The sequence below is a fragment of the Synechococcus sp. CC9616 genome, assembly GCF_000515235.1.
Lineage (GTDB): Bacteria > Cyanobacteriota > Cyanobacteriia > PCC-6307 > Cyanobiaceae > Parasynechococcus.
Window position 1 is genome coordinate 1182807 of the sequence record NZ_KI911558.1, and the last position, 55581, is coordinate 1238387.

Annotated in this window: 59 protein-coding genes, 4 tRNA genes and 1 other RNA gene (2 of these 64 running past the window's edge); 31 read left to right on the forward strand and 33 right to left on the reverse strand. The window is 59.1% G+C overall.

Annotated elements, in window-relative coordinates; all coding sequences use genetic code 11:
- From SYN9616_RS0107090 to SYN9616_RS0107105, 4 genes are all read right to left on the reverse strand, one after another.
- Window positions 1-844: the 5' portion of a PhoH family protein gene (locus SYN9616_RS0107090; RefSeq protein WP_028952466.1), read on the reverse strand. 152 nt of this gene lie to the left of the window's left edge; 844 of the gene's 996 nt are visible here — the first part of the coding sequence; the start codon lies at window positions 842-844; its stop codon lies beyond the left edge, outside the window.
- Between the two features lie 8 nt (window positions 845-852).
- Entirely contained in the window at window positions 853-1245 is a 393-nt protein-coding gene (rpsP, locus tag SYN9616_RS0107095) for a 30S ribosomal protein S16 (RefSeq protein WP_028952467.1), read from the reverse strand.
- Between the two features lie 79 nt (window positions 1246-1324).
- On the reverse strand, window positions 1325-2821 hold the full coding sequence (ffh, locus tag SYN9616_RS0107100) for a signal recognition particle protein (protein WP_028952468.1): 1497 nt from the start codon (window positions 2819-2821) through the stop codon (window positions 1325-1327).
- A gap of 54 nt (window positions 2822-2875) precedes the next feature.
- Window positions 2876-4861: an ARC6/PARC6 family protein gene (locus SYN9616_RS0107105; RefSeq protein WP_037990789.1), complete on the reverse strand. Its 1986-nt coding sequence runs from the start codon at window positions 4859-4861 to the stop codon at window positions 2876-2878.
- 99 nt (window positions 4862-4960) lie between these two features.
- Between SYN9616_RS0107105 and pdhA the strand changes: the two genes are divergently transcribed.
- Window positions 4961-6049 (forward strand): pyruvate dehydrogenase (acetyl-transferring) E1 component subunit alpha, encoded by a 1089-nt coding sequence (gene pdhA, locus SYN9616_RS0107110; RefSeq protein ID WP_028952470.1) that lies wholly within the window; start codon window positions 4961-4963, stop codon window positions 6047-6049.
- 17 nt (window positions 6050-6066) lie between these two features.
- Here pdhA and SYN9616_RS0107115 read toward each other — a convergent pair whose 3' ends face one another.
- Window positions 6067-7008 carry an RpoD/SigA family RNA polymerase sigma factor gene (locus SYN9616_RS0107115; protein ID WP_028952471.1) on the reverse strand — a complete coding sequence of 314 codons (942 nt, stop codon included), beginning with the start codon at window positions 7006-7008 and terminating at the stop codon, window positions 6067-6069.
- 340 nt (window positions 7009-7348) lie between these two features.
- On the opposite strand from SYN9616_RS0107115, the gene mnmA reads away from it, so the two are divergent.
- Window positions 7349-8500 (forward strand): tRNA 2-thiouridine(34) synthase MnmA, encoded by a 1152-nt coding sequence (mnmA, locus tag SYN9616_RS0107120; protein ID WP_028952472.1) that lies wholly within the window; start codon window positions 7349-7351, stop codon window positions 8498-8500.
- A gap of 15 nt (window positions 8501-8515) precedes the next feature.
- Here the strand turns inward: mnmA and SYN9616_RS0107125 are convergent, their stop codons facing one another.
- Window positions 8516-9994 carry an apolipoprotein N-acyltransferase gene (locus SYN9616_RS0107125; protein ID WP_028952473.1) on the reverse strand — a complete coding sequence of 493 codons (1479 nt, stop codon included), beginning with the start codon at window positions 9992-9994 and terminating at the stop codon, window positions 8516-8518.
- Between the two features lie 50 nt (window positions 9995-10044).
- Between SYN9616_RS0107125 and SYN9616_RS0107130 the strand changes: the two genes are divergently transcribed.
- Genes SYN9616_RS0107130 through sodX form a run of 4 tightly spaced genes read left to right on the forward strand, consistent with a single transcriptional unit; the run spans window position 10045 to window position 11895 of the window.
- A complete protein-coding gene (locus SYN9616_RS0107130; protein ID WP_028952474.1) occupies window positions 10045-10377 on the forward strand; it encodes a phasin family protein in 333 nt (110 codons plus the stop codon).
- Window positions 10378-10385: 8 nt separating this feature from the next.
- On the forward strand, window positions 10386-11036 hold the full coding sequence (locus SYN9616_RS0107135; RefSeq protein ID WP_028952475.1) for an FKBP-type peptidyl-prolyl cis-trans isomerase: 651 nt from the start codon (window positions 10386-10388) through the stop codon (window positions 11034-11036).
- A gap of 35 nt (window positions 11037-11071) precedes the next feature.
- Window positions 11072-11545: a superoxide dismutase, Ni gene (gene sodN / locus SYN9616_RS0107140; RefSeq protein ID WP_028952476.1), complete on the forward strand. Its 474-nt coding sequence runs from the start codon at window positions 11072-11074 to the stop codon at window positions 11543-11545.
- Window positions 11546-11586: 41 nt separating this feature from the next.
- Window positions 11587-11895 carry a nickel-type superoxide dismutase maturation protease gene (gene sodX / locus SYN9616_RS0107145; RefSeq protein WP_255326802.1) on the forward strand — a complete coding sequence of 103 codons (309 nt, stop codon included), beginning with the start codon at window positions 11587-11589 and terminating at the stop codon, window positions 11893-11895.
- A gap of 32 nt (window positions 11896-11927) precedes the next feature.
- On the opposite strand, the gene SYN9616_RS0107150 is transcribed toward sodX, so the two are convergent.
- The 5 genes from SYN9616_RS0107150 to SYN9616_RS0107170 are packed head-to-tail and all read right to left on the reverse strand — an operon-like array spanning window position 11928 to window position 16103.
- Entirely contained in the window at window positions 11928-12596 is a 669-nt protein-coding gene (locus tag SYN9616_RS0107150; RefSeq protein WP_028952478.1) for a hydantoin utilization protein A, read from the reverse strand.
- Window positions 12597-12639: 43 nt separating this feature from the next.
- Window positions 12640-13524 (reverse strand): indole-3-glycerol phosphate synthase TrpC, encoded by an 885-nt coding sequence (gene trpC / locus SYN9616_RS0107155; protein ID WP_028952479.1) that lies wholly within the window; start codon window positions 13522-13524, stop codon window positions 12640-12642.
- A gap of 22 nt (window positions 13525-13546) precedes the next feature.
- On the reverse strand, window positions 13547-14989 hold the full coding sequence (gene lpdA, locus SYN9616_RS0107160; RefSeq protein ID WP_028952480.1) for a dihydrolipoyl dehydrogenase: 1443 nt from the start codon (window positions 14987-14989) through the stop codon (window positions 13547-13549).
- Entirely contained in the window at window positions 14986-15834 is an 849-nt protein-coding gene (locus tag SYN9616_RS0107165) for an RNA methyltransferase (protein ID WP_028952481.1), read from the reverse strand. The genes lpdA and SYN9616_RS0107165 overlap by 4 nt, the downstream gene beginning before the upstream one ends.
- Before the next feature lie 20 nt (window positions 15835-15854).
- Window positions 15855-16103, reverse strand: a complete 249-nt coding sequence (locus SYN9616_RS0107170) for a hypothetical protein (protein WP_028952482.1) — start codon at window positions 16101-16103, stop codon at window positions 15855-15857.
- Window positions 16104-16284: 181 nt separating this feature from the next.
- On the opposite strand from SYN9616_RS0107170, the gene SYN9616_RS0107175 reads away from it, so the two are divergent.
- Complete coding sequence (locus tag SYN9616_RS0107175; protein WP_037990790.1) at window positions 16285-16602, forward strand: hypothetical protein; 318 nt, start codon at window positions 16285-16287, stop codon at window positions 16600-16602.
- Window positions 16603-16659: 57 nt separating this feature from the next.
- On the opposite strand, the gene SYN9616_RS0107180 is transcribed toward SYN9616_RS0107175, so the two are convergent.
- The 6 genes from SYN9616_RS0107180 to SYN9616_RS0107205 all read right to left on the reverse strand — a co-directional run bounded on the left by SYN9616_RS0107180 (window position 16660) and on the right by SYN9616_RS0107205 (window position 19313).
- Window positions 16660-16971 carry a hypothetical protein gene (locus tag SYN9616_RS0107180; protein ID WP_028952484.1) on the reverse strand — a complete coding sequence of 104 codons (312 nt, stop codon included), beginning with the start codon at window positions 16969-16971 and terminating at the stop codon, window positions 16660-16662.
- Between the two features lie 60 nt (window positions 16972-17031).
- On the reverse strand, window positions 17032-17346 hold the full coding sequence (locus SYN9616_RS0107185; RefSeq protein WP_198015155.1) for a hypothetical protein: 315 nt from the start codon (window positions 17344-17346) through the stop codon (window positions 17032-17034).
- 372 nt (window positions 17347-17718) lie between these two features.
- Complete coding sequence (locus SYN9616_RS0107190) at window positions 17719-18057, reverse strand: hypothetical protein (protein ID WP_156918714.1); 339 nt, start codon at window positions 18055-18057, stop codon at window positions 17719-17721.
- 41 nt (window positions 18058-18098) lie between these two features.
- Entirely contained in the window at window positions 18099-18431 is a 333-nt protein-coding gene (locus SYN9616_RS0107195; RefSeq protein WP_028952487.1) for a hypothetical protein, read from the reverse strand.
- Entirely contained in the window at window positions 18428-18781 is a 354-nt protein-coding gene (locus tag SYN9616_RS0107200) for a hypothetical protein (RefSeq protein WP_037990791.1), read from the reverse strand. Before SYN9616_RS0107200 ends, SYN9616_RS0107195 begins: the two co-directional genes overlap by 4 nt.
- A 448-nt stretch (window positions 18782-19229) precedes the next feature.
- A tRNA-Leu gene (locus SYN9616_RS0107205) sits at window positions 19230-19313 on the reverse strand.
- A gap of 157 nt (window positions 19314-19470) precedes the next feature.
- Between SYN9616_RS0107205 and murA the strand changes: the two genes are divergently transcribed.
- The 5 genes from murA (at window position 19471) to SYN9616_RS0107230 (ending at window position 23819) form a co-directional block, all read left to right on the forward strand.
- The gene (gene murA, locus SYN9616_RS0107210) at window positions 19471-20772 is read left to right on the forward strand and encodes a UDP-N-acetylglucosamine 1-carboxyvinyltransferase (RefSeq protein ID WP_028952489.1); all 1302 of its coding nucleotides are present in this window, start codon (window positions 19471-19473) and stop codon (window positions 20770-20772) included.
- Between the two features lie 34 nt (window positions 20773-20806).
- Window positions 20807-20888, forward strand: a tRNA-Leu gene (locus SYN9616_RS0107215).
- Between the two features lie 8 nt (window positions 20889-20896).
- Entirely contained in the window at window positions 20897-22084 is a 1188-nt protein-coding gene (locus tag SYN9616_RS0107220; protein WP_028952490.1) for an aspartate aminotransferase family protein, read from the forward strand.
- Window positions 22060-23280 (forward strand): folylpolyglutamate synthase/dihydrofolate synthase family protein, encoded by a 1221-nt coding sequence (locus tag SYN9616_RS0107225; protein WP_028952491.1) that lies wholly within the window; start codon window positions 22060-22062, stop codon window positions 23278-23280. Before SYN9616_RS0107220 ends, SYN9616_RS0107225 begins: the two co-directional genes overlap by 25 nt.
- A 20-nt stretch (window positions 23281-23300) precedes the next feature.
- Window positions 23301-23819, forward strand: a complete 519-nt coding sequence (locus tag SYN9616_RS0107230) for a pentapeptide repeat-containing protein (protein ID WP_028952492.1) — start codon at window positions 23301-23303, stop codon at window positions 23817-23819.
- Between the two features lie 3 nt (window positions 23820-23822).
- On the opposite strand, the gene SYN9616_RS0107235 is transcribed toward SYN9616_RS0107230, so the two are convergent.
- From SYN9616_RS0107235 to SYN9616_RS0107245, 3 genes are read right to left on the reverse strand one after another with little or no spacing between them, the layout of a single operon-like run.
- Window positions 23823-25175 (reverse strand): FAD-binding oxidoreductase, encoded by a 1353-nt coding sequence (locus tag SYN9616_RS0107235; RefSeq protein WP_028952493.1) that lies wholly within the window; start codon window positions 25173-25175, stop codon window positions 23823-23825.
- Between the two features lie 29 nt (window positions 25176-25204).
- Window positions 25205-26452 carry an amidohydrolase family protein gene (locus SYN9616_RS0107240; RefSeq protein WP_028952494.1) on the reverse strand — a complete coding sequence of 416 codons (1248 nt, stop codon included), beginning with the start codon at window positions 26450-26452 and terminating at the stop codon, window positions 25205-25207.
- Window positions 26449-26880, reverse strand: coding sequence for a DUF4359 domain-containing protein (locus SYN9616_RS0107245; RefSeq protein WP_232200149.1), 432 nt, complete (start codon window positions 26878-26880; stop codon window positions 26449-26451). The genes SYN9616_RS0107240 and SYN9616_RS0107245 overlap by 4 nt, the downstream gene beginning before the upstream one ends.
- A gap of 42 nt (window positions 26881-26922) precedes the next feature.
- On the opposite strand from SYN9616_RS0107245, the gene SYN9616_RS0107250 reads away from it, so the two are divergent.
- Window positions 26923-26995 (forward strand) — tRNA-His (locus SYN9616_RS0107250).
- 3 nt (window positions 26996-26998) lie between these two features.
- Here the strand turns inward: SYN9616_RS0107250 and SYN9616_RS0107255 are convergent.
- Entirely contained in the window at window positions 26999-28066 is a 1068-nt protein-coding gene (locus tag SYN9616_RS0107255) for a DUF1611 domain-containing protein (protein WP_028952496.1), read from the reverse strand.
- Window positions 28066-29148 carry an enolase C-terminal domain-like protein gene (locus tag SYN9616_RS0107260; protein ID WP_028952497.1) on the reverse strand — a complete coding sequence of 361 codons (1083 nt, stop codon included), beginning with the start codon at window positions 29146-29148 and terminating at the stop codon, window positions 28066-28068. Before SYN9616_RS0107260 ends, SYN9616_RS0107255 begins: the two co-directional genes overlap by 1 nt.
- An 83-nt stretch (window positions 29149-29231) precedes the next feature.
- Here SYN9616_RS0107260 and miaB point away from each other — a divergent pair, with 83 nt between their 5' ends.
- The 5 genes from miaB to ftsZ all read left to right on the forward strand — a co-directional run bounded on the left by miaB (window position 29232) and on the right by ftsZ (window position 34242).
- On the forward strand, window positions 29232-30635 hold the full coding sequence (gene miaB, locus SYN9616_RS0107265) for a tRNA (N6-isopentenyl adenosine(37)-C2)-methylthiotransferase MiaB (protein ID WP_037991384.1): 1404 nt from the start codon (window positions 29232-29234) through the stop codon (window positions 30633-30635).
- Between the two features lie 30 nt (window positions 30636-30665).
- Window positions 30666-31730, forward strand: coding sequence for a D-alanine--D-alanine ligase family protein (locus SYN9616_RS0107270; RefSeq protein ID WP_028952499.1), 1065 nt, complete (start codon window positions 30666-30668; stop codon window positions 31728-31730).
- Window positions 31731-31763: 33 nt separating this feature from the next.
- Window positions 31764-32174 (forward strand): hypothetical protein, encoded by a 411-nt coding sequence (locus tag SYN9616_RS0107275; RefSeq protein WP_028952500.1) that lies wholly within the window; start codon window positions 31764-31766, stop codon window positions 32172-32174.
- Window positions 32171-33004, forward strand: coding sequence for a cell division protein FtsQ/DivIB (locus SYN9616_RS0107280; RefSeq protein ID WP_028952501.1), 834 nt, complete (start codon window positions 32171-32173; stop codon window positions 33002-33004). The genes SYN9616_RS0107275 and SYN9616_RS0107280 overlap by 4 nt, the downstream gene beginning before the upstream one ends.
- Before the next feature lie 86 nt (window positions 33005-33090).
- The gene (ftsZ, locus tag SYN9616_RS0107285; RefSeq protein WP_028952502.1) at window positions 33091-34242 is read left to right on the forward strand and encodes a cell division protein FtsZ; all 1152 of its coding nucleotides are present in this window, start codon (window positions 33091-33093) and stop codon (window positions 34240-34242) included.
- Between the two features lie 26 nt (window positions 34243-34268).
- On the opposite strand, the gene ffs is transcribed toward ftsZ, so the two are convergent.
- An RNA gene (gene ffs / locus SYN9616_RS16470) (signal recognition particle sRNA small type) lies at window positions 34269-34365 on the reverse strand.
- A gap of 43 nt (window positions 34366-34408) precedes the next feature.
- On the opposite strand from ffs, the gene panB reads away from it, so the two are divergent.
- The gene (gene panB, locus SYN9616_RS16475; RefSeq protein WP_071991432.1) at window positions 34409-35221 is read left to right on the forward strand and encodes a 3-methyl-2-oxobutanoate hydroxymethyltransferase; all 813 of its coding nucleotides are present in this window, start codon (window positions 34409-34411) and stop codon (window positions 35219-35221) included.
- On the opposite strand, the gene hemW is transcribed toward panB, so the two are convergent.
- Complete coding sequence (gene hemW, locus SYN9616_RS0107290; protein WP_028953794.1) at window positions 35103-36344, reverse strand: radical SAM family heme chaperone HemW; 1242 nt, start codon at window positions 36342-36344, stop codon at window positions 35103-35105. The genes panB and hemW overlap by 119 nt on opposite strands.
- A gap of 39 nt (window positions 36345-36383) precedes the next feature.
- Between hemW and SYN9616_RS0107295 the strand changes: the two genes are divergently transcribed.
- Genes SYN9616_RS0107295 through cbiB form a run of 5 tightly spaced genes read left to right on the forward strand, consistent with a single transcriptional unit; the run spans window position 36384 to window position 40898 of the window.
- Window positions 36384-37502, forward strand: coding sequence for a PIN/TRAM domain-containing protein (locus SYN9616_RS0107295; RefSeq protein ID WP_037990792.1), 1119 nt, complete (start codon window positions 36384-36386; stop codon window positions 37500-37502).
- 30 nt (window positions 37503-37532) lie between these two features.
- Window positions 37533-38201: an ATP-dependent Clp protease proteolytic subunit gene (locus SYN9616_RS0107300; RefSeq protein WP_028952504.1), complete on the forward strand. Its 669-nt coding sequence runs from the start codon at window positions 37533-37535 to the stop codon at window positions 38199-38201.
- Window positions 38202-38230: 29 nt separating this feature from the next.
- Entirely contained in the window at window positions 38231-38833 is a 603-nt protein-coding gene (locus SYN9616_RS0107305) for an ATP-dependent Clp protease proteolytic subunit (protein WP_028952505.1), read from the forward strand.
- 36 nt (window positions 38834-38869) lie between these two features.
- Entirely contained in the window at window positions 38870-39865 is a 996-nt protein-coding gene (gene ilvC, locus SYN9616_RS0107310; protein ID WP_028952506.1) for a ketol-acid reductoisomerase, read from the forward strand.
- A 13-nt stretch (window positions 39866-39878) separates the two neighbouring features.
- Window positions 39879-40898, forward strand: a complete 1020-nt coding sequence (gene cbiB / locus SYN9616_RS0107315) for an adenosylcobinamide-phosphate synthase CbiB (protein WP_028952507.1) — start codon at window positions 39879-39881, stop codon at window positions 40896-40898.
- Between the two features lie 21 nt (window positions 40899-40919).
- On the opposite strand, the gene SYN9616_RS0107320 is transcribed toward cbiB, so the two are convergent.
- On the reverse strand, window positions 40920-41678 hold the full coding sequence (locus SYN9616_RS0107320; RefSeq protein ID WP_028952508.1) for a sugar transferase: 759 nt from the start codon (window positions 41676-41678) through the stop codon (window positions 40920-40922).
- 30 nt (window positions 41679-41708) lie between these two features.
- Window positions 41709-42938 (reverse strand): glycosyltransferase, encoded by a 1230-nt coding sequence (locus SYN9616_RS0107325; protein ID WP_028952509.1) that lies wholly within the window; start codon window positions 42936-42938, stop codon window positions 41709-41711.
- Between the two features lie 65 nt (window positions 42939-43003).
- Between SYN9616_RS0107325 and SYN9616_RS0107330 the strand changes: the two genes are divergently transcribed.
- From SYN9616_RS0107330 to SYN9616_RS0107350, 3 genes are all read left to right on the forward strand, one after another.
- Window positions 43004-43273 (forward strand): hypothetical protein, encoded by a 270-nt coding sequence (locus SYN9616_RS0107330; RefSeq protein WP_028952510.1) that lies wholly within the window; start codon window positions 43004-43006, stop codon window positions 43271-43273.
- A 121-nt stretch (window positions 43274-43394) separates the two neighbouring features.
- Window positions 43395-43784: a putative quinol monooxygenase gene (locus SYN9616_RS0107335; protein WP_028952511.1), complete on the forward strand. Its 390-nt coding sequence runs from the start codon at window positions 43395-43397 to the stop codon at window positions 43782-43784.
- A gap of 849 nt (window positions 43785-44633) precedes the next feature.
- On the forward strand, window positions 44634-45722 hold the full coding sequence (locus SYN9616_RS0107350) for a hypothetical protein (protein ID WP_028952513.1): 1089 nt from the start codon (window positions 44634-44636) through the stop codon (window positions 45720-45722).
- A 404-nt stretch (window positions 45723-46126) separates the two neighbouring features.
- Here the strand turns inward: SYN9616_RS0107350 and SYN9616_RS0107355 are convergent.
- The 3 genes from SYN9616_RS0107355 to glyQ all read right to left on the reverse strand — a co-directional run bounded on the left by SYN9616_RS0107355 (window position 46127) and on the right by glyQ (window position 49030).
- Window positions 46127-46213: transfer RNA gene (locus tag SYN9616_RS0107355), tRNA-Ser, on the reverse strand.
- Window positions 46190-48133: a ComEC/Rec2 family competence protein gene (locus SYN9616_RS16110; protein WP_369791937.1), complete on the reverse strand. Its 1944-nt coding sequence runs from the start codon at window positions 48131-48133 to the stop codon at window positions 46190-46192. Before SYN9616_RS16110 ends, SYN9616_RS0107355 begins: the two co-directional genes overlap by 24 nt.
- A 6-nt stretch (window positions 48134-48139) precedes the next feature.
- Window positions 48140-49030, reverse strand: coding sequence for a glycine--tRNA ligase subunit alpha (glyQ, locus tag SYN9616_RS0107365; RefSeq protein ID WP_028952514.1), 891 nt, complete (start codon window positions 49028-49030; stop codon window positions 48140-48142).
- 905 nt (window positions 49031-49935) lie between these two features.
- On the opposite strand from glyQ, the gene SYN9616_RS0107380 reads away from it, so the two are divergent.
- Complete coding sequence (locus SYN9616_RS0107380) at window positions 49936-50463, forward strand: DUF1993 family protein (RefSeq protein ID WP_028952516.1); 528 nt, start codon at window positions 49936-49938, stop codon at window positions 50461-50463.
- Between the two features lie 349 nt (window positions 50464-50812).
- Here the strand turns inward: SYN9616_RS0107380 and SYN9616_RS0107385 are convergent, their stop codons facing one another.
- The 4 genes from SYN9616_RS0107385 to hisF all read right to left on the reverse strand — a co-directional run bounded on the left by SYN9616_RS0107385 (window position 50813) and on the right by hisF (window position 52962).
- Window positions 50813-51163, reverse strand: a complete 351-nt coding sequence (locus SYN9616_RS0107385) for a hypothetical protein (protein WP_028952517.1) — start codon at window positions 51161-51163, stop codon at window positions 50813-50815.
- 81 nt (window positions 51164-51244) lie between these two features.
- Window positions 51245-51946 (reverse strand): bifunctional demethylmenaquinone methyltransferase/2-methoxy-6-polyprenyl-1,4-benzoquinol methylase UbiE, encoded by a 702-nt coding sequence (gene ubiE, locus SYN9616_RS0107390; RefSeq protein WP_028952518.1) that lies wholly within the window; start codon window positions 51944-51946, stop codon window positions 51245-51247.
- Entirely contained in the window at window positions 51943-52164 is a 222-nt protein-coding gene (locus SYN9616_RS0107395; protein ID WP_028952519.1) for a hypothetical protein, read from the reverse strand. Before SYN9616_RS0107395 ends, ubiE begins: the two co-directional genes overlap by 4 nt.
- A 27-nt stretch (window positions 52165-52191) precedes the next feature.
- Window positions 52192-52962, reverse strand: coding sequence for an imidazole glycerol phosphate synthase subunit HisF (gene hisF, locus SYN9616_RS0107400; RefSeq protein ID WP_028952520.1), 771 nt, complete (start codon window positions 52960-52962; stop codon window positions 52192-52194).
- 56 nt (window positions 52963-53018) lie between these two features.
- Between hisF and SYN9616_RS0107405 the strand changes: the two genes are divergently transcribed.
- The 3 genes in view from SYN9616_RS0107405 to SYN9616_RS0107415 are tightly spaced (at most 11 nt apart) and all read left to right on the forward strand, a layout consistent with a single transcriptional unit that may run on beyond the window.
- A complete protein-coding gene (locus tag SYN9616_RS0107405; protein WP_028952521.1) occupies window positions 53019-53234 on the forward strand; it encodes a DUF2862 domain-containing protein in 216 nt (71 codons plus the stop codon).
- Window positions 53235-53245: 11 nt separating this feature from the next.
- Window positions 53246-54199 (forward strand): chlorophyll synthase ChlG, encoded by a 954-nt coding sequence (gene chlG, locus SYN9616_RS0107410; RefSeq protein ID WP_028952522.1) that lies wholly within the window; start codon window positions 53246-53248, stop codon window positions 54197-54199.
- Window positions 54196-55581: the 5' portion of a transglycosylase domain-containing protein gene (locus SYN9616_RS0107415; protein ID WP_028952523.1), read on the forward strand. Its footprint extends 729 nt past the window's final position; the window shows 1386 of its 2115 coding nt (coding positions 1-1386); it begins with the start codon at window positions 54196-54198; its stop codon lies off the right edge, out of view. The genes chlG and SYN9616_RS0107415 overlap by 4 nt, the downstream gene beginning before the upstream one ends.

Below are 55581 nucleotides of genomic sequence, written 5' to 3' on the forward strand. Positions count from 1 at the left end.
CAAGACCGCTGAGCTGTCCAAAGGGCAGATCCACCTGGGTGGTGTCACCGGTGACGACCATGCGTGAACGTTCGCCAAGCCTGGTGAGCACCATGCGCATCTGCGCCGGCGTGGTGTTCTGAGCCTCATCGAGGATCACAAACGCCTCACTCAGGGTTCGGCCGCGCATGTAGGCCAGAGGAGCCACTTCAATCACGCCCTTCTCAAGCAGCACCGTGGTTTTTTCAGGACCCAGCAGGGCATGCAGCGCGTCGTAAAGGGGCCTCAGGTACGGATCCACCTTCTGTTGAAGATCGCCTGGCAGGAATCCCAGGCGCTCCCCAGCCTCAACAGCTGGCCTGGTGAGAATCAAGCGCTCCACCTTGCGTTCGGTGAGCATCCGAACCGCAAGAACGGTGGCCAGGAACGTTTTTCCTGTGCCAGCAGGGCCCAGAGCGAAGGTGAGGTCGTGACGCTCCATGGCATCGACGTATTTCTTTTGCCTCAGGGTTCGTGGCCTGAGCAGGTTGCCTCTCTGGCTTCGCGCCAGCACCTGCTCGCCCATGGCGGCATGGTCATCGCCGCGGCCGGTGTTCAAGGCCCCGAGCGCCGTTTGCAGATCCAACGCCGTAATGGCCTGGCCGTCCTGCCAGATCGGTCTCACCAGCTCGACAACGGCCGCAGCCCGTTCGATCTGGGTTGACCGGCCGGTGATCACTAATTGAAGACCCCGCAACACCAGGCCTGCACCGGTGAGTGCGCCAAGGCGATGCAGAGTTGCTTCCGCCTCCCCAGCAAGAGCCAGGGCTGCGTCGGAATCAGGAAGGTCGAGAACGAAGCGGCCGTTGTCGCCGTCGTCAGACACGTCCTGGATCAGGCTTCAGTGGATTCGGCCGAGTCGCCGTCTGATTCAGAGGCCTCAGATTCAGCAGCCTTGGCTGCTGCGGCATCCTTGGCGGCCTGCTTCGCATCGGCCTCACGCTTGGCAGCCTGTTTGGCTTTGCCAACAACTTCTGCCGATCGCACCGACTTCTCAATCAGGCCACCACGCTCAAGCAGGGTGCGCACCACATCAGTTGGCTGAGCACCCTGGCTCAAACGCTGGCGGATGGCCTCGGTATCAAGGCGGGTTTCCTTGGTGCGGGGGTTGTAAAAACCGAGCTCCTGGAGGGGACGGCCATCACGGCGGGATGTGCTGTTGCAGGCCACGAGGCGGAAACTCGCTTCCCGCTTCTTACCGAACCGCTTCAGGCGGAGCTTGATCATCGTGGCGCTTTCGTAAGGAGTGGTCTTCGTTCAGGCAGCGCCGTAGCGCCCACCAAACAACAACAATACCGTTCCACCCTCAAAGCTCCCCAAAGCCTTTCTTCTTTTTGGCCGGACGCTGCCGCTTGGGTGGACCACCGCGTCCAGGCCGCCCACCGCCACCAGGCATTCCACCCATTCCGGGCATTCCGCCCATTCCGGGCATGCCACCCATCCCAGGCATTCCACCCATTCCGGGCATCCCGCCCATTCCTGGCATGCCACCCATGCCGGGCATTTTGCCCTGGCTCATCTGCTGCATGAAGCCGCGCATTTTCTGGAAGTCGGCCAGCACCTTGTCCACATCAGCGGGCTGATGGCCGCTGCCGCCGGCAATTCGCCGACGTCTTGACGGTTGACTGGCCAGCAGGTCGGGGTTTTCCCGCTCCTGCTGCGTCATTGAGCCGATCATCGCCTCGATGCGCTTGAGCTGCTGCTCCCCCTGCTTGAGCATGCCGTCGTCGATCTTGTTCATGCCCGGGATCATTTTCATCAGGCCACCGAGCGACCCCATGCGCTTGATCAGGCGCATCTGCTTCACGAAGTCCGAGAAGTCAAACGTCGCTTCCTGAAGCTTCTTCTGCATCTTCTCGACATCGGCGAGTTCGACCTCCTTCTGGGCCTTCTCCACCAGCGTCAGCACATCCCCCATCCCGAGGATGCGACTGGCCATCCGTTCGGGATGGAACGGCTGCAGCGCCTCCACCTTCTCGCCGGTGCCGATGAACTTGATCGGCTGACCGCTCACCTTGCGGATCGAGAGGGCCGCACCACCGCGGGAATCACCATCGAGCTTGGTGAGCACCGCTCCGGTGATGCCCACCTGATCGTGGAAGGCACGGGTGAGCTCAGCCGCCTCCTGGCCGATCATCGAATCCACCACCAGCAGCACTTCATCGGGCTGCACGGCGGAACGGATCCGCACCATCTCCTCCATCATCTCGGTGTCGATCTGGAGGCGACCAGCGGTATCCACCAGAAGCGTGTCGAACCCCTCCTGCTTCGCTTTGGCTAAGCCAGCCGCTGCGATGTCTTCAGGTTTGGCTTCAGCGCCGAGGCTGAACACCTCCACATCGATCTGGGCACCTAAAATCTTGAGCTGCTCAATCGCCGCTGGTCGATAAACGTCGGCACCCACCATCAGGGCGCGACGGCCCTGGTCCTTGAGGTGCAGGCCGAGCTTGGCCGTTGCCGTGGTCTTACCCGCACCCTGAAGACCAGCCATCAACACAACGGTGGGAGCCTCGGCCGCCTTGGCCAGAGGTGCGTTATCTCCCCCCATCACCTCCACCAGCTGCTCATGAACAACCTGGATGAACTTCTGATCCGGGCTGACCCCGCGCACCACCTCAGCGCCAACGGCTCTGTCGCGGACTTCAGCGACGAAGTCCTTCACCACCGGCAGGCTCACATCCGCTTCCAGCAGGGCCCGGCGGACGTCCTTCAGCGCTCCTTCAACATTGGTTTCGCTGATTGCGTCCTGGCCCCGCAGCCCCTTGACCGCATCCTCAAAACGGGCTGAAAGCTCATCGAACATCAGCGAAAACCAACTACAACATTGATGTGATCGTAAAAAGAGATCCGATCCGCTTCAGCCGGCAGGGATATACGCCTGAAGCCTCCACTGGTCTCCATCCCGTCCAAGGATGTAGCGAACGCTCAAGGTATCCGGAGGCGTCTGGTTGATCACCGCACCAGCTCTATTGATGGTTTTGTCGGAATAGGCGATCTGAGCCATCACCTCGATGCGCTGCGGCGTGCGGCTGACCAGCTCGAGCGATGTCACTGAGGCATCAATGACTTTGCTGAGTCCCGCTGATGCATCGGCGGCCTGCTCCTGCAACACCTTCTGCACCATGTGATCACGGGCGACAACAGAGAGATCCACGCCCTGGTCTGCCTCTGCTGCCAGCGAGGCAGCCTTGAGATCCAGCCAGCCCTGAATCAGCTCCTGGAGGTTTGCTTCTGAAGGCTCATCGGCGGTGAGGGGTTTGAGCTGCTCCTGAGGCTTCGGATCAGGTTTCAAAGAGGCGTTGGGCTGGGCAGGGGCGTCCTCGAGCTCCACTTCAGAGCCTGGATCAACCGGATCAGCAGTCTCAACCGAATCGTTTTGATCACCCGAATCAATCTGAGCGGCTGGCTCCGGGAGTGGGTCGAGAGCGTTCTGTCTCGAACTGATCACGGCCGCCAGCACGCCCAGGACGGCAAGGCCTGATCCGATCGCGATGAGGACAGACCGGGGAACCGCAAGATGGAACCCTTCGTTGGCTTCTGCGTGATCTCCTGGACCAACTTCCGCAGGGACGGCTGACTCGTCGAGGGCAGGAGCCGAATCACCGCTGAACAAGCTGGGCCAGTCACCCGCTGTGGTGAGAGCTGGATCGGACCGGCGGGCTTCCTGACGGTCGAGTCGTTCGACATAGGACTGAACATCCCGGTCCGCGAACCAGGCATCGAGATCCACATCCGATGCCTCCACATCCCTGTAGCCGGGAAGAACATCACGCTCGAGCCAGACACGGCAGTACTCGCATTGCGCTGACAGCTGATCGCCGGGGTGCTGATCCAGCCACAGCCTCAATTCGCGGTCACGAACAGCCAGAAAGTGTTCGCCAGCGGCAGCGACATTGCCCAGCAACAGATCCAGGCAACCCAGCAAGGGCATTGGATCGAGATCCGCTGCCGCCAGTCCCTTCACCTGATCTCGGGCCTGCTCCAGCAATTCGGGCTTCCTGCGCGAGAACCCGGACGCTGTCAGCGCGAGAACCGCAAGAAAACCAGCCTCTCCGGAGCCCTGGAGCTGCCAACCGCTGAACAGATCAACCTGTTCCTGAACGGTGAGGAAACGCCGGATCTGCTTGAAGAATGGTTCGAAATCCTCCTGACCGAAGGCAGCCTCTGGTGCCCCTTCCAATCCACCACGATCCTTCACCAGTTGATCCAGCAACGACAAGCCCTGCTGATGGGAGTCCTGATCGCTGAGGTCCCTGCTCAGAAGATCCAGGATTCGGTAAGGGAGAAGGGAGTCCAGATCTTGCTGCAACGCATGCAACTGGTCGGGCAGCTTGCCCATGCGTTTCTGCAGCTCAATGCCCGCTGCCAACACTTGAGCCGCTGATTCATATCGCCTCTGGGCTTGCTCGTCTTTTGCCGCATCAAGGCAGGCCAGAGCAGCCAGAAGCGTTAGATCAGCTTCTCGGCCGCTGCCCAGTGCCGGAGCCTGCGGGGGCTGGAGCCCCTGGCAGGCCATTTGAAACGCTTCTACAGCTGAACCGGCCTCCCAGAGCAGCAGCAGTCCAGCGGCCTCGCTGCTGCTGGGAAGGTCCAGACCAACGGTGTCATCGGGATGATGCTGGGCCAGGTCCAGCAACTGCGCCTCGTACTCTGCCCGACGTACGGAGTCGGTCAACAGATCCGCCGACTGCCTGAGCAGCTCATCGCGCTGAATCAGGACCTCATGGGTGAATCCCTGATCCGGCGGGCTATCACAACGATTCTGAAGCTTTCTGAGAACGGCGTCGGCTGCAGCGGAAGGACTAACACCCAGCAGTCGGAAGTGATCGATGGGCAGGTCCAACAGAGACAGACTTGATGAGGCTGGACTTTAGTCAGTGTCTGGGATTTTGCCCAATTTCAGTCCTCTGACCCTTACAGTCAAGCTCCCGGAAGATCGGTCATGGGTCAGGACCTAGCTGTCGAGACTGCTCCCCTTGGCACTGCCGCGGCCGGCGGGGCCCATGGGGAGCGGCTCTCCTCCCTTGTCACCGCTCAGAGAGCAACCGTTGATCGCGACACCGGCCTGGCTCTTTACCGCGACATGACCCTCGGTCGACGCTTCGAGGACAAGTGTGCCGAGATGTATTACCGCGGCAAGATGTTTGGCTTCGTTCACCTTTACAACGGTCAGGAGGCTGTCAGCACCGGGGTGATCGGTGCGATGAAGCGACAGCACGACTGGTTCTGCAGCACCTACAGAGATCACGTTCATGCCTTGAGCGCCGGTGTGCCAGCACGGGCCGTCATGAGCGAACTGTTCGGCAAGGAGACCGGCTGCAGCAAGGGCCGCGGAGGGTCCATGCACTTGTTCTCCAAGGAGCATCACCTGCTGGGCGGCTTCGCCTTCATCGCCGAGGGCATCCCTGTGGCTCTGGGTTCCGCGTTCACAAGTCGCTACAAGCGCGATGCTCTGGGCGACTCATCCAGCGATTCGGTCACTGCGGCCTTCTTCGGAGATGGCACCTGCAACAACGGGCAGTTTTTCGAGTGCCTGAACATGGCGCAACTCTGGAAACTGCCGATCATTTTTGTTGTGGAGAACAACAAGTGGGCCATCGGCATGGCGCACGATCGAGCCACGAGTGATCCGGAAATCTGGAGAAAAGCCGCCAGCTTTGGCATGGCGGGCGAGGAAGTGGATGGAATGGACGTCCTGGCTGTCCGCGCCGCTGCTGAACGGGCACTGGAAAGGGCCAGGGCTGGCGAAGGTCCAACGTTGCTTGAGTGCCTGACCTATCGCTTCCGGGGCCACTCGCTGGCGGATCCAGACGAACTGCGTTCCGAGCAGGAAAAACAGTTCTGGGCGCAGAGAGATCCTTTGAAGGCCTTCGAGCGAGATCTCGTTTCGGCAGATTTGGTAAGCAGCGACGAACTACGGGCGATCGAAAAGGAGATCGACCAAGTGGTTGAAGACTGCGTTGACTTCGCTCTGTCAGCACCCGAGCCGGATGCTGAAGAACTCACCCGATACATCTGGGCCGACGACTGATCGCCTGATTCAACGCGTCAGATTCCTCCAGGCAGACGCCGGGTGAGATTGCGGAGTTTGCGAAGGGCCTTGAGCTCAACCTGGCGAACACGCTCGCGAGACACGTCCATCAACCGGCCGATTTCGGCGAGGGTGTGACGCTCATTGCTTTCGAGGCCAAATCGCAACCGCAGCACGTGCTGTTCCTGCTCGCTGAGGTGACTCAACCAGCGGCCCAACTGCTCGTGATGAATCCTCTGTTCGACCATGTCGAGCGGTTCCTCAAGTGAGGAATCAGCAATGAGGTCTCCAAGGAAGCTGCGACCCTCCTCTCCGTTGACGGGAGCATCGAGGCTGCTGGTGGTGAGCGCCTGACGAAGCAGAGAATCGAGTTCATCAAGGGGGATATCCATCGCTTCAGCGATTTCAACCCGGCTGGGCATGGCTCCGAGCTTGTGGGCCAAATCCAGACTGACCTTGCGGATCGTTGTCAGCCTTTCACTGAGGTGAACGGGCAGGCGGATCGTTCTGGATTGACAGGCGATCGCGCGAGTCATGCTCTGGCGAATCCACCAGAAGGCATAGGTCGAGAATTTGTAACCACGGGTGGGATCAAATTTTTCAACGGCGCGCTCAAGGCCGAGGGATCCCTCCTGGATCAGATCGAGAAGTTCAAGGCCTTTCCCCTGATACTTCTTCGCCACACTCACGACCAGACGAAGATTGGCCTTCATCATTCGCTCTTTGGCCCGGCGGCCAATCCGAACGGAACGGCGCTGCTGTGTTGTCAAACCAGACTCATCAAAATCGCGGGAACCGTCTTCGGTGAGCTGCATCATCGTCTGCACCTGATTGCCCAGCTCGATCTCCTCGGCAGGCGTGAGCAAGGGAATCCGCCCAATGGTGGCCAGGTACCAACTCACTGGGTCGCTACTTCGTCGACGCTGCGTGTCGAGAGGCTTGGAAGCGGTGGAAACCATGTCGACGCCGATTACGTGGGAAGACTTTCTTACGTAAAGAAAGAAAAGCGAAGTGACTTCAACAACCTTTCAGATTCAAACGAGCAAACCGAAACATTCGGGGATTTTGCTCACAAAACACCGACACGAAGACAGGTACCCAAAAGGGGTTCTGCTTGGAGTATTTCGTTACCAGCAAGCGTAAGTACGTGTTGATTTCACAACTCCAACACTCAATCCTTCGCTCGACGACCATCCAATCGGCCTTCGAAGATTGAAATTTAATGACCAGTTAATAAACCGTCTCACATTTGCCCCGGGAAGGCGGGATCGCAGGATGGAGACATCGAAAGGGTCTCCGATGACCACCGCCCCCTCGATCACCTCTGCAGGTCAGGCTGCGCTGGAGCGTCTCCGAACCTGGCCAGGTGAACACAGCGTCGCCGTCGGACTCTCCGGCGGCGTGGACAGCTCACTGACGGCTGCCCTGTTGGTTGAGGCTGGCTGGCAGGTGGAAGGTCTGACGCTCTGGCTGATGAGCGGCAAAGGGGCCTGCTGCGCCGAGGGACTTGTGGATGCTGCCGGAATCTGCGAGCAGCTGGGCATCCCCCATCACGTTGTCGATGCCCGCGACACGTTTCAGAAGGAGATTGTTCAACGACTGGTGGAGGGCTATCGCGATGGCATCACCCCATTGCCCTGCTCCCAGTGCAACCGATCGGTGAAGTTCGGGCCAATGCTGAGCTGGGCTCAGCAGGAACGCGGCATCGAACGCATCGCCACCGGGCATTACGCGCGCATCCGCCATGGCCGTGGGGTCGGACGCCATCAACTGCTGCGCGGTCTGGATCACCAAAAAGACCAGAGCTACTTCCTGTACGACCTACCCCAGGAGGCACTGGGCAGTGTTGTCTTCCCCCTTGGAGAACTCACCAAACCGGATACCCGGCGGGAAGCAGCTCGCCACGGACTGCGCACGGCGGACAAACCGGAAAGCCAGGATCTCTGCCTGGCGGATCATCACGGGTCGATGCGGGCCTTCCTCGATGCTTACCTGCCGCCTCGCATCGGGCAGATCGTGCTTGAAGACGGCACTGTTCTTGGCGAACACGACGGGATTGAACACTTCACCATCGGCCAGCGGCGCGGACTCGGTGTCTCCTGGAGTGAGCCATTGCATGTGGTTCGACTTGATGCGGCGATGAACCGCGTGGTCGTTGCCCCCCGTGCCGAGGCTGGCTGCCACAGCTGCGAGGTGGGAGCGGTGAATTGGATCTCTATCGAACCTCCCCTGGAGTCCATCACTGTGGAAGTGCAGGTTCGCTATCGAAGTGCTCCGGTCATGGCTCAGCTATCGCCTGCTGAGCCGAACGAGAACGATCGCCAGCGATCACGTCCGCATCGCTGTCGGCTGGAGTTCCACGAGCAGCAGTTCTCGATCACTCCCGGGCAGGCAGCGGTTTTTTATGACGGTGAAACCGTTTTCGGAGGCGGACTGATCAGCGCAGAGTGATCAACACGTCCTGGCTCAGCTTGATCGGCGGCTGATCAGCCCCTGAATCAGACAAACACCGAACAGCACCCGCAAGGGCAAATCCAGCCAGCGCACGTAACCCGTCAGGGCCTTCCGGGTTTGGATGTCTGCTGCTGCAACGCCTTCCTCTCCTGAAGGCAACAGCTGATCGACACGGCCATCAGCATGAACAACGGCCGTTGGCCCCGTGTTCGCCACGCTGAACAGATCCCGTCCCGTTTCGATGGCCCTCAGCTGTGCCAGGGCCAGAAACTGACGTTGGAGCAGATCTGGATACGGGTCGAGGTTGGCGATGGAGAGCATCCATTGGCCACCCTCAGCAATCGCCTTGGCCATCGACCTGCCATCACTGATCTCGTAGCAGATCGCCACTGCAGCTGGATCCGAGAAGCCTGTCTGCAGACGTGACGCTGGGCCTGGCATCACGCCCCCAACAGCGGAAAGACCGCCCGCCAACCCCTGCGGCAGAGGAGGAAGGGCCTCCCCCAGGGGAACGAGTCGATGTTTATCGAGCAGGGGCTCGGGCTGATCGGCATCAGGGCTGATCAGCAGAAGACTGCTGCGCAACTGGCCGTCTTGACGACGGAATCCACCCGTCAGCAGAGGCAGGGGCTGATCCTCGGAGGCAAACGTCCAGCCCGACGGAAACGTGCCTTCAGGAGCAACCAAGGCCTGGGCATCGAAAGCTCGTGCCGTTTCCAGGGCGCGCTGAAGAGCCTGTGGCAGGCGCCGTTGCTGTTCAGAGGCGAACTTCTCCCTCGTTGGGATCGCAGGTTGCCAACCTGCCAGGGACAGATCGCCTCGGGAGACCGGCGGACGAAAGAGCGCAGCGGCACCGAGCAGATGGGCGAGCAGGAGCGCCATCAACCAGATCACAGACCAGCTCACAGTGCGACGCAGGGCAAACCGCTGACGAAACAGCTGATCAAGCCCCCAGCCAGCTGCCAGCAACAGCACCGCCAACCCGCCGCTGCCGATCCAGCGACTGAGGCCTGCCAACGCTGGATCCAACGGCAGGACGCTCCCGCCGACGCCGATCCAGAAGAGGGGCCCGCCAGCCAGCCCCACTTCGATGAGCCCCCAGATCAACGCCAGGATGAGCATCGACATCCCCGACAGCTCTTCTCTGCTGCCCGGTTGAGACGCCACCAGCCAGCGAGCTGCGTTTGACCAGATGGCCAGCAGAACCGCTGCCGCCAATCCACAGACCAGCCAGATCAGAATCGCGATGGGAAGGCTGAGCAGGGCAGACACGCCCATCCAGGTGAGGGGATGGAGCGCCAGCAGCCAGCGATGGCTCAGCAACACAGCCAGCAACCCCCAGATCGCTGCAAGGCGAGGACGATCGGCGATCCTCCACAGCAGCGCGAGGGCAGGGAGCATGGTCACGGGCCCAGCCGCTGCCGGGGAGAGACCCGCCAGCAATCCCCCTCCGATGGCCAGCCAGAGCGAGGCAGATCGGTGATCGCCCATGGTCATCAATCCCCGCCAGGGTCATCCTGAAGCCAAGCCAACAGGTTCTAATGGACGCCGGCAATCCTCTTCAGCAACTGCTGCTCCGCGGCCTTGGGACCACCACTCTGGTCGCAGAGCGCCTCAGGGGTGTGTCCCAGCAATGGGTGAGCAGCGGCCGACTAGATCCCAATCAAGCTTCCGCCCTGGTTGAAGACGTGCTCAAGGCCCTGCGAGGGGAAACCCCTGAGCTCGAAGAGCAGATGGAGAAAAACCTCGAGCGCAACCGCGATCACTTTCTCGAAGACATCGGAGTGGCCAGCCAGAAGGAGGTCGATGAACTGCGTGGTCGCATCGATCGGCTCGAGCAGCAGCTCAGGAAGTCAGAATCACGCGAGAACTGAACTTCAACGTGCGGGACATCTTGATCAGCTCAACCGTCTGCGTGCTCTGCCTCCTGCTGGCGCTGGTTAGCCAACTGATCTCGCCTTCCACCGTGGTTGCTTCCACAGTGGTGGCTTCCACAGTGACTGCCTCCACCACGACAGCTCCGGTTCAGGCAGCCGTGATCCAGCCAGAGCCCCCTCAGCAAGCAGGCCGGATCGAACTGGATCCCGATGACCCCAACCCAACCTTGTTCGCAATGGCTCCCGACAACACCACTCCCGACAACAACAACACCGCCGATGCATCCGCCCTTGGAGGACCTCTGGATGCCCCCGATACAACGCTGACGGCCAGCGGCCTCAGCATCACCGAGTTGGAAGTTGGTGATGGCGACGTTGCCAGTTCAGGCCAGACCGTGGTGGTCAATTACCGCGGAACACTGGAAAACGGTAAAGAATTCGACAGCAGCTACGGCCGCGGCCCCTTCAGCTTCCCGCTGGGTGCTGGTCGCGTGATCAAAGGCTGGGATGAAGGGGTGGCTGGGATGAAAGTTGGCGGGAAACGCCGGCTGGTGATTCCCCCAGACCTGGCCTATGGCAGCCGTGGGGCCGGTGGTGTGATTCCACCAAATGCCACTCTCATTTTCGAGGTGGAACTTCTCGACATCCGTAAATGATCGGCAGTTAGGCTCTCGGCTAGCCACCTGTTCCGATGCTGCGTTCGGCCCTTTCCGCCATCGTCCGCGCCCTCCCTGCATCCGTCGTTCATGCCCATTGCGACGGACCCTGCGGCGTTTATGACCCAGCCTCCGCCCGTGTGGCGGCTGAAGCTGTTCTGGCGATGACGAAGAAGCTCAAATCCCTTGAAGCCCCTGCCAATGGCGATGCCGCTGCCATGGCTGCCTACAACAACACCTTCTCTCGCTTCGTCGCGATCAAGGAAGATCAGGCCAAGGAAACCAAGAAGGAACTCCTGATTCTCTGGACGGACTATTTCAAGCCCGACCATCTGGCGACCTTCCCCGACCTCCACGACACCTTCTGGAAAGCCACCAAGCTTTGCAGTGCCTGCAAAGTCCACATCGACCAGGGCAAGGCTGAGGAACTGATGGCTGCTGTGGAAAAGATCCACAACATGTTCTGGCAGTCCAAGGGCCGCAGTGATGCCTGGGTCACCGCCTCCTGAATCATTCAGCACCGCCTGCAGCCAGCCTCAGGGAACTGCTGCTGCTCGCCTGCCGTCGCCGTCGACACCTTCGTGTCGACGGCTTTTCAATGGCGCCAACCTTGATGCCCGGGGATCGGGTGCTGATTCGACTGTTATCGGACGATGCCCCGCTGCCAACGATCGATTCGCTTGTTGTGGCCTGGCATCCCAATAAGGCCGAGACGAAAATGATCAAGCGGTTGACCAGCTGCAATCAGGGTCGCCTACTCCTGCACGGAGACAACCCGTCGGAAAGCAGCGACAGCCGCCAGTTCGGTGCTCTGGAGCGCCGTCACCTCATCGGTGTCGTCACATCCATTGTTCGCTGATGACCTGTTCGCTGAGCACCTGTTGCAGCCCGTCAGAACACAACGGCTGAGGTTTTCTGCAGCCAGATCATCCCCGTCACGATGGACAGCCCCCCTGTGACGCCAACCAGGACTGGAAGACAACGCGCACCGGTGCGCTGGGTCAGCATTGACAAGGCTGCCGCCACCAGGAGCATGGCTGCAATCGAGCCGCCCAAATAGGCGAACAGGTAGATCACAGCACCCAATGGGGGCAGCGCCAGGGCCGGAATCACAGCCAGTACATGGCTGGCACCGGCCAGGCCATGCAGGAGCCCCAGGCCGGAAGCGGCATGGGCATGGCGTCTGTGATTGCTCTGACCGCGAACGTGCAGGTGGAGATGGCGGTGTTGGCGCTCCCCGTCGTGATGATGCTCATGCGTGTGCAGCTCCAGTCCAAAGGCTGTGCGGATCGCAAGGGTGCCAACCACCAGCAACGACACACCCACAAACCATTCAGCCCAGGCCGACATGGCCTCCAGATGGGCCAGATCCTTGATCAGCAGTGTCATCAAGGCCAGCAACACCACGCCCGCTGCATGACCAACCCCCCAGGCCAAACCCGATCGCAGCGCCTGCACCGGACGGTTCAAGGACATCGGGGCCATGGCCACCAGGTGATCGGCTCCACCGACGACATGCAGCGCTCCGGCGGCAAACCCCGTCAACAGACTGATCAGCATCGAGCTTCTTCGCCAACCATCAATTGTACAGGAGCGCTGAGGCTCAACCGTCGATCAGTGTTCGAAGCCCCGCCTCGACATCCTGCTGACGCATGAGCGCTTCTCCCACCAGAACCGCCTTGGCCCCGGCCGACTGAACACGATCCAGATCGTTGCGCGTGAACAGACCAGATTCACTCACCAGCAGGGTGTCGGACTGCTTGAGCTGCTCTCCAAAGCGCTGCATCAAGCGCTCCGTAGTGGCGAGGTCGGTCTCAAAGCTGGCGAGATCACGATTGTTGATTCCGATCAGGGGAAATCCACCCAGCTGCAGCACGCGCTCCAGCTCCTCGTCGTCGTGAACCTCCACAAGAACGTCGAGGCTGAGCGCTTTGGCTGCCTTACGCAGGTAATTCAGATCCTGGTCGGTGAGGATTGCAGCGATCAGCAAGACGGCATCCGCGCCTGCTGCCCGAGCCTGATAAAGCTGATAGGGACTGAGGATGAACTCCTTGCAGAGCAGGGGGAGATCAACGGCCTGTCGCACATCCACCAGAACCTCAAAACCACCCTGGAAGAACGTCTTATCGGTCAGCACCGACAGGCAGCTGGCGCCGCCACTGGCGTAGGCGCGGGCAATCGTTACAGGGTCGAAGTCCTCACGGATCACACCTTTGCTGGGACTGGCTTTTTTGACCTCAGCGATCACAGCCGGCTTCCGCGTCGATGACCGGAGTGCCGCGATGAAATCTCGCGTTGGGGGCAGGTCCTGAATTTGTGATCTCAGCTTTTCAAGGGGAACCTTCTGACGCGCCACGTCGATTTCACGGTCCTTCTCCCAGACGATTTCCTCGAGGATGTGCCGAGGCTTCTCGTCATCGTGGGGAACGGCATATTCGAGATAGGCAACACGCACCTTGGGATTGGGGGGACGGCGACGGATCTCCATGCTCAGATTCCTTAAAAACGACTCAGCCGACGAGCTGGCCGGCGGCCTGCTTGTAGGCAACCTCCACCACTTCACTCAGGGTGGGGTGGGTGTGCACTTCCGTTGACAGCTGGCGCACGCTCTGGCGTCGTGCCACGGCATTGGCCACCTCCTGGATCAGATCGGCGGCATGGAGGCCATAGATATGAGCTCCAAGGACTTCACCCGATGATTTGTTGAACAGAAGCTTCATCAAACCATCGCTCTCCAGCTCAGCGAGTGCTTTGGAATTGGCCTTGAAATAGCTGCGCACAGCACCCAGCTGAAAACCCTGCTGTTCGGCCATCTGCTTGGCATCCACTTCGGTGAGTCCCACCGAGCTGATCTCGGGATGGGTGAAGGTGGCTGCGGGAATGCTGCGGTAATCAATCTGCCTGTCGTGGCCAAGAATGTTGTCGACAGCCACGGTGCCCTGGGCCGCTGCTGTGTGGGCCAACATCAGTTTTCCAGTGACGTCGCCAACGGCCCAGAGATGGGGGACGGGCTGACCGTTCAGCAACACCCGCATCGAGTCGTCGATGGGAACAAATCCGCGGTTGGTCTCGATCTGAAGCGCTTCAAGGTTCAGACCCTTGCTGCTGGGGACGCGTCCCGTGGCAACGAGAACAGCATCGACCTCCAAGGTCTCCACCAGCTCACGACTGTCGAAATCGGCCAGCTCAATCTGCACAGGACAGCCCGGGGTGACCTTGCGGGCGAGCACACCGGATCGGGCATCAATATCGCGACTGTCAATCAGATTCCGTCCGGCAATCTTGGCGATATCGGGATCAAAGGTCGGCATCACCCGATCCAGGGCTTCGATCATCGTCACTTCGCAGCCGAGCGCTGTGTAGACATCGGCGAATTCCAGGCCGATGTAACCACTGCCGATGATGGCAATCCAGCGGGGCAACCACTCCAGGTTGATGGCTTCATCACTGGTGAACACCGTGCGGCCATCCGTCTCGATGCCGGGAGGGACGAAAGGGTCGGAGCCTGTGGCAAGGATCACGTCCTTTGCGCTCAGAACGCGGTCCACACCGTTCGGCTCGCGCAGACCCACCTTCTGTTCACCTTCCAGGCGTCCATGGCCACGGAGGATCGTGACACCGGCCCGTTCGAGGGCCTTCGTGAGGTTTGTGCGAATCGCCTGAACCAGCTGGTTGGCATGGTCAGCAATCTTTTGGCGTTCGAAGCGCACCGGGGCGGCATGAATGCCAAAACTGGCGAGATGCTTGTCGTCGGCCAGTTCACGCACCTTGCCGCTGGCCGCCAGCAGGGCCTTAGACGGCACGCAGCCTCGGTTCACACAGGTTCCGCCCATGTCCCGCGATTCGATGATCGCGGTCTTCAGACCGTGCTCTGCCGCGTGTTTCGCTGCGTCAAAACCGCCGTAACCGGCACCAATGATGATGACGTCGAAATCGAAACTGGCGTCGCTCACACCGACTGCTGCGTTGAGGACGTCATTCTCGCCCTTCGACGCTCCAGCAACAGCGGAACAGCGGCGGCGGCAACATTCAACGATTCCACCCGTTCACTGTGGGGGAGCGTCACGGAATGACTGCAGCAGGCCTGCAATCGCTGGTGCAAACCACGCCCTTCGTTACCGAGCACAAGAGCTGTGGGGCATTGCCAGTTGAGCTCCCAGTAGGGAATGGCCTGCCGAGCTGCACTGGCCTCCGGAACCAGCGTGGCGACCACCTGAACTCCGCGATCCCTGAGCTGAAGGAGCTTGGCTTCAAGCTGATCCAAAGCCCCCGCTTCATCAGGGCCCAGGCGCTGGTGGGGCAGATGCAGGAGAGCTCCTGCGGAGGAACGCAACACCTTCGGACTGAGTGGATCAGCTCCCGAACCGAGCCAAACCGTCTCGATCTCAGCCGCCAAGGCCGTGCGCAGCAGCGTTCCCAGGTTGCCGGGATCCTGCAACCGATCCAGCACCAGAAGGAAGCTGGGTTCTGAGGGGGAAGCAGGCAACTGCGACATCGGCATCAAGCTCGCCACCCCGTCAGGACTCACCGTGCTGAGCGCTGCAGTGAGTACCTCCTCAGACACCGGTTGAATGCTTGTCCCCGACGGCAGCCTGGACATCAAGGCAGGATGCCGATCGATCCAAATCTCGGTCGCAATCAAGTCGAGGTTGGGCGGGTCTGTGAGCAATGCCTCCTCGAGCAGATGGGTTCCCTCAAGCAGCAGGATCTGCTCAACATCACGACCCTCACGTCTGCTGAGAGCCCGCAGTCTTTTAACAAGAGGATTTCTCCGACTCGTGATGACGGAAGACACCAAGGCGTCGAGTCCTTCGCGGGTCAGAAGCTGTCGTGACGACGCACTTTGAGACCCTCGTGAATCGAGAGCTCATCGCCGTTGATATCAAGCCCGCTGATCGAGGCGATCTCACCCTTGAGACCTTCGGCGGCCAGATTTTCCACCATCTTTTTGATCACCTGATCCTCCACTGCAGCGTGGTCAACGGAATCAGGCGTTAGACGTTCTAAAAAACGCCCCACTTTTGATGCAACGACTTCAGAAGCATTTGAGATCTTGAGAACGATCATCGAAGACGCTGTCGACACACGATTGTCAAACTAATGCGGATGGGGAGACTTGAACTCCCACAGCATTGTTGCCACTAGTACCTAAAACTAGCGGTCAGGGTACATTTTCCCTTTTCAAGATTGAAGCAAAGTCGGCCTTTTGTCAAGCAATTGGCCATCGGTCTTGCTGATGGGGTGGCCAGTGGTGGCGGTACGGGAAGCTTTTGCCTCAACACCTGAACCAATTTTTACAGAGAAGTACACGCAAGCTGTAGAAGAAAAAAGGAACAGATCCACAAGTATTGGTGAGGCTGTAAAAGTCGCTCAAGACAAAGGTTTTGTCTACACAAGCCAAGGTCGCTTCTCTCCTGGTCAACAAGTTCCAGCTGAGGCACAAGTGGCTACTGATCTGGATCAACAAATCCTTGAACAACAAGAGCAACTAATACAACTTCGTGAAGCTAAGTTGCTGCAATTACAACAGATGCAAGCACAAGGGGCAGCTGCAACACGGAGTTAGGGCAATCACACGTTCGCTGAATTAGTAATGACGCAACCAGGGAATAAAATAACGCCATTAGTAAATCTCTTTGCATTGGTCAGATTCTTTTATGTCCTTGTAAGCCTGTTCTGCATAATATCTGTCGGCATCAGTTCCGCCAGCAGGGTATTCAATGACAAGCTTAGCCTGTCCATCAAGTATGCTTTTGGCATCTTCTTTTGTAATTAGGTTTCTGTTTGCTAGGTTACACAAAGCATCTCCCACTCCATAAACATAGCCGTAATTATAGCCCTTTGATTCATCTACATTCATCAGAAACACTTTGACGTCTGATTTGACTGGTACAGCAAACAGAAGCAATGAGGCAAGAACTAAAAGAGGTTTCATAGATAGATGAGAGATGCCTTGCTGGCTTGGGTACGTTTAGGGCAGTCACACGTTCGCCGATTAGTAACGACGCAATGGGCAAGACCTAAAGTCTTCTTTCTCCAGAAGGTGACCAATTGCTTGGTTCATTGCTTCGGTGAATTGATCATCAATCTTCTTAAACCAATTCTTCTGAAATGCTTGCACGATTTCGGTTGAAATTGCGTTGGCCTTGTGTAAGTCGCACAATGTTGCGAAAGCGCCAGATGTATACAAGAACCATCTCTGCTCTGCACTCTGAGCTTTGACACTCATGGGTAACGCGATAGAAACAACCGATAACGCACCTGCAATGACAAGAGCTTTGGCTTTCATTGTTCGCTTACTTAATTCCACAGGCTAGTAGGTGTTGCAGCAACCCGTAGTTAGGGCAGTCACACATTCGGCGATTAGACACATCTTCAAGCACTCCTAACGGAGCACCTTCAGATGTGTCATCAATACCTAGAGAAGGCAAAGATTAAACCATTAGACAAATGCAATTAGATCCAATCAAAATCCTTAAATGTCTTGTCTGTGGAGAAGACGTCAAGGTAAATTCTAATTACCCAATCACTCAAGTTACTTGTCAACCATGTCACATGAAGAGCAAGAAAGGCTCTGAGTGATGCTTAGAAGGCTCTGTAGCAGCCTTAATGTTCACATTAGGCCAATCTATCAGGCATGCATTGATCGCTCGTTGTAGAGCCTTTTTGCTGCACCCTACAACTAAGGATTAAGTGAACATTCTGGGAAGTTCTCTAGCATATATTCTGCTCCTTCATTCACCATTGGTTTCAGGTTCAGGCCGTCATCAAGAAAGGCCGAAACATCTTTCCATTCATCCCAAGTCAAAACTGCATTCTCTTTTGTAATCCTACCTTTTTCCTCTAAGTTACAAAGCGTACTCACTATCGCTGCAGCAGCAGTAAAATCGCCAGCTCCTGCGCAAACATTTTTCATTTCGTCTGTAGATAGGCAAGCTCTCATTAATTCCTCAGATGTTTCAATAGCCTGAACTGGAGATGCTGAAAGGAGAAGTGCACCGATGAGTGGAAGGAGTTTCATAGGATTAGCCTGAAAGAACTGAAGATGCATGAAGATGCCAATTAGGGAATAGGTTTAATTGAACATTCTGGGACGCTTTCTAATACGGATTTTATTCCTTCTTTCCACAACCTACCCCCAGTCAGAATTTCAATTTTCTCTGTCCAGTCCCCCTGAACCTCAGTTACTTGCTCAGCTGTGAGCATACCTCTTTTTTCTAATTCACAAAGCGTACCTATTTTATACAGGGAAGCAGCAAATTCATAAACTCCCATGCATAGCCTGGTATTTTCTTCTGCATATAAACAGGCCTTGTCTAACTCCTCCTCTGTCTCAATAGACTGAACTGGAACTGCCGAAAGAAGAAGTGCACCGATGAGTGGAAGGAGTTTCATTTTTGCTGTACACCTCTCAATTCTGAGCAATCAGGATACTTTTTTGCTTCGACAAGCTTGCTTTTCAACTGATTAATTTGTGATTTTATAAAAGTTCGCGCTTTAGAATTTTTCTCTTCCTGACTCAAGCCTGCAGTGAATTGTCCAGCCTCTTCCATTTGGTTGGCAAGACGCTGAATAATCGTAGGATCTTGTAAATATTGGGCTGCCATTTGCATTGCTTTCTCAGCCTCTTGTATTTGACTATCATTATTCTCAATGCAACATGTGACTTGAAATTGTGCTGAAACAGGCTGCGCTGAAATGAGCAGTGCACCGATGAGTGGAACAGTTCTAAGTAATGACCTCATAAAAAATGACATAAATTTCTGAAGCCTATTATCGTATGTACAGGGCGCAAATCGACCCCTGGGGGGGGTCTATCGCTGCCAGATAGCGAGGCCAACCCGCACTAGTCCAATGATCTAATTGCATCGGCTGATTTATTGCAGCCAGGGGGGCAGGAATTAATATTTCTAGCCAGCCAGAGGTGTAGTACACATGTACTCATCTCTTTATCACGTATCTGTCGCGTTTTTGACAGCAGACCTATTCACCTACCAATCAATACACCTTGCCTTTAGTAAACAGCGCTAGCTGTACTGCCTAGATGTAACTCTCAACTGTCACAGTGATCGAGGTGTTTCACAGCACATGATCCACTGATTGTCAAAGTGAGACGTGGTGAAACTATTAGCCAGATCTATCAGTCTCATCATTATTAATGAGCATCTGAGATGACCTAGTAAAAGGTATGTATGCGGATGGGGAGACTTGAACTCCCACAGCATTGCTGCCACTAGTACCTGAAACTAGCGCGTCTACCAATTCCGCCACATCCGCTGGCGTCCGTCGCATTGCGACACCGACGAACATACGGCATCGACATAAGAAATCCCGACCAACGACTGATGGGGCCTGATCCAGTTTGATCGCCGGCCGTCTAGACGGTCTCATCCACCCTTGTCAAGATGCTGCGTGGAAACGCCAGATTGCAGAAATGACGGTTGCGGCCGCTTCGTCTCAAGAGATTCTCAAGCCGCACCTTTCGATCGACGGAAGCTCTCGACTCAGCGGAGTCCTCAGGGTGAGCGGAGCCAAAAATTCCGCTCTAGTTCTGATGACCGCCAGCCTCCTGACGGAGGAAACCGTGGAGATCAGCAATATCCCCAACCTCACCGATATCGCAGGAATGAAGGCCATTCTTGAGTCCTTGGGTGTTGAAGTGACACGACGGGGTGACCGCATCAGCCTCACCGCAGCAAACCTGTCGTCCTCTCAACCGCCTTACGAGCTCGTCAACAGCCTGAGAGCCAGTTTCTTCAGCATTGGTCCCCTGCTCGGAAGGCTGGGCTATGCCCGTGTTCCACTGCCCGGAGGCTGCCGCATCGGTGCCCGGCCTGTGGTGGAACACATTCGTGGACTCAAGTCCCTCGGTGCAATCGTCAACGTTGATCAGGGCCTGGTTACAGCATCCCTACCCGGTGGCATGCGTCGGCTGAAAGGCACTGAAATTGTGCTGGATTGCCCCAGCGTGGGTGCCACCGAAACGATCCTGATGGCCACAGTGTTGGCCGAAGGGAAAAGCACCATTGAGAATGCTGCCAAGGAACCCGAGGTTCAGGATCTCGCCAACCTGCTCAATCTGATGGGAGCCAAGATCTCAGGAGCTGGAAATTCCACCATCACGATCGAGGGCGTTGAGCGTCTCCACGGATGCCGGGATTATTCCGTGATCCCGGATCGGATTGAAGCTGGAACCTTTCTCATGGCAGCTGCAATCACAAGGTCGACTTTGAAAGTAAAACCCGTCGTGCCGGAGCATCTCAGCTCCGTCTTGCAGAAGCTTCGCGATTGTGGCTGTGATCTCAACATCGACGATGACGGCATCACCATCACCCCGGGAGACCTTCGGGCTGTCGATGTGACAACGCAACCCTTCCCAGGATTCCCTACCGATCTGCAGGCCCCTTTCATGTCCCTGATGGCCATTGCCAAGGGAACCAGCGTGATCAGCGAAAAGATTTACGAGAATCGCATGCAGCATGTGGCAGAGCTGCAGCGCATGGGAGCTTCGATTCGCCTGGAAGGCAGCACCGCCATTGTTGAAGGCGTTCCCTCCCTCTGCGGCGCACCAGTGACGGGTAGCGATCTCAGGGCTTCCGCAGCCATGGTGCTGGCCGGTCTTTCAGCCCAGGGCAACACCAAGGTCTGTGGCCTGAAGCACCTGGATCGCGGTTACGACGACATCGAAGCCAAATTGCTGGGCGTTGGAGCCAGGATCGAGCGCTATAGCAACTGATCCAATTCCTGACGGCTACCTACAATTGAAGAACGGGAGCGTGCCGGAATTGGTAGACGGACTCGACTCAAAATCGAGCGCCTTCGGGCATGTGGGTTCAAGTCCCACCGCTCCCACTGCCGTCATGAACACCTACAACCGCTTCCCGCTCAGGCTGGAACGCGGTTCAGGGTGCTGGGTCTGGGATCAAGACGGGCGTCGCTTCCTGGATGCGGTCGCGGGAATCGCCACCTGCTGCCTTGGTCACAGCGACCGTGCCATGCGTCGCGCCCTCAGCAGGCAGCTCGGTCGGCTGCAGCATGTATCCAACCTTTACAACATTCCTGAACAGGAAGAGCTCGCTCGCTGGATCGTGCAGCACAGCTGCGGCGACAGCGTTTTCTTCTGCAACTCGGGGGCAGAAGCCAACGAAGCCGCCATCAAGCTGGCCCGCAAGCACGGCCATCTCAGGCGAGGCATTGAGCGCCCCGTGATTCTCACGGCTGCAGCCAGCTTTCACGGACGGACCTTGGCGGCCGTCACAGCGACGGGGCAACCCAAATATCACCGGGGATTCGAGCCAGTTGTCGATGGCTTCGATTACTTCCCGTACAACGACCTTGATGCCTTCCAATCGTTGCTGGAACAGCACGAAGCAAATGGTCCAGCCGTTGCGGCCGTGCTGATCGAACCACTTCAGGGCGAAGGTGGTGTGAATCCAGGAGACAAGACCTTTTTCAGAGAGCTGCGTCGCCTCTGCGATGCCAACGAGATCCTGCTGATCCTCGATGAAGTGCAGGTCGGGATGGGGCGAACCGGATCTTGGTGGGGCTATCAGCAACTGGACATCGAGCCGGATGCTTTTTCCCTGGCCAAGGGACTTGGCGGCGGTCACGCCGTTGGGGCCCTGGTTGTTCGCGGAGACGCCGACGTTTTTGAGCCCGGTGATCACGCCAGCACGTTCGGAGGGAACCCTTTTGCCTGCAGGGCTGGGCTGACGGTGGCTCGCGAGATCGAGCGTCGCAATCTGCTGCGCAATGTGCAAGAGCGAGGGACACAGCTGCAAGAGGGTTTGAACGGGCTGGTCAGCCGCTACCCGCACCTGTTCCTCGGGGTCCGGGGCTGGGGACTGTTACAGGGACTTGTCCTGCGTCCCGATTGCGGGGTGACAGCTCCTGACCTTGCAGCAGCGGCCATTGATCATCAACTTCTACTGGTGGCAGCAGGGCCCAACGTGTTGCGCATGGTGCCGCCTCTGATCATCAGCGCCCGCGAAGTTCGGTTGCTGCTGAAGCGGCTGGATGCCATATGCAGGACGACTTCGCCGACCTGATCCCGCGCTTCGACACGCGGGGCATGGATCTGCAACTGGATCGCATGGAGGCCGCGTTAAAAGCGCTGGGTGGACCCTGTGCCTCGGTACCAGCGATTCAGGTGGCCGGAACGAACGGGAAGGGGTCCATCGCCGCCTTTCTGTCGGCTGCTTTGAAGCGGGCAAGGATCAAAACAGGCCTGACCACCTCTCCCCACCTGATGAGCTGGTGCGAACGGATCCGCGTTGATGGCGATCAGATTTCCGAGCGAGCCCTTCGCCAGCGGCTGATCGAACTGCAAGGGATTAGCCAGGAGCACCGGCTGACCCCGTTTGAACAACTCCTGGCCGTGGCATTCGACCACTTTCAAGCCAATGCAGTGGACTTGATGGTGCTGGAGGTTGGGCTGGGCGGACGGCTCGATGCCACCACCGCCCACCCCCATCGGCCGGTGATCGCCATGGCGGCGATCGGCCTGGACCACTGCGAACACCTTGGCAGCACCCTGACGGCGATCAGCGAGGAGAAGGGGGCCGTGATCAGCCCCAAGGCAACAGTGATCAGCGCCGAACAGCATCCGGAGGTCAGCAAGGTTCTCAAACGCATCTGCCGGGAACGTTCGGCACAACTGCATTGGGTGGATCCGCTGCCGCAGACATGGCAGCTGGGGTTGGCCGGCACGGTCCAGCGCAGCAATGCCGCAGTGGCCCTGGGAGCCCTGAAAGCCCTGGACTCCCTTGGGTGGGGAGTGCCGGAATCAGCTGTTCGAAAAGGGTTTGCTGAAACCCGCTGGAGCGGCCGCCTGCAAACGGTGCGATGGCGAGGCCTGCCGTTGCGACTGGATGGAGCCCACAACCCAGCCGCTGCAGAACAGCTCGCCCATGAGCGACTGAACTGGCCCGCTCAGGAGCAGGGGGTGACCTGGCTTCTGGCCATTCAGGCTCACAAGCAGGCCAAGGCGATGCTGCGGGCTCTGCTGCAGCCGCTGGATCAGGCCTGGATCGTTCCTGTGCCAGGACATTGCAGCTGGGACCTGAAGGCTCTGCTGGAGCTCAATCCCAACTGGCAGAACCAGCTTCAGCAGAGCGACAACGCTCAGTCGGCACTGGTGGAGATCGAGGCTCAGGGTCGTTGGAGTGATCCGATGCCGGTGGTGGCCGGCTCGCTGTATCTGCTGGGGGATCTGTTTCGCCGGAACCTTGTGACGGCAGAGTGACGGCACGTTGTGCGACGCCAATGGGACCCCTGACCCTCTCTCTGCTGATCGGTGTTCTGCTGATGGTGGTCAGTCCGGTCCAGGCGCTCGACACCTCAGCCGGTTTTGGCCTGCAGGATCGCGCCCTGTTTCAGGAAACGGTCGATTACACGCTCACCAACCAGGCCGGTGGGGACTTTCATGACCAGAATCTGGCCAACACCTCCTTTGCCGGAGCTGTTGGACGCAACGCCGACTTCCGTGGCGCCAACCTGCACGGCGCCATCCTCACGCAGGGTGCCTTTGCGGAAGCGGATTTCCGCGGTGCCGATCTCTCCGATGCCTTGATGGATCGCGCCGATTTCGTCGGCACCGATCTGCGCGATGCGGTTCTGACTGGAATCATTGCCTCCGGCAGCAGCTTCACCAATGCCCGCATTGATGGGGCGGATTTCAGTGATGCCCTCCTGGATCGGGACGACCAACGACGCCTCTGCCGCGATGCGGAAGGCATCAATCCGTCCACTGGTGTGTCCACGCGGGACAGCCTCGGATGCTGACGCTCAGGGGCGCTCGAACCAGCCACGAAGCTTTCCTGGGTTGAGCAGACCTGCAGGATCAAAACGTTGCTTGGCAGCCACCTGATCAGCGTCGACCACCCCCAGACCACCATCCTCGACGGTGAGCACATGGGGATTGAACAGAACGGCACCGGCCTCACGGCAGTCGTTCATCAATTGCTCAAGCCGCTGGCGATCTGACCAGCGCACTAGGGGCAGAGCAGCGAGACGCACGCTGCCCTGTTGCCTCACCGCTTCGAGATGCCAGAGCAACGCATCGCCCCAGCTCCGACGCAACCTGGTCATCGCTGCGAGCTCCGGCTGGGGCAACAACATCTGCAGGTACGTCCAGCCGGGGTCGGCGGAGCGCAGATGCAGGGTGGTGTGATTCCAGGTCAGTTCCCGCAATCCGTTGCCCCCATTGAGATCCTCGGGTCCAAGATCGCGAACCTCGCCGGCATGGGCTGCGGCAAGACGCTGCACGCTGCTCACACCATCCGGGGACACCAGCAGGAGCAACCGGTGCCCTGCTCCTGCTGGACCGCTCCAGGCCGGCAAATGCTGCAACAGCGGTTGCTCCAGCAGGGTGGCGAGATGGAGAGAGATTGCCGATCGTCCGCAGGCCAGCATCAAAGCGACGGCGTCCTCCCAGTTCGTGCAATCGATCGCCAGCTGATGCCAATCCACGGCCGGAGCCGTTGCCAGTTGCAGGGCCGTGATGATGCCGTTGGTGCCGTAGGCGTGATTTAGGGCCTCCGCCTGATGGGCCGGCAGCGTCAGGCGCTGAGGCTGATCCTCCATCGAGACCACCTCAAGGCCGAGCAAATGGCCTGGGTCGCGCAGGAATCCCCAGCGGATGGAGCCGATCCCCCCTGAACCTCCGGACACAAAACCGCCGATGCTGGCGCTGCGCCAGGTGCTGGGCAGCAAGCGGAGCTGGCGTCCATGCCGCCGCAGCCACTGGTCGAGATCCCGCATCGGGCATCCGGGTTCCACCGTCACCACGCCACTGATCGGATCGAGATTTCGAACCGCCTGCAGGTGTCCGCTCAGCATCACCACGCCCCCCTCGAGGGGAACGCACTGGCCGTAGTTGCCGGTCCCGGCCCCCCGCACGGTGAGAGGCACCCGGTGCTTCGAACAGGCGGCAGCCAGCCGCTCCACGGCGTCAACGTCTCGTGGCCTGACCACAAGCTCGGCACATCGGTCTGCGAGCTGATCCCGAAGCACGGGCGAGTAATCGAAATAATCCCGAGACAGACGCCGCAGGTCGGAGGGATCCTCAAGGAGCTCAAGTCCTTGATCAACGAGCAGGGTGCTCTTGAGGGACTTGATCGTGTCGGACACGAGGCTCATGGCTGAACCGCTTGTGTTGCCTTGGTTGTCTAACGGGTTGTCGAGGACAACCAGCGCCCACTGATCAAAATGCGACGCCCAGGAGGACACATCAACGCCTCCGACCAGCTGCTGACATCCAGCACGATCAGGTCGGCTGGAGCACCCTCAGCGACTACCCCATCCCAGGCCAGATCCATCAGCGCTGCCGCGGCCGTGGTGAACGGCATCAGACCGAGCCGTTGCCAGGGAGCCAGCTGCGCCAGAGGCAAACTGCTGGCCATCAAGGCCAGTGGGTCAAAGTTGCCGGCAGGGAACCAGGGATCAGCAACGTTGTCGGCTCCAACAGCCACGCAGACACCAGCCCTCTGCAGGCCCCGGATCGGAGCGAGCGGACGGGTCACTGGCGTCTCCCCTGGCTGACGCCCAAGCAGCCATGCATTGGTGAGGGGAAGAGCCACCACCTTGATGTGGAGCCGTGCCATGCGTTCACAGAGGCGTTGACGGGCGCCGCTTGGCGCCAGCCCAAGGCTGCTGAGATGGCTGCAGGTGATCGGGACCGACGCCCCCTCCTTCTCCACCACCGCCAGCAGTTGTTTCAGCCCCGCGGCTGGCTGGGCATCACTTTCATCAATGTGCAGATCGATGCCGCAGCCAATGTCCTGAGCCAGTCGTAGCTGGGCTCGCAGGGCCTCCTGGACGCGAAATCCTCGAAAGGGCGGTACGAGAACACCACCCAGCAGACCTCCCGCTGCAGCGACCTCCCGCGCCAAGGCCTGTCCCGCTGACGTCGACCAGTGCTCGATCGGAACCAGGGCGACGAGCTGCAGTTCGATCCGGTCGCGCCAGCGCTCGCGCAACTCGAGCAGGGCCTGCCAGCTCACCTTCGCTCCAGGGCCGAGGCTGTCGATATGACTGCGCAGGGCACGCAGTCCCTGGCTGCATGCCAACTGCAGAGCCCGCTCGCCTCGCTTTAGAACAAGCTCCCGGGTCCGCGAGGTGTGCTCCACAAGATTGGCGGCCATCGCACCGCCGTAGGTGCCGGCTGGGTTGGGGTGCTCAGCCCAGGTGAAGGCCTTGTCGAGATGAACATGGGGATCGGCCAGTCTGGGTAAAACCAGCGGCAGGGTTGCCGACGGATGAAGCAGGGGGACGGGGGCCCTCAGCCGCCCATTGCTCCACTGCAGCCGCACCGCACTCAGCCCATCGGATCCGGCCGAGGGAGTCGCCGCACCGGATTGCGGCTCGAGCAGGCACCGCGGGATCCACGCGTCCAGGCTGCCTTGAGCAACACTCACTCGCTTCCACCGGCGGAGGTTTCGCTCCGTAACGGTACAAATTGGCCAGCAACGGCGAGGGTGATCACCTCAGCTTTGGGAATTCGGAGCCCCGGCAACAGTTCCTGCCCTCCAATCCTGGTGATGTACACACTCCCGATGGCGAAATTCCAGCGTGTGGTGAAGCGTCCAGACAGATCCGCCAGCACCTGCTGCTGGGATGCGATCAGCTCGGGACAGTCGCGGATCCACAACTTCAAAAGCATCGGTAGCCCTTTCTCTCCGCAGAGCTCGCGCGTCGCGTAGTCCACCAACTGCTCCCCCGCATGGTCCTGGTAGTCCTTAGGAGAGGGATTGGTCCAGGCCAGTGCAGCCGCGCAGATGGCGCCCGCGCCAAGGGCGGAAAGTGCCGCAACGGGGATCCGCCTGTGGTGAACTGAAGGCGGCACCGGGTTGACTGCAGCACGAATTGGTAGATTCTCACCGACGCGGCGGGCGTCGCCAAGTGGTTAAGGCAGCGGCTTGTGGCGCCGCTATTCGGGGGTTCGAATCCCCTCGCTCGCCCTCTTAATTCGCCTCGGATTGCAGCACGGCCTCCAGCAGAGGAGCGCCCCCCCATCGCACTGGATCCGTGCAGGGAAGGGCCAGGTCCTGGCTGAGTGCCTCCACGGCACTGCGCGCAGCGGTTGCATCCAAGCGAGCCGTATTGAGGGCAACGGCGCAGACCCTTGGCGACGGGGCGTCGGCTGGTCGTGCCAACCGTGCCAGGCCCTCCGTCAGCGCCACCAGCTCAGACAACGGAGGCAAAGGGATGGCCGGCAGCCGCTCAATCGTGCTCTGATCGGCCCGATGCACCAGCAACAGCGCCGTGGGCTGAGCACCGCGCAGCAACGGCAAGGTGGCGCTGGAGCCTGGATGGCACAGCGACCCCTGTCCCTCCACAAGCACCAGGCCATGGGCTGGCAGGCACTCAGCTGCCTCAATCACGGCCGCTTCAACGGCCCCCGCGGCGTAATCCACCCGCACCGCATCAAGGGCGACGCCTCCGCCCTCGATCAGGATGCCGGCCTGCCCTGTGCCGACGAATTGACACGGCAGTGAACGAGCCCTGGCCGCTTTCAACAACTCAAGGCAAGCGCTCATCTTGCCAACGGCCATATCCGTACCAACCGTCAGCAATCGATGGCATAACAATGCCGATGCCCTGGCCTGAGCCACCTGAAGCTGCTCGGGTTCACGGCGCAGATCCCAGATCCAGCGGTCATCCCAGCAAGCGGCCCGCAACTCGCCGTCATCGGCGAGACGAGTGTGCAGACCGCTTGCCAGGTTGAGGCCGCGTTGAAGGGCCACCAGGGCGTCGCGTCGAAGCGGATCAGGCAAGCGACCTCCCGATGGCGCCAGACCGATCACCGCCACCTCAGGACCAAAGGGGAGAGCCTCCTCAAGGCTTCCCACAACGGGCACCTCGCGTTCAATCCCAGTGATGGCTCGCAACGACCCTCCGGCTTGGGAGGGATCCACCACCGCCACGATCGGACCCGGCCGGTGACGAAGCATCGCCAGACCAGTCTTGCCGGTGAGACTCTTGAGGCCGTCGTGCTGAAGCAGCACAACACGATCACTGGCCGACAGCATCAGGCGCCCCCCACGCGTGCGATTCCCAACCCGTGGTCAGTAGAGGGCTGCAGGGCATCACCCAACAGAGGCAGTCCTTCGAAGGGATCGTCGATGAGGTTGAGGTGGCTGTCGAGATCCGGCCAACGGATCAGAGAGATCAGTTGTGCCGCTGCACCGTTCAACAGTCGACTGTCTGAGTAGCAGCCCACCATCAGGGACAGGCCGAGCTGGCGGGCCACCCGGGCCATCAGCAGCGCCGGAGCCAATCCACCGGTTTTCAGGAGTTTGAGGTTCACCCCATCCACATGGGGCGCCAGACGCAGCAGATCCTGCAGATCCCAGCAGCTCTCATCCGCCACCAGAGGCATGGGACAGGTCGGCTTCAAGGCGGCAAAACCGGCCGTATCGAGATCGGGATCAGGATGCGGAGCCAGGGGCTGTTCCAGAAGGACCACACCGTGGCCCTCGAGCGCGCTGAACATGGACGTCGCCTGGTCCCGACTCCAGCCTCCATTGGCATCCACCTGCAGTTCCAGGCTTGTCCCGGTGGTATTGCTGCGCTGGTCGAGGGCCTGCGCCACCGCTGCCAGAAGAGCCCGGTCATGGTCCAGTCCATCCGGGCTGCCCAGTTTCAGCTTCACGCGTGTGGCGGGTAGCTGCTCCCACCACCGATGCAACCGCTGGATCACAGCGCTCACGGAGCCAAGCCCCAGGGTGACGCTGGTGGCTACAGGGTGGTCTGGCGCCAATCCCTGCAGCCGCCAGAACGGCTGCTGCAGCCGGCGACCGTACCAATCCTGCAGCGCCAGATCGACGGCACAGGCCGCCGGTGGGCTTAGACGACTCAGCAGCGGTTCAAAGCTTTGAGGCTGCTCAGGATTGAGCGCCTCCAACGCGACGTTCACCACCTGGAGCTCTTGCTCCACCTCATCAGTGCTGAAGCCGCGGTGGCCCGTCTCAAATCCTCCGGTCTCCCCACGACCTGTCAGCCCATCACGCTCAAGCGTCAGCTCCAGTCGTTCTACGGAGGCGGTCGTTCCACGACTGATGGCCAGCGGAACAGCTTTGGTGAGCGAAAACCGTCGCAGGGCCCATGCCATGACCACCAACACTGCGATCACCAACCTGACACAAGACCCTGGTGAAGGACACTGGAGACGTTTGCTCGCGTTCCGCTGACGCCGTGGTTGTCTCAGCCCCGACCATCACCGCTACCCAGACTTCCGATCACAGCAGCTACTGGATCACCACCTTTGGCTGCCAGATGAACAAGGCGGATTCCGAGCGCATGGCCGGGATCCTGGAAGCCATGGGGTATCAACAGGCCAGCGCCGAGCTTGATGCCGATCTCGTTCTGTACAACACCTGCACGATTCGCGACAACGCCGAGCAGAAGGTTTACAGCTATTTGGGGCGGCAGGCGCAGCGCAAGCGCAGCAATCCGAATCTGACGCTGGTCGTGGCTGGCTGCGTCGCCCAGCAGGAAGGGGAGGCACTGCTGCGACGCGTGCCCGAACTCGATCTGGTGATGGGTCCGCAACACGCCAACCGCCTGGAAACACTGCTGCTGCAAGTGCAGAGCGGACAGCAGGTGGTCGCCACTGAAGACCACCACATCCTCGAGGACATCACCACAGCACGACGCGACAGCTCGATCTGTGGCTGGGTGAATGTGATCTACGGCTGCAACGAACGCTGTACCTACTGCGTCGTGCCCTCGGTTCGCGGCAAGGAGCAGTCCCGTTGGCCGGAAGCAATCCGGCTGGAAATGGAAGGGCTTGCTGCTCAGGGATTCAAGGAGATCACACTCCTGGGCCAGAACATCGATGCCTATGGGCGCGACCTACCAGGCATCACGCCCGAAGGGCGTCGTCAACACACCCTCACCGATCTGCTCCATCACGTTCACAACGTCGAGGGCATCGAGCGGATCCGCTTTGCCACAAGCCATCCCCGCTATTTCACAGAGCGCCTGATCGACGCCTGTGCCGATCTCCCCAAACTCTGCGAACACTTCCATATTCCCTTTCAAAGCGGAGACAACGACGTTCTGCGTGCGATGGCGAGGGGTTACACCGTGGAGCGTTATCAACGAATCATCGATCGCATCCGACAACGGATGCCTGATGCTTCTCTGAGCGCGGATGTGATCGTTGCGTTCCCCGGAGAAACGGATGCCCAGTTCCGCCGGACCCTGCAGCTGGTCGAGTCGATCGGCTTCGATCAAGTGAACACTGCGGCCTATTCGCCGCGACCAAACACGCCTGCAGCCAGCTGGGACGACCAGTTGCCTGAGGGCGTCAAGGTGGCCCGACTTCAGGAACTCAATGCGCTGGTGGAGGCATCCGCCCGACAGCGCAATGCCCGCTACGCAGGGCGCGTGGTGGAGGCCCTGGCGGAAGGCCTCAACCCCAAGGACCCAACGCAACTGATGGGTCGCACCCGAACCAACCGACTGACGTTTTTCAACGCCAGGGGTTCCGATGGAAGCAGCCATCGACCTGGCGATCTGGTGAAGGTGCGCATCGATGCTGTGCGCTCCTTCTCTCTGACCGGCACCCCCCTCCCTGCGGCAGGGGAACACTGATACGTTTGGCGCGCTTTCCAGCTCGACAACGTGCCGAAGACCTCCACGCCTGTCCAGATCGGTCTGGTGTTCGGAGGTGATTCAGGCGAGCACGCCGTCTCGATCCGCTCAGCCATCACCGTTCTCCAGGGACTGAGAGGAGGGGAGAATCGCCATCGTTACGTGGTGGTGCCCGTCTACATCGACCGGCAGGGGCGTTGGTGGGGGCCTGCGGTGGCTGATGCCGTCCTCGAATCCGGCCAGCCAGCGGATGAGCAGGCGTTGCCGCAGCCTCTGCCGCCATCGGGGTTTCGCTCCCTGCCCGAGGGGACTGAAGCGGTGGATGTCTGGTACCCGGTGCTGCACGGCCCGAATGGTGAGGACGGCACGGTTCAGGGGCTGTTCCGGCTGATGCAGCGCCCCTTCGTCGGAGCCGCAGTGCTGGGATCCGCGGTCGGGATGGACAAGCAGGCGATGAAAGCAGCCTTCGCCGCAGCAGATCTGCCCCAGGTGCCTTACGTCTGCCTGCAAGCGAACGAATTGGAACCAAGCGAAGCCCGAGAACAGCTTCTTAAGCGCATCGAAGCCCTCGGCTACCCCTGCTTCGTCAAGCCCGCCAACCTCGGCTCATCGGTTGGCATCAGCAAGGTGCGCAACCGCGAAGAGCTCGAGATCGGACTGCGTCAGGCGGCAGAGCTGGATCCACGCCTGGTGGTTGAACAGGGCGTATCCGCCCGGGAACTTGAATGCGCCGTTCTGGGGCGTGATCAACTGAAAGCGTCCGTCGTGGGTGAGATCCGCTTCGACGCGGACTGGTACGACTACGAAACCAAATACACCTCTGGACGCAGCACGACTCTGATTCCGGCGCCCCTGCCCGACGAGGTGAGCCAGCGCGTGCGCCGGCAGGCGCTTCTCGCCTGCGAGGCGGTTGGTGTGCACGGCATGGCTCGGGTTGATTTCTTTTTCGATGAGGAAGCAAATGCGCTCTGGATCAACGAAATCAACACCCTTCCCGGTTTCACGGATCAGAGCATGTATCCGATGCTCTGGGAAAACAGCGGCTTAACACTCGAACAGCTCGTGCACGAACTGGTGCAAACCGCTGGACAATGAATCGAAAGACCTGTCGGATCGCCGCCTGAATCCATGAGTCACGGCTTGCTCTGGTTACCTCTGCTGCTGGCCTTCGTTTTGCTGGCTGCCCTTGGCTGGTTGGAACGGCGCCGACAGAACCTGTTCCGAACCTGGGCGGAGGGGTCGGAACTCGCCAAGCTCGATGGTTGTGGGGGTGCCCGCCTCAAGGATGGCCAGCTGATCTGGAGCAGCTTCGAAGCAGGACACTTTCAGGACAGGGGAGCCTTCGATGTCTGCAGATTGGAGTTGGTGGAGTTGATGGCGCTGGCCTCTGGGGATGCACCCTTAACCAACGAGGCTCAGGGGCGCTGCCGATTGCGGCTCGTTGGGAAAGGCGTTCAGATGGATGTGCCTTTTGCAGATGCCGACAGGGCACGGCGCTGGGGAGAGCAACTGATGGCACGTGCACGCTGCGATCTGTGAACAGACGCACAACAGAACGCCGAACCCAGCCGAAGGGTGCACGATCCCCACAGCTGGAACGCCGTCGACAGCTTCGCCGAGACAAACGGCGGGACCTGCTGATCCAGTGCTGGCGCATTGTGGCGCTGCTCACGGCCAGCACCGGTCTTGGCTGGTTGCTGCTGCGACATGGCTGGACGCTGGAGGGGAGCAGCCAGCTTGTGATCCAGGGCGATACGGGTCTGCGGCCCGAGCTGGTGGCCCGTGTCGGAGGGCTGGACTTTCCGCAACCGCTCCTAGAGATCAGCCCAGCCGAGCTGGAGAATCGCCTGCTCCGTGATCTGCCGGTGCGTTCAGCCCAGGTGGAACGACGCGGGCTTCCCGCTCAGCTCGTGATCGCACTGGAAGGCCAGCTTCCGATTGCCCATGCCACCCGTCAGCGCGGAAACCGTTCGGAAAGGGGAATGGTCGACGCACGCGGCCACTGGATCCAACCGAGCTCTGACGCCCCCAACCGGGTTCCCTCCAGCTCCCTCACCGTCAAGGGCTGGACGGATGATCGACGCGCAGTCATCGCTGCCCTGCTGAAGGAGCGCAATGCCTTCGGCAGTCCCCTGATCAGCATTGCTCTGGATCCAAATGGCACGATCACGCTGACAACCAAGACGCTGGGATCGATCGATCTCGGTGATGACCTGAGTCGCCTGATGGAACAGATCGCCGTCATCAAGGAACTCAGCCGCAGCATGCCGGCTCACCTGGGGAAGAAAGACAACTCAAGCCTGGATCTCAGCAACCCGGACAGACCTGAACTCGAGTTACCCCTGAAGCCAGCCGAGCTTGCGAACTGAGCAGGAAACCCTGACGGATCGTTGCGGAAAATTTGCTGCGGCAGGAACGTAACTCAAATCGGATGGATCCCTTGAGCGCGGACATAATGCATCCACAACACAACGGTTCAGCCTCAACGATGGAAATTGCGTCCACGTCCATGGAGGCTGCCGGGATCCAGCCAAGCCAGTCGGCGCGGATTGAAGTGATCGGGGTCGGCGGAGGTGGCAGCAATGCGGTGAACCGCATGATCATCAGTGATCTGGAAGGCGTCTCGTATCACGTTCTGAATACGGATGCCCAGGCCCTCATCCAGTCCCAGGCCCAACGGCGTCTGCAACTGGGCCAGACCCTCACCCGTGGTCTCGGCGCCGGCGGTAACCCCACCATCGGTCAGAAAGCCGCAGAGGAGTCGAGGGCTGATCTGCAACAGGCCCTTCAGGGTGCTGATCTTGTCTTCATCGCAGCTGGCATGGGCGGTGGTACAGGCACAGGAGCGGCCCCAGTCGTGGCTGAAGTGGCCCGCGAAGTCGGCGCTCTAACCGTCGGCATCGTTACGAAACCCTTTGGATTCGAAGGTCGCCGTCGCATGCGCCAGGCCGATGAAGGCATTGCCCGCCTTGCCGAACACGTCGACACATTGATCGTGATTCCGAACGATCGTCTGCGTGATGCGATTTCCGGGGCCCCGCTTCAGGAAGCGTTCCGCAGTGCTGACGATGTCCTTCGCATGGGTGTGAAAGGCATCAGCGACATCATCACCTGCCCAGGCCTGGTCAATGTTGACTTTGCCGATGTCCGCTCAGTGATGACCGAGGCCGGCACAGCACTGCTCGGCATCGGCATCGGCTCAGGCCGCTCCAGAGCGATCGAAGCTGCTCAGGCAGCGATCAGCAGTCCTCTTTTGGAAACAGAACGAATCGATGGCGCCAAAGGCTGTGTGATCAACATCAGCGGCGGCAAGGACATGACGCTTGAGGACATGACTGCGGCCTCGGAAGTCATCTACGACGTTGTCGATCCGGAAGCCAACATCATTGTTGGAACCGTGGTCGACGAATCTCTGGAAGGCGAAGTGCATGTGACCGTAATCGCCACCGGTTTCGACAACGGCCAGCAGTACAAAGGTGAGCGTTCTTCCGTTCGCAACCTGGCCAGTCAGTCCTCCCTGCAGCAGAAGAACGAACCTCAGCACAACGGCGCTCGTATCCCTGAGTTTCTGCGCCAACGCCAGCAGCAAGCCGGATCTGACAGCTGATCCGCCCAGGTTCAGCAGCGAAAAGGGGTGACCCGGAGTCCACGCCTGCCCTGAGCATCCCGTGTGGCTGCTACCTTCCGGTCCTGACCAGATTTGGGCGTCCGAGCCGCATGGGTCCGAGTCGATTGGATGCTAGCAAGGACGCTTAAGGCTCCCCGGACGGTCGATGCGCCCCGCCGATCTGATCCGGTTCAAGCAAACCGGTCGATCCATCACCATGCTCACGGCCTGGGACAGTCTTTCCGCTGCCTGGGTTGAAGCAGCTGGAGCAGATGCCGTTCTGGTGGGGGACTCGCTGGCCATGGTGGCTCTCGGCCACGCCACAACGCTTCCCGTCACGCTTGATCAGATGTTGCTGCACACGCAGGCCGTCGAGCGTGGTTTTCAGTCGCTGCCGTCGGCACAGCCTCTGCTGATCAGTGATCTTCCCTTTCTCAGCTATCAGTGCGGCGAAGATCTCGCGGTGCAGGCAGCCGGAAAACTGCTGAAGGAATCGAGTGCCGCCGCTGTGAAGCTGGAGGGATCGGAACCGGAAGTGGTGTCGGTGATCAATCGCCTGGTGCGCATGGGGATCCCCGTAATGGGTCATTTGGGACTGACGCCTCAGGCGGTTCACCGCATGGGATATCGCCGGCAGGCGGAAGATCCCGTCAGCCAGGAGCGCCTGCTGTCAAAAGCTTGGGAGCTGGAACAGGCGGGCTGCTTCTCTCTGGTGCTGGAACATGTTCCAGCTGATCTGGCCGGCAAGGTCCGTCGTCAACTGACGATTCCCGTGATCGGGATCGGGGCTGGCGACGACTGTGATGGTCAGGTGCGAGTGACTGCTGATCTGCTGGGGCTGACCGCCCAGCAACCCCCATTCAGCCCAGCGCTGCTCCCGGGGCGAGAGCTGTTTGAGCAGGCTTTGCGGAACTGGGTGTCGCAGCAGTCATCTGCTCCTCCCACCACAGAAGAACCTCCACCAGAACCTGGTTGCTGAGGGCCATCCCCTCTGGATCGCGAAGACGCCAACGTCCAGCAGCGCACTCCAGCAAGCCCCTGTCGATGAATGGCTGCCAGCGCTGAAGCAGGTCCTCAATGGCTGGGCATCCCAGTGCCTCGAGATCCACGCCTTCGCGCCGTCGCAAGCCCACCAGCAACAGATCATCCAGAGGCAGGCTGAGGCGCTCCCAGGCCCCGCCGGCCTGATTCAGCCAGTCGCGATAGGCCTCACGCGTTCTGGGCCGGGCGATGCGCTGCCCCCAGGGAGCAGCGGTCGCTCCCATCCCGAAGCCCCACCAACCGGCACCACTCCAATAGACGCGGTTGTGACGCGACGCGTGCCCAGGACGGGCATGGTTGGAGATCTCATAACGACTGAAACCGGCCGCCGCCAGGAAAGAACTGGTCAGTGCCATCAGCTGCACAGCGTCCTCTTCCAGCGGCAGATCCAGATCCCCCCGCCGTTGGCGACGGTCAAACACCGTTCCAGGTTCAACCGAGAGGTCGTACACCGAGAGATGGGGAGCGCCTGTGAGCACCGCCTGCTGCAGCTGATCACGCCAGTGATCAAGGGTCTGACCAGGCAGGTTCTGAATCAGATCCAGACTCCAGGAGCGCAGGGTTCCGTCAGAACGTGCCGCTTGCAACCAGCGACAGGCGTCCTGAAGATCCCTGCCCCTGTGGCGCCGCCCCAGCTGTTGCAGAACCAGGTCATCAAAGCTCTGGCCACCCAGGCTGACGCGGTTGATGCCTCTGGCGAGAACCGCCCGTAACTGCTGCTGATCGAAGCTGGCAGGATCCATTTCCAGAGTGATTTCCGCCCCCTCCTGAATGCCGAAACGACGACGCAAGCTGTCCAGGACTGCACCGATCTGATCAGGGCTCAGCAGGGAGGGAGTCCCCCCTCCGATGTAGATCGTGGAAAGGGGCGGACCGCTGTCGGAGGCTGCGATGTCCCGGTGAAGCAGAGCGAGGTAGTCGCGGATGGATGCACTGCCCGGACCAGCACCTCCACTGGCCCTGTCCCCGAGCGGAACCACTGCGAAATCGCAGTAGTAGCAGCGTCGATGGCAAAACGGAATGTGGAGATAAGCGCTGCGTGGCGGGAGGGGATGGGGCATGCTGCGATCACTCGGACTGATCTGCCAAGACCGGAACCCATGGTGGATCCCCTCATCCTGCTGCTGTTCATGGCATCCGGCGCAGCGGCGGGCTGGATGGGCGTCCATCTGCTGCCCGATGAACTGCTGGATGAGACCACCAATGCCGAAGGGGTCCGCTGGGTGCTCACCGGATTCGGATCCTTTTTCGGGCTGATCGCCGGCCTGGTGTTTCAGCGACTGCGTCAGCGCCTGATGCAGCAGGTGCGGACCATGCCCACGGATCTGCTGATCAGCCGAGCCGTGGGACTGATCCTTGGGTTGCTGGTGGCCAACCTGCTGCTCGCTCCTGTGCTGCTGCTGCCTCTACCCGGAGGGGTATCCCTGCTGAAACCGCTCATTGCCGTTCTCAGCAATGTGTTTTTTGGAGTGCTCGGGACCAACCTGGCGGAGGTTCATGGCCGCACACTGCTGAGGCTGTTCAACCCGGCTAGCACTGAGGCCTTGCTGGTGGCGGACGGCGTGCTGACGCCCGCCAGCGCCAAGATTCTCGATACGAGTGTGATCATCGACGGCCGGATCCGGGGAATGCTGGCCTGCGGTCTGCTGGAGGGGCAGGTGATCGTCGCCCAGAGCGTGATCGACGAGATGCAGCAGCTGGCGGATTCCACCAATGTTGAAAAGCGGGCCAAGGGTCGACGAGGGCTGAAGCTGCTGAAGGATCTGCGCGAGACCTATGGCCGGCGCCTGGTGATCAACAGCACGCGCTACGACGGCGAAGGAACGGACGACCGCCTGCTGCAGCTCGCAGCGGATACGGGGGGAACACTGGTCACCGCTGATTTCAACCTGGCCCAGGTGGCCGAAGTGAAAGAGCTCAAGGTGATGAACCTGAGCGAACTCGTGATTGCCCTCAGGCCAGAGGTCCAGCCCGGGGATGAGCTCAACCTAAAGATCGTTCGGGAAGGCAAGGAGGAGAGCCAGGGCGTCGGCTACTTGGACGACGGAACCATGGTGGTTGTGCAGGACGCCCGAGCTCTGATCGGGCAGCGCAAACCGGTGGTGGTCACCGGTGCACTGCAGACCCCAACCGGCCGCATGGTGTTCGCCCGTCTTGAAGATCGGCGAAAGCACAAGTCGGCCAAAACCTCCGAGCGCCGATCTGCAGACCCCCGCTAGGCTCCACCAACCTGAGATGGCGTGCCCAGGATGACCACATCGGCCCCCTATTACGGCGACTCAGCCGTGATGCGAACGCCGCCCCCTGATCTGCCTTCACTGCTGCTCAAAGAGCGGATCGTTTATCTCGGCTTGCCCTTGTTCTCGGATGACGACTCCAAGCGTCAGATGGGAATTGATGTGACGGAACTGATCATCGCCCAGTTGCTTTACCTGGAATTCGATGATGCCGAAAAGCCGATTTACTTCTACATCAACTCAACGGGGACAAGCTGGTACTCCGGCGATGCCATCGGCTTTGAAACAGAGGCCTTTGCCATCTGCGACACGCTCCGCTACGTGAAACCGCCGGTCCACACCATCTGTATCGGCCAGGCGATGGGAACCGCAGCCGTAATCCTTTCAGCTGGCACCAAAGGCCAGCGGGCTGCTCTGCCTCACTCATCCATCGTGTTGCATCAACCCCGCAGCGGTGCCCAGGGCCAGGCCACCGACATTCAGATCCGGGCCAAGGAAGTGCTGCACAACAAGGCGGCCATGCTTGAGATCCTTTCCAACAACACGGGTCGCACTGTGGACGAGCTCAGCAAGGATTCCGACCGGATGAGCTACCTCACCCCCCAGGAGGCCGTCAAGTATGGCCTTATCGACCGCGTCCTCAGCAGCCGGAAGGAGCTTCCTGGCAGCAACAGCAACTGACTCGTTTTCACCCTTTTCGTTTCTGAATCATGCCGATCGGTACCCCCAGCGTTCCCTACCGCCTTCCCGGCAGCCAGATGGAGCGCTGGGTCGATATCTACACCCGTCTCGGTGTGGAACGAATCCTGTTCCTGGGCTCTGAAGTGAATGACGGCATCGCCAACAGCCTTGTGGCCCAGATGCTGTATCTCGATTCCGAAGACAGCAGCAAGCCGATTTACCTCTACATCAACTCCCCTGGCGGGTCGGTAACGGCGGGTTTGGCGATCTACGACACGATTCAGTACGTCAAAAGCGATGTGGTCACCATCTGCGTGGGACTCGCTGCCTCAATGGGAGCCTTTCTATTGGCGGCTGGGACAAAAGGGAAGCGGCTCGCCCTGCCCCACAGCCGGATCATGATCCACCAGCCCCTCGGGGGCACCAGCCGCCGTCAGGCCAGCGACATCGAAATCGAAGCCCGAGAAATCCTGCGGATGAAGGAGATGCTGAACCGCTCCCTTTCAGACATGAGCGGCCAGAGCTTCGACAAGATTGAGAAGGACACCGACCGCGACTATTTCCTCAGCGCCGAAGAGGCCAAGAACTATGGCTTGATCGACCGCGTGATCTCCCATCCCAACGAAGCGTAAGCTCGTCGCTTGCACTGCACGGCAAGCGCGCCCCGGATGGCTCAGCTCTTCTACGACTCCGACGCTGATCTCGGTCTGCTGAATGGCAAGACCGTGGCGATCATCGGCTATGGCTCCCAGGGCCATGCCCATGCGCTCAATCTCAAGGACAGCGGCATCGACGTCGTGGTGGGGCTTTATGAGGGAAGTCGCTCAGCTGACAAAGCCAAAGCGGACGGCCTTGAGGTGCTGAGCGTTGCCGATGCTGCGGCTAAGGCCGACTGGATCATGGTGCTGTTGCCTGATGAATTCCAGAAGGACGTCTACGAGAAGGAAATCGCCCCCCACCTCAAATCCGGCAAGATACTCAGCTTCGCCCACGGCTTCAACATCCGTTTCGAGCTGATCAAACCACCGGCCGATGTGGACGTGGTGATGATCGCCCCCAAGGGACCTGGCCACACCGTGCGTTGGGAGTACCAAAACGGTCAGGGAGTTCCTGCCCTGTTCGCCATCGAGCAGGACGCATCCGGTAACGCTCGCGGGCTGGCCATGGCTTACGCCAAGGGGATTGGCGGCACCCGCGCCGGCATCCTGGAAACCAACTTCAAAGAGGAGACCGAAACCGATCTCTTCGGCGAGCAGGCCGTGCTCTGTGGAGGCTTGTCAGAATTGGTGAAGGCAGGCTTTGAAACCCTGGTGGAGGCTGGATACCAGCCCGAGCTGGCTTACTTCGAGTGCCTGCACGAGGTGAAGCTGATCGTTGACCTGATGGTGAAAGGGGGCCTGACCTCCATGCGTGATTCCATCTCCAACACAGCGGAATACGGCGATTACGTCAGCGGTCCACGGCTGATCACCGCTGACACCAAGGCCGAGATGAAGAAAATCCTGGGCGACATTCAGGACGGCACCTTTGCCAGGAACTTTGTGGCGGAATGTGAGGCCGGCAAGCCGGAAATGAAGAAGATTCGCGAGCGTGATGCCGCTCTGCCGATCGAAGCGGTGGGCAAAGGCCTGCGTTCGATGTTCAGCTGGCTCAAAACGGCCTGATCGCCTGAACGCCATGACGGCTGGGAGTGGCGGCATCGCGGTTGTTGCCGCCGCTGCTCTCGATCAACTGCTCGGCGATCCGCGCTGGAGTCCGCACCCTGTCGTGCTGATGGGATCCCTGATCCGCTCACTGCGTTCGCTGGCCGAGGCGGTGGCAGGAGACCGGCCCTGGGCACTGCGCCTTGGAGGCGTTCTGATCACGATCACCGTCGTAAGCGGCAGCAGCCTGCTGGGCTGGGGCGTGGAACGGATCGCCCTCGACAACAACCTGTTGATCGCCTGGCTGGGCCGCCTGCTTTTGGTGATCGGACTGGCCAGCGCTCTGGCGGCGCGCAGCCTGCGTCAGAGCGTTCTGGCTGTGCTGCAGGCGCTACCGGCCTCCTCCTCAGACAGTCTCGATGAAGCGCGCAGGCGCCTGAGCTGGATCGTGGGAAGAGATGTCACCCAACTGAATGAAGCGGAGATTGTCAGAGCCGCTGCCGAGAGTGCCTCCGAAAACGCCGTCGATGGCGTGTTCGCGCCTCTGTTCTGGATGCTGCTGGGAGCAGGTCTCTGGCAAATCAACAGCAGCTGCCCTGGCCCACTAGCCCTGGCCTGGGGGTTCAAAGCCGCCAGCACCCTTGATTCGATGTTGGGCTACCGAAGCGGAAGGCTGCTCTGGCTTGGGACTGCCGGAGCAAAGTTGGACGACCTGCTCACCTGGCTGCCCTGCCGACTGGTGATGCTCTCGTTGCCTCTGATCAGCCAACCCTGGAGGCAGCTGGTCTGTCTCGTTCGGGCGGCAGAACGGGACGGCTCACAGGATCCATCCCCCAACGCCGGCCGGTCCGAGGCCATCTATGCCCACTGCGTTGGCATCAGCCTGGGAGGAGCCAATCGCTATGGCGATCAGTGGGTCAACAAACCGATGATCGCTGCAGCAAAGCCACCACCGGATCGCGCAGCGGTCGGAACGATCCTCAGACTGACAAACCTGCTGGAGCTCGCTTGGCTCGCAGCGGCTGTCGTTCTCATGCTGATGACCACCTTGTGATGATCACCTTGTGGTGATCACTCAGTAGGCACCACGATCCATCGGCAGCAGCAGAACGCCGAAGGTGCGCAGAATGATTGCCAGATCAAGGCTGAAGGAACGGCCTCGGGCATAGGCGAGATCGAGTTTCACGCGCTTGCGATAGCTGAGGTTGTTGCGACCACTCACCTGCCACAGACCCGTCAGGCCAGGGCGAACGGCCGCAACCTCATCCATGTAGTGGCCGTAGCGGGTCAACTCCTTGTCCACGATCGGGCGTGGACCCACCACACTCATTTCCCCCAGGAGAACATTCAGAAACTGAGGCAGTTCATCGAGGCTGGAGCGGCGCAGAAAACGGCCAACCCAGGTGATGCGTGGGTCTCGACGCAGCTTGAAATCTCGCTCAAATTCAGCCTGAAGCCCAGGATCCTCGGAGAGAACACGTGCCAGGACCACATCCGCATCAGCACGCATTGTGCGGAACTTGATGCATCCGAAACGTTTGTAATTACGACCAACCCGCCGTTGCACATAAAACACTGGACCCGGTGAGCTCAGCTTGACCATGGCGGCCAACAGCAGCAGAGCTGGGGCACCAATGCTGAGAACAGCAAGCGAGAAGCAGACGTCACCGGTTCGCTTGAGGCCACGACCGAGGAGGCTTTGCTGACGAATCAGCGTGTAGGCGTTGAGTGACGACGGGGGGGCCGTCGTCACAGCCAGGTGAGGCCGGTAAGAGCCACGACCGATTGCCAGTCGGGCTGTCTGAGCGAGTGATGGCCGGGAGGCCGTCGTCAAGGCTCAATGTGTGTCTCTCCATACTCAACGTCACACCTGCAGTCCTGACATCCCAGCAGGGTCACTCGCCGCAACGGCACAGTTGTGCTGATGGACGTTCCAGGCGCGTCGCAAGGCGGCCTCAAAACGGCTGGAGAACGCTTCCAGGCGGAAGCGCTCGGCCCACTGCCGAATCGAGGCGGCATCGAGCTGACGCCAGAGACGCGCCTCCTCAAACCAACTAACCGCCTCAATCAGAGACGCAACGGTCTGATCAGGAAACAGCAGGCCCGTCGCCTCTGAGGGCTGCTGACGGAGACAGCGCACGGTGTCCAGCAGGCCACCACGGCCGAAACCGATCACAGGGGCACCTGCTGCCATGGCTTCAACCGGAGCAATCCCAAAATCCTCAAGGCCGGCAAACACAAAAGCCCGGCAGCTGCTCAGCAATGCCTCCACCTGCTGGCGGGACTGACGCCCAAGGACGGTGACGGTGGGGCCAGCAAGTTGCTGCAGACGACTCCGCTCCGGACCATCGCCAACAACCAACAGAGGCAGTCCCAGACGGTTGAAGGCCTGCACCACGAGGTCCACCCGTTTGTAGGGGACCAACCGGCAGAGACAGAGATAGAAATCCTCACGAGGGGCATCCCAACGGAATCGCTCCACCGCCACAGGAGGATGAATCACCTCAGCGTCCCGGCCCCAAAACTGGCGGATTCGACGGGCCGTGAAACGTGAATTGGCAATCAGGTGATCGACCCGCTGTGCGCTGAGTTGATCCCACTGGCGCAGAACATGCAGCTGCCAGCGAATCAGGGGCCCAAATCCCCTGCGCACCAGTGCTGAGCGCTCCAGGTAGGCATGCATCTGATCCCAGGCGTAACGCACAGGGGTGTGCACATAACTGACATGCAGCTGATCTGGAGACGTCAACACACCCTTGGCCACCAGATGGCTACTGCTGATCACCAGATCAGCGCCTGAGAGATCGATCTGCTCGATGGCCAGGGGCAGCAACGGCAGGTATTGCTGCACATGGCTCGTGCCCCAAGGCAGCTTTTGAATGGGGCTGGTCAGGACAGAGCGCCCGGCCAACCAGCTGCCGGGGCGGCGACTTTCCCCATCCACCAACGCGGCGAGCTGGGGTTGTCGTCCCAGAGCGGTCAGCTGCCGGTCGATCGCCTCAACCACCAACTCCGCTCCACCGCTGGATCGGGGCGTGAACCAGTCGTGCACCAAAGCGAGGCGCTGCGGCAGATCAGGGGGCATTGGCGCCATCAACAGCCCATGGCTGCAACGTCACGAAGTCTCTCAGCTGATTGCGGCCATGGCGCTGGCTCACGATGCTGGACTCCATGGGCAGTTCAAGTCTCACCATCAACGGCTTCCTTGAGGACGCGCTCAGTGAGCCGGACATTGGCATCACCGACCGGTTTCGCTGGCACGCGACCCCTGTGGGTATTGCAGCCCTCTGGACTGCGTCTTCGGCACCATCGACTCCGCCCTTCGAGGAGGCCGTCGAGGAAGGCCTGAAGGTGGGGCTGGATCTCAGCCGCGAAGAACGTGAATTTCACCAGGTTCAGCAAGGTCTGGTCCTCCTGTTCCATTCCTGATCGCTAAGGAATCGATTCAGAACGGGATCAAAGCGCCGGTGCGATTCGCTGAAAACCCATCCAGCAACAACAAAGTCCGACACCTAGAAGGTTGCTAACCTCCCGGCAATTTTTTGAATCTATGCCCACTCCCTCACCGGCCGCTTTCATTGTTCTGGCACGCATTCGGATCAAGGCCGGCTGCGTTGAGGACTACATCTCCATGAGCAAATCCACGGATGATTTAGTTCAACAGAATGAATCAGGGACGGCGCACCATGTGTTCGTCTCAGACCCAAGCGATCCGTTGTCGTTCACCTGGGCCGAGGCGTTCGTCAACGACGCGGCCTTTCTCGAACATCTGAATGCACCCCATATCGCCAATTACTTCAAGGAACATGAACGCCTTGGAGATGCTTTCAGCCTTGAGTTTTACGGGAGTATCGGGGAAGCAAGTCTCAAAGCGATGGAACAATCCGGCATCTCTTTCACGGTGTATGAAACGGCATGCGGGTTCTCGCGGTTGAGTTAGCGTTTTTTGTTCTCAGGTTCCCAACAACCAGGGGCCAGATTGAGGCATTCCGTAAGGGGGAAGGTTGAGATCTCCCGGATCCTGGATGGCGACATGCCATTCGGGAAGACGCGCTGAGACGAAAGAAGGATGCTCAATATGAACTCCACTTTCAAACGCTGAGGTCCCCACAAAGCCAGGCGTCCAATGGCCTCGGCCAGAGAGACCACCCCGGAACCAAACCCAGCAGCGTTGTCTGTGCCATTCACATCTTTGAAGCCGTTACAGTCAATAAAATCGACCTAAATCGCCTAAATCGAATGAATAAATATCTAGCAGTCGTGACATCAGCAATATTAAACGCAGGAGGACCCAATCAGGCGGCAAAACAATAAGGCCAGTGATCAAGACTTTCCATCACGCCGCAAAAACACAAATTCCAAAGCATGAGATCCCATCAACGAACAACAAAGCACATCGATAGCCCCGATCAACTCGTCACTCCAAAACCAACGTTTCGGCAACAAAATCAGATCGCAAGCCCCCGGATACGATCTGACAACCCAAACAAGAGCAGATCACTTAAAACAATTGCAACCAAACTCTGCATAATCTCACCAAGGCGAATTCACAATAAAGGAACAAACGATTATTTTTAGCAAGATATCAATCAAAAATGCATAGCTCACCGATCAGCCTGCAAGCTCTCAAATAATCACGAAACGAATGCGACGCGATCTGCAACGTTTAACACAGGTCGAAAACCCAACGGAACAGAGCATCCAGCATCGCAAGAGCGAGCAACAATCCTGGGACCTGGCAACTTCTTCCAAGCAACGGAAAGATGATCAGCTCTGAGCTTCATGTAAAATGCGTATTACCAGAAGCTTGGCAGCAATCAAAATGGAAAGACGATTGATCATTCACGTCGGACCTCACAAAACTGCCAGCACCTATATCCAAAAAAGGCTGAGGGAAAATACAAAGCTCCTGGAAGAACTCAAAATCGGAATTCCAAGGCAGCCTATTTCTCACGCAAAGCATAGAGATTTGGCTTACAAAATGAATTCAAAAAAGAAAAATTTTTGGGGCAAAGAACTAGAGCCGCTCCGAGACAAGAATCATGTTTTGATCAGCAGCGAAGCATTTTGCAACAGAATTTTGACCAATAACAATTTGGATTTTTTGCTGGATATCTCAAAATCCTATGATCTAAAGCTGACATTTGTTTACTTTGTTCGCGACCAGGTTGATCTAATGACGTCCCAATACTGTCATGGAATCAGACGCTTTTATCGCTCCTGCAGCTTTAAAGATTTTTGCCGCAAAAAACTCAGAAAAGATCGCAATCATCATTCCTCTACATACAACCTTGCCGACAGATTTGAAAGCCATCTAGATAGGACAGATGTCGACTTTATTTTCATTCCATTAACTCGGAAGAAAGATCCATTTTTAGAAATGGCCAGCAAACTCGGATGGCCAAACGATACGAAGTGGGAAACACTTGATGAAGGCGAATCAAGAAATGAGCAGCCAGGATGCAAGGGAATCTGGCTGAGCCGAGCAGCCTTTGAGATCTGCGAAGAGGTTGACTACCCGATCAAAAATTTAAAAAAGAAGGGTAAAATTATTCGCAATATAGCGATCAAAAAAGGCTGGCACAATGATCGTTTCTGCGGCTACACAGACGCCCTCTATAAAAAAGTAAAGAACTACTACAGTCAATCAAATCAGAGATTCTCACTCAAGGTATGGGGAGAGGACTGGGACAAGATTGTAGAAACAAAACAAAAACCTCTTCAGATCTATCGCGGCCCAAGATCCAGCAAAGAATACAAAGAGGTTCTATCTGTCCTCAAAAAGGCGTTTAAGAAAATGGGTTGGTCAACATTAGAGAAAGAAAATCTCGTCAAATCACTAAGTGCGATCAGACCCAAGCTGAGCCGTTTTACTTAAGCCATTTTTTAAGCCCGCGCTCTTAGTTCCCATATCCATAAGCCCCTTATCCAATGTTTATGCATGGCATTGCAACTGTCCTTGCATGATGCAGTCAATTGCGAAGAGCTTGCCCAGTTTGCGACAAGCCATTAAATCGCGCCCAATCGGAGGGCAAAAATACAAACAACCCTCTTAGTGATTAATTAATAACAATACCAATAGCCCCCTTTAATTATATAATTTTGGCCAAAATAGCTCTATTTTGTTGAACAGTTTCCGCTCATCGCCTCTCGAATCGAGTTGTCAAACCAGCCCAATTGACATCCCTTTTAAAGACAAATCAAAGGTTCAGGCAAAATGCATGCTGCATTTGGTCGAGTTCCTCATCTCTTGATGTGGAACTGATTCAGTGGTTCTCAAAACGGAGAGGGTGGGATTCGAACCCACGAGGGTGTTACCCCTACACGATTTCGAGTCGTGCGCATTCAACCGGACTCTGCCACCTCTCCAAACGCCAGCTGGCGCGTACACACACTAGATCTTGATCCGCGAGATGCCTTTTGGCATTCGAGCCAGCGACGGTCCATCCGGCTGGGTCGAAATCCAAGCCAGTAGCCCGTCATTGGCCTGCGAGGAAGTTCTGAAACCTTGGCTTGCAAGGACCACAACGCCTGCGGGCTGGGGAGCAGCCACCAACGCTGACGGCCGGCTCTCAACAGCATCGGCTGACCACGTTGCGCAAGCAATTGGACAGAAAGTCCGGAACTGACCAGCATTTGCCCCATCTCCAACGGCGCCAAACCTTGCTGCTCCGACACCACCGTTCGAGCGATGGTCTGCCAGCAAGGAAGCGTTTCAGTCGCAACAGGATCCAGCAACAGCACCCAATCGAGTCGCTGATGACCATGAACGCCAGCGAGACGTTGAGCCACGCGGCAGCCTTGGCGATCGCCGCTGCTGCTGATCAAGGCAGCACGACCCTGATGGCGAGCCAACAACCAAGAGCGGCGGAACTGCCGAACTCGCACAACCCCATCAGCCAATTGCCCATGGCTGTGAAACAGCACCGCCGACAACACCAACAACGGCCCCAGCCATCGCCCTGCATCCAGCCATGACAACCACCACAGCAACAGACCCAGCACCAGCAGTCCCACCATCCAGATCTGGGGGAATCCAGTGAGCAGCTGAGCGCCAGGCCAGTTACTAATCCAACGCACAAGGCTGATCAGGACACCCACGAGCCACTGCACCGGCCAGGCAATCCCTTGGATCAGCCCGAGCGGGGCCCACAAACTCAACAGGGCCAACAGCATGGAGGCCAAGGTGAGACAAGCCAGCAACGGTGTCGCCAGCAGATTCGCCAATACCCCATAGAGCGGAGCTGAACCGAAGTGGAGCCACTGGAGTGGGAGTGTCCACAACAGCGCTGCTGATGGGATGGCCAGCGCTGGCGCCAGCCAGCTCAAAGCCCCAGGCAGAGCTGCTGAAAGCCTTGCCTCAAGAGGTGGGGCACTCAGCACCAATCCCGCTGTTGCAGCAGCACTGAGCTGGAAACCGATCGATCGCGCCCAGGCTGGATGAACCAGCAGCATCACGCTCAAGCTGAGCAGCAGAACTCCGAACCCTTTACTGCGCTCTCCTGACTCTCGGATCAGCAGGGCCGAAGCGCCCATCAGAACGGCTCGCACCACTGAAGGCTGGGCGCCCGCCAGGGTGAGAAAGATCATCAACGCCGCCCCCGCCAACAGCAGCCGCAGCCTTCTGCCGAACAGGCTGCCCAGGCTGAGACAAGCCCCCAGCAGCACAGAAAGGTGGAAGCCCGACGCCGCCAAGGCATGGGACAGGCCGGCATGTCGAAACGCCTGGCGCAGGTCAGCCGGCAGCTGCACTTGAGCACTGCCCAGCACCAGGGCCGCCATCAGGCCACCACGCTCCTCGCCAGCCACCAGCTGCAGTCGATCAGCAATGGTCCTGCGGGCATTGGCGATTGGGGTCCAGGGACGTTGCAGCACCTCAAGTTCGCCGACGCGCAACTGACTCCAGCTGCCCTGACGGGCCAACCGCTCAGCGGGGCCTGGCAACAATCGATGCGGCCCCTTTGAAGGGCGTTTCAAGAGTCCCTTCGCACGGACGCGCCAGCCCTGAAGCAGACGATCGGGGCAAGGACGCATGCTGAGTTCCGTGCGACCACGAACTGGGCGCCCATCGATCCGCTGGACCGCCACCAGCACGGAACAGCTGCCCTCGAAGCGACGGGCATCGCTCAGAAGATCACCGGTGAGCTCAACAGGCCCTGTTGATGACTGGCGCAGATATCGGATGGGATCTCCCTGCGCCGGGCTGGGAGCTCCCCAGATCAGTCCCCGCAGCAACAGCAGCAGGACAACACCAACAGCGATCGCCTGGACGGAACAACGACGCGGCAGAGCGGATCAAGCAGCTGCTTCGATGGTTCCCCCCTCCAGCAAAGGGAAACCCAACGCCTGCCGTTCAGCCAACCAGGCCTCGGCCACCTTGCGGGCCAGATTGCGAATGCGGCCGATGGTGGCGGTTCTCTCGGTAACCGAGATCACGCCGCGGGCCTCCAGCAGGTTGAAGGTGTGGCTGCACTTGAGCACAAAATCCAGCGCCGGTGCAGGCAGATTCTTCTCAATCAGATCACCGGCTTCAGCTTCATAGATGGCAAACAGCTGCTTGAGGCGATCTGGATCTGAGCCCTCGAAATTGAAATGGCACTGCCCCTTCTCAAAGGGCAACCAGATGTCGCCGTAACTGCGCTCACTATTCCAGCTCAGATCCCAGATGCTTTCCACATCCTGGAGATACATCGCCAAACGCTCCAGGCCGTAGGTGATCTCAATCGAAACCGGCTTGCAATCGATCCCACCGCACTGCTGGAAATAGGTGAACTGGGTCACCTCCATGCCATCGAGCCACACCTCCCAACCCACGCCCCAGGCTCCAAGGGTGGGGGATTCCCAGTTGTCCTCCACAAAACGGATGTCGTGATCAGCGGCTTTGACGCCCAAGGCCTCCAAAGAGGCGAGGTAAGTCTCTTGAATGCCATCGGGTGATGGCTTGATCAGCACCTGATATTGGAAATAATGTTGCGCTCGGTTGGGGTTATCGCCATAGCGGCCATCGGTGGGACGACGGCAGGGCTCCGGATAGGCAACAGCCCAGGGTTCCGGACCGATCGCCCGCAGCACCGTATGGGGACTCATGGTTCCTGCCCCTTTCTCGGTGTCGTAGGGCTGCAACAACAGGCAGCCTTGATCAGCCCAGAAACGGTTAAGCGAGCTGATGATGTCCTGGAAGAACACGGTTAAACAAACCCTTGTACTGGACTGGGATCTTGCGCTTGAAACCTGCTAACCACCTGCTTAACAGCGGTGCAAACTGGCTACTGAGATCCCTGTGGTGGCCACATTCTCCATCACCGCAGCCAACAGCTGCTTAACGAACGGGAGCAAGGGTGATTCCGTTAAGCAAGGCAAGAGCCAGCGCTTCTGCCGCTGCCGTTTAGCCCTGAGCTGGCTTGGTCATCTTGTAAATGTTCAGAGCAAAGAGGGCCATCGCAAAGCTGCCGAGCAGCAGCAGGAGGTCCTGGGTTCCAAAGGTCATGACTCTCGTTGCAAAACTTTGTTGAGTAATGTAACGGAGTCGCAGCGATGCGTCACTAATGCGTTCCTAGGGGAATGTTCCTGGGGGCTGCACGAGCCCTCTTTTTTTATGACCTACCCCTTCGGTGCCACGAAAACAGACCTTGAGAAGGCCTTCCGCCTTCCAGACGCTCTCGTCATCACGGAAGCTCAGACGCAAGAGTCTGTTGAGATGACTGAGTCAGACCTTGCAACTGTGATGCTCGAGCACCCAGGCGTCTGACGCCATGGGTCCAAACGGGGGCTCTTTTTCTGCATAGCAACTGCCGCAAGCCATCAGAAAAATGACTCCTTGTGTACGCCCTTAATGCGTGGTGCTTTGCGCAGCTGCATCACAGGTGAAACACCAGCTGCAAGTCAATAGAACAATTTCATCTCCGAAGTTCTTGCTTTTTTAATTTTCTCTTGCACTCCTATTGCACTCCTGCGCCAAGGGAACAAGGCAAATAATCTTCATGGCTGCCTTAGCTTCACCGCCTATCACCTGATGGAGACGGCCAGCTGATTCACCCTTGTTCAAGCAATTGATTGAAGGCTAGAGAAACAGGATCAATTCACCCCGACAGATGTCTCAGTCGTTCCACTCCGCCCTGGTTCCTCCCCTGGTGAGGAATTTGCTGAATCTGAGCCATCTACTCAAAAGGGCCGATGCCCATGCTGAGTCCTGCGGCTACCCAATGGCTGTGCTGCTCTCCAGCCGACTGCATCCAGACATGTTCGATCTCACCCGTCAGGTGCAGATCAGCACTGACATCTCCCGACGGGGCGTGGCGCGCCTGTCCGGGCGGGACGCCCCGAGCATGGAGGACAACGAAACGGAGCTGAGTGAGCTGCTGGATCGGATCAACAGCAGTATTGCCTTCATCGAGAGCGTGCCGCCAGAGGAGTTCAACGGCGCCGAGCGACGTGAAATCAAGCTGCCCATCCCCTCAACCATGGGGGGCGGAGAACGGATCTTTCAAGGCGAGGACTTTCTGCGCTCCTTCGTTCTCCCCAACGTTTATTTCCATGTGACCACCGCATTCGCCATCCTTCGCCACAACGGCGTGCCGATCGGAAAATTCGATTACCTCTTGGGCGAAGAGGCTCCTTGAGGAGCTGCGAGGTGTTCTGGTTTAAGCCATGAGTACGCGGAGGCACTCGCTCAAGAGCAGTGCTTCCACGAAAGCTCTTCTTCACTCGTCCTCATCGATGTCGCTGATGTTGGCTTCATCAATATGCGTCGATGAATTGAAGATCGCGGCAGAGAACAACTGACACGCAAGTTGTATTTGCTATTGCCTTGCGTTTGTGTGCTTCTTCAGGAGAACTTCCATTGCCTGGACATGATCAACCGCTGCTGCTAACGCTCATGCCGGATCTTTGGCTTGTATTTCATTAAGACTTAAAAGTGCAAGGACGAACCAAAAAAGTGGTCCACGATTCTGTCCAGCAGCGGTTCGCTCAGGCGCTGATTGAGAAGCAGCGGTGCAGATGGGCGACGGCGTGATGGCGGTGGGGATTGCTGCTGCAAGGCCCCATCACTCCCAACCAGAAACTGCCATCTCCCTGAAACACCAGGACGGGTTTGGCAGCCCCCTTGCCATGGGATTCCAGCAGCGACATGCAGAGCTTTTCGGCCACTTCATGACCCTTGGGACGCATTCGCAGCCGCCGCAGTAAGGGGTCGACCTGGGAGAACGACACGAAGCTGGCACGCTCGGAATCCGTCACCAGGATCAGTCCATCCAGCCACTGCACCTCCAGCAGCAACTCCTCAATCGTGGACAGCAATGTTGGGAGGGGGAAAGCCAAAATCTCCTCCTTAATCTTTCCTTTATTTTTTAGAGCATCAGCCGGCCGGGTCGCAAGCGACGCGAACGAAGATTCATCAGTTCAAGCCCGCAGCAACAGCGCTCCCATCTGGCCGGCCATCAGGGAGCGATGACGTGCGGATGCGAAACCCGCATCCAGGGCAAGGCGTTCCTGGGCTGGTCCGTCGGGAAAGCAGCGCAGACTTTCCTCCAGGTAGGCGTAGTGCTCACGCAAGCCATTCGCAGCAGCCACCGGCACCACCAGATTGCGAAGATAAAACCTCTGAAACCGGCCAGCAGCAAGCTCCGAATCAAGCCGGTTGAAATCGAGCACCGCGGCCCGAGCCCCTGGCCTGAGCAGACGCCGCATCTCCCGCAGACCCGCGCCAGGGTCGCGCAGATTGCGCAGGCCATAGGCCATTACCGCCCCATCGGCGCAGCCGCTGTTGAGGCCCGTGTCCAGGGCATCACCCTGTAACCAGTCCACGGCCAGCCATGGCTCCCTGTCATGGCGACGACGGGCCTGCTGCAATGGCGCTGCGGCCGCATCCAAAGCGATCACCCGTCCCTTGGGGCGCAGCGTGCGGGCCAACTGCAGGGCAAGGTCGCCAGTACCGCAACAGAGATCCAGCCAAACGTCCCCAGGCCGCGGATCGACCCATCGCAACATCTGACGTTTCCAGACGCGATGCAGGCCGAGGCTCAACCAATCATTCAGACGGTCGTACCGCGGGGCGACCTCATCGAACAACTGCTCAACAGCAGCAGCATCACCAGGCTTCACAGGGGAATGCCGTTCAGAGCCATCACCATCACGGTTGCCAGGCCAACAGCGGCGGAACAGACCATGCAGCCAGCCAGCATCAAAGAAAATTCCTGCTGATCCAGCGCCGACTGCATCAGTTTCAGGGCCCAGGTGATCAACGCCACGATCACTCCAACGGCGACCAGTCCCACCGGCAACGCCCAAACGGAATCAAGCAGTGGATGCGCTGGTGGCATCAACGTGAAGAAATCTTCACCTTCAAATTAAGGCCTAACGAGCAGTCCTTGCGCTAACAGGGCGCTTTTGATCTCCTCGACGGTGAGCACCCCGTCATGGAGCAGGGAAGCCAGCAGGGCTGCAGAGGCATGCCCTCCCTCAGCACCGCCATCCAGTGCTGCAGCGATGTGATCGATGCATCCAGCCCCACCGGAGGCAATCACCGGAACCGATACGGCGTCAGCCACCGCGCGGGTCAGGGAGAGGTCATAACCCGCTTGTGTCCCGTCGCCGTCCATAGAGGTGAGGAGGATTTCGCCGGCACCAAGCGCGACCACCCGCTGAGCCCAGGCCACCGCATCCAGCCCTGTGTTCTCACGTCCCCCTTTGACAAAGACATCCCAGCTGCCGGAGGCATTACGGCGGGCGTCGATCGCCACCACGATGCACTGACAACCAAATCGATCGGCCCCTTCGGACACCAGCTCAGGACGGCGCACCGCAGACGAATTGAGACTGATTTTGTCCGCGCCGGCTCGCAACAACTCCGTCATGCCATCCACGGACTGAATGCCACCGCCGACGGTGAATGGAATGGTCACCGATTCCGCAGTTCTGCGCACCATGTCGATCAACGTGGCGCGCCCCTCGTGGCTGGCTGCAATGTCGAGAAACACCAGTTCATCGGCTCCTGCAGCGCTGTAGCGACAGGCCAGTTCCACCGGGTCGCCGGCATCACGAAGACCGACAAAATTGACGCCTTTGACCACGCGCCCGTCGGCAACATCGAGGCAGGGAATTAAACGCAGAGCCACCATCGTTTCGGCGCGAAAGCGACTGTTAGTGTTGCGCCACTCTTCAAGCCTCGCAGGCCATGTCACAGGCTGCATCGATCACGATCGGATCAAAGATCCGCGTCAGCCGTGTGCGTGACCGCATCCCCCAGAACCTGGTGAACCTGCTCAAGGAGGATTCGAGCGGAACCGTCACCGACTTCCGCACAGTGGATGGGAAAGGTATCGGTGTGGTGGTTGAGCTAAGCAATGGCTCCACCTGCTGGTTCTTCGAGGACGAGATCGTTCCTGCCTGAGGCCGCAACCAGTGAGTGACGCCCGCCAGCTCCTCGGTATGAAAGGTGCCTCGGGCACCAACAACATCTGGAAGCTGCGGCTTCAGCTGATGAAGCCCGTCACCTGGATTCCTTTGATCTGGGGTGTGCTCTGCGGTGCCGCCGCCAGTGGTCATTACGAATGGAACGTTGATCACTTCCTTGCAGCGATCGCCTGCATGGTGATGAGTGGCCCGCTACTGGCCGGTTATACCCAGACGATCAACGACTACTACGACAGGGACATCGACGCGATCAACGAGCCGTACCGTCCGATTCCTTCTGGAGCGATCCCTCTGCTGCAGGTGAAAGTGCAGATCTGGGTGCTGCTTCTTGCAGGCCTGGCCGTGGCCTGGGGACTTGATCAATGGGCCGGCCACAGCACGCCAGTCCTTTTCCTGCTGGCACTGGGGGGCTCCTTTGTCAGCTTCATCTATTCGGCACCTCCGCTGAAGCTCAAACAGAACGGCTGGTTGGGGAACTATGCCCTTGGTGCCAGTTACATCGCTCTGCCCTGGTGGGCTGGCCAGGCCCTCTTCGGCCAGCTCACCTGGAGCACAGCCCTGCTGACCTTGGCCTACAGCCTGGCCGGCCTGGGCATTGCCGTCGTCAATGACTTCAAAAGCGTGGAGGGTGACCGAGCCCTGGGTCTGCAGTCCTTGCCGGTGGTCTTTGGCATCCAGCGTGCGAGCTGGATCAGTGCAGGAATGATCGACGGGTTCCAATTGGCGATGGTTGCCGTTCTGATCGTGATCGGTCAGCATTTCGCGGCTGTTCTGTTGGTGTTGCTGGTTGTGCCTCAAATCACCTTCCAGGACATCTGGCTGCTGCGGGATCCCGTTGCCTACGACGTGAAATACCAGGCCAGCGCCCAGCCTTTTCTCGTTCTGGGCATGTTGGTGACTGCCTTGGCCATCGGCCACAGCCCTTTGATTCAGGTGATGTGAGCCGCACCCGCCTGCACTGGGCTCTGATTGCCGGTTCCGCCGCTGCCATCGGAGCTGGAGCAGCCCTGGGCACCAGGGCTGTGGTCCAGATCGTCGACGCGACCCTCCCAGACGCTCGGGGGATCGCCAATTTCAATCGACCGGGAACCATCACCCTGCTGGCCAGTGATGGAAAGGTGATTCAGAAGCTGGGTCCGGCGACCAGAGACAAGGTGAAGGCCGGGAAAATGCCATTGCTGGTGAAGCAGGCCTTCATCGCAGCAGAGGACCGGCGCTTCTACGAGCACGACGGCATCGATACCTGGGGCGTGGCGCGGGCCCTGATGACCAACCTGAAGGAAGGCGCCGTCCGCGAGGGGGCCAGCACGATCACCCAGCAGCTGGCGCGCACCGTTTTTCTCAGCCAAGACCGCACCATCACACGAAAGCTGAAGGAGGCGGCACTGGCGATGAAACTCGAGCGCCAGCTCAGCAAACAGCAAATTCTCGAGCAATACCTCAATTACGTTTATCTGGGATCAAGCGCCTACGGCGTTGCCGATGCCGCCTGGATTTACTTCAGCAAGCAGCCCGATCAGCTCACGACCGCCGAAGCCGCCCTGATTGCAGGACTACCGCCAGCACCGTCGGTGTACTCACCGCTGGTGAATCCGGACATTGCCAGGCAGCGACGCGCCATTGTGCTCGACCGCATGGCGCAGTCAGGGTTCATCACCGCCGGCGAGGCCGAACTGGCCAGGAACAGCCCCCTTGACCTCAAACCCGCCACACCTAAATATTTCAATAGTGCTGCGCCATTCTTCACCAGCTGGGTGGCTCAGGAGCTGCCCAAGATCCTCAGCCTGGATCAGTTGGAGGTGGGGGGTCTGGAGGTCCGGACAAGTATCGATCTTGACTGGCAGACCAAAGCGCTAGAGGTGATCCGGAGCAACGCACCGTTCGACACCGAGGGAGCTCTGGTGTCGATCGAACCGGGGACCGGACTGGTGAGGGTGATGGTGGGCGGCATGAGCTTTAGCCAGAGCCAGTTCAATCGGGCGACGCAGGCACTGAGATCACCAGGATCCACGTTCAAACTGTTTCCTTATGCAGCAGCATTGGACAGCGGCATCAAGCCGGAGACCATCTTCATCGACAAGGCCCGCTGCTGGGGAAAGTACTGCCCCAAAAATTTCGGAGGGAAGTACCTGGGCAAGGTCTCTCTTGCCGACGCCCTGAAGAACTCTCTCAACACTGTGGCCGTTGAACTTCAGGACAAGGTGGGATTTGACGCCATCATCGACATCGCCAACGGTTTCAACATCGGAACCAGCCGTCCGCTCGGTAAGTACTACCCAATGGCGATCGGCGCCTACGAGCAGACCGTGCTCGACATGGCCACG

Bases quoted from the DNA above. Each gene is read 5' to 3' on its own strand.
- rpsP (WP_028952467.1), bottom strand. From the start codon at position 1,245: ATGATCAAGCTCCGCCTGAAGCGGTTCGGTAAGAAGCGGGAAGCGAGT.
- ffh (WP_028952468.1), bottom strand. From the start codon at position 2,821: ATGTTCGATGAGCTTTCAGCCCGTTTTGAGGATGCGGTCAAGGGGCTG.
- pdhA (WP_028952470.1), top strand. From the start codon at position 4,961: ATGGGTCAGGACCTAGCTGTCGAGACTGCTCCCCTTGGCACTGCCGCG.
- SYN9616_RS0107115 (WP_028952471.1), bottom strand. From the start codon at position 7,008: ATGGTTTCCACCGCTTCCAAGCCTCTCGACACGCAGCGTCGACGAAGT.
- mnmA (WP_028952472.1), top strand. From the start codon at position 7,349: ATGACCACCGCCCCCTCGATCACCTCTGCAGGTCAGGCTGCGCTGGAG.
- SYN9616_RS0107125 (WP_028952473.1), bottom strand. From the start codon at position 9,994: ATGGGCGATCACCGATCTGCCTCGCTCTGGCTGGCCATCGGAGGGGGA.
- SYN9616_RS0107130 (WP_028952474.1), top strand. From the start codon at position 10,045: ATGGACGCCGGCAATCCTCTTCAGCAACTGCTGCTCCGCGGCCTTGGG.
- sodN (WP_028952476.1), top strand. From the start codon at position 11,072: ATGCTGCGTTCGGCCCTTTCCGCCATCGTCCGCGCCCTCCCTGCATCC.
- SYN9616_RS0107150 (WP_028952478.1), bottom strand. From the start codon at position 12,596: ATGCTGATCAGTCTGTTGACGGGGTTTGCCGCCGGAGCGCTGCATGTC.
- trpC (WP_028952479.1), bottom strand. From the start codon at position 13,524: ATGGAGATCCGTCGCCGTCCCCCCAATCCCAAGGTGCGTGTTGCCTAT.
- SYN9616_RS0107170 (WP_028952482.1), bottom strand. From the start codon at position 16,103: ATGATCGTTCTCAAGATCTCAAATGCTTCTGAAGTCGTTGCATCAAAA.
- SYN9616_RS0107180 (WP_028952484.1), bottom strand. From the start codon at position 16,971: ATGAAACCTCTTTTAGTTCTTGCCTCATTGCTTCTGTTTGCTGTACCA.
- SYN9616_RS0107190 (WP_156918714.1), bottom strand. From the start codon at position 18,057: ATGAAACTCCTTCCACTCATCGGTGCACTTCTCCTTTCAGCATCTCCA.
- SYN9616_RS0107195 (WP_028952487.1), bottom strand. From the start codon at position 18,431: ATGAAACTCCTTCCACTCATCGGTGCACTTCTTCTTTCGGCAGTTCCA.
- SYN9616_RS0107200 (WP_037990791.1), bottom strand. From the start codon at position 18,781: ATGAGGTCATTACTTAGAACTGTTCCACTCATCGGTGCACTGCTCATT.
- murA (WP_028952489.1), top strand. From the start codon at position 19,471: ATGACGGTTGCGGCCGCTTCGTCTCAAGAGATTCTCAAGCCGCACCTT.
- SYN9616_RS0107220 (WP_028952490.1), top strand. From the start codon at position 20,897: ATGAACACCTACAACCGCTTCCCGCTCAGGCTGGAACGCGGTTCAGGG.
- SYN9616_RS0107225 (WP_028952491.1), top strand. From the start codon at position 22,060: ATGCAGGACGACTTCGCCGACCTGATCCCGCGCTTCGACACGCGGGGC.
- SYN9616_RS0107230 (WP_028952492.1), top strand. From the start codon at position 23,301: ATGGGACCCCTGACCCTCTCTCTGCTGATCGGTGTTCTGCTGATGGTG.
- SYN9616_RS0107235 (WP_028952493.1), bottom strand. From the start codon at position 25,175: ATGAGCCTCGTGTCCGACACGATCAAGTCCCTCAAGAGCACCCTGCTC.
- SYN9616_RS0107255 (WP_028952496.1), bottom strand. From the start codon at position 28,066: ATGCTGTCGGCCAGTGATCGTGTTGTGCTGCTTCAGCACGACGGCCTC.
- SYN9616_RS0107260 (WP_028952497.1), bottom strand. From the start codon at position 29,148: ATGGCATGGGCCCTGCGACGGTTTTCGCTCACCAAAGCTGTTCCGCTG.
- SYN9616_RS0107275 (WP_028952500.1), top strand. From the start codon at position 31,764: ATGAGTCACGGCTTGCTCTGGTTACCTCTGCTGCTGGCCTTCGTTTTG.
- ftsZ (WP_028952502.1), top strand. From the start codon at position 33,091: ATGCATCCACAACACAACGGTTCAGCCTCAACGATGGAAATTGCGTCC.
- panB (WP_071991432.1), top strand. From the start codon at position 34,409: ATGCGCCCCGCCGATCTGATCCGGTTCAAGCAAACCGGTCGATCCATC.
- hemW (WP_028953794.1), bottom strand. From the start codon at position 36,344: ATGCCCCATCCCCTCCCGCCACGCAGCGCTTATCTCCACATTCCGTTT.
- SYN9616_RS0107295 (WP_037990792.1), top strand. From the start codon at position 36,384: ATGGTGGATCCCCTCATCCTGCTGCTGTTCATGGCATCCGGCGCAGCG.
- SYN9616_RS0107300 (WP_028952504.1), top strand. From the start codon at position 37,533: ATGACCACATCGGCCCCCTATTACGGCGACTCAGCCGTGATGCGAACG.
- SYN9616_RS0107305 (WP_028952505.1), top strand. From the start codon at position 38,231: ATGCCGATCGGTACCCCCAGCGTTCCCTACCGCCTTCCCGGCAGCCAG.
- ilvC (WP_028952506.1), top strand. From the start codon at position 38,870: ATGGCTCAGCTCTTCTACGACTCCGACGCTGATCTCGGTCTGCTGAAT.
- cbiB (WP_028952507.1), top strand. From the start codon at position 39,879: ATGACGGCTGGGAGTGGCGGCATCGCGGTTGTTGCCGCCGCTGCTCTC.
- SYN9616_RS0107325 (WP_028952509.1), bottom strand. From the start codon at position 42,938: ATGGCGCCAATGCCCCCTGATCTGCCGCAGCGCCTCGCTTTGGTGCAC.
- SYN9616_RS0107330 (WP_028952510.1), top strand. From the start codon at position 43,004: ATGCTGGACTCCATGGGCAGTTCAAGTCTCACCATCAACGGCTTCCTT.
- SYN9616_RS0107335 (WP_028952511.1), top strand. From the start codon at position 43,395: ATGCCCACTCCCTCACCGGCCGCTTTCATTGTTCTGGCACGCATTCGG.
- SYN9616_RS0107350 (WP_028952513.1), top strand. From the start codon at position 44,634: ATGCGTATTACCAGAAGCTTGGCAGCAATCAAAATGGAAAGACGATTG.
- SYN9616_RS0107380 (WP_028952516.1), top strand. From the start codon at position 49,936: ATGTCTCAGTCGTTCCACTCCGCCCTGGTTCCTCCCCTGGTGAGGAAT.
- SYN9616_RS0107395 (WP_028952519.1), bottom strand. From the start codon at position 52,164: ATGCCACCAGCGCATCCACTGCTTGATTCCGTTTGGGCGTTGCCGGTG.
- hisF (WP_028952520.1), bottom strand. From the start codon at position 52,962: ATGGTGGCTCTGCGTTTAATTCCCTGCCTCGATGTTGCCGACGGGCGC.
- SYN9616_RS0107405 (WP_028952521.1), top strand. From the start codon at position 53,019: ATGTCACAGGCTGCATCGATCACGATCGGATCAAAGATCCGCGTCAGC.